The following is a 55,724-nucleotide window of genomic DNA, read 5'->3' as shown; positions in this document are numbered from 1 at the left end:
CCTGTCTGGGCGACGACCGTACGGTCCGCCGTGCCGCCCGGCACCAGCGCACGCAGCGTCCACGTGCCCTCGGCCGCGTAGAAACGGAACTGGCCCGTGGCCGAGGTCGGGACCTCGGCGGTGAACTCGCCGGTCGAGTCCAGCAGACGGACGTAGCCCGTCACCGGCTCGCCGTCGCGGGTCACCTGACCCTGGATCGTGGTCTCACCGGGCTTGATCGTCGAGGCGTCGGGGCCGCCGGCCTTCGCTCCACACATACGTAACTCCTAGGAAGGAAAGGTCAGTTGACCTTGAAGACTGGACTCTTGGCTTACTTGTTGGCGCCGAGCTCGATCGGCACGCCGACGAGGGAGCCGTACTCGGTCCACGAACCGTCGTAGTTCTTGACGTTCTCGACACCGAGCAGCTCGTGCAGCACGAACCAGGTCAGCGCGGAACGCTCACCGATGCGGCAGTACGCGATGGAGTCCTTGGCCAGGTCGACCTGCTCCTCGGCGTACAGCGCCTTGAGGTCGTCGTCCGACTTGAAGGTGCCGTCGTCGTTGGCGTTCTTCGACCACGGGATGTTGCGCGCGGACGGGACGTGGCCCGGGCGCTGCGACTGCTCCTGCGGGAGGTGGGCCGGGGCGAGCAGCTTGCCGGAGAACTCGTCGGGCGAGCGCACGTCGACCAGGTTCTGCGAGCCGATCGCGTTCACGACGTCGTCGCGGAAGGCGCGGATCGAGGTGTCCTGGGCCTTGGCCTTGTACTGCGTGGCCGGGCGGCTGGGGACCTGCGAGCCGTCGACCAGGTCGCGGGAGTCGAGCTCCCACTTCTTGCGGCCGCCGTCGAGGAGCTTGACGTCGCTGTGGCCGTAGAGCTTGAAGTACCAGTAGGCGTAGGAAGCGAACCAGTTGTTGTTGCCGCCGTAGAGGACGACGGTCGTGTCGTTGCCGATGCCCTTCTTCGACAGCAGCTCCTCGAAGCCGGCCTGGTCGATGAAGTCACGGCGGACCGGGTCCTGGAGGTCCTTGGTCCAGTCGATGCGGATCGCGTTCTTGATGTGGTTCTTGTCGTACGCCGACGTGTCCTCGTCGACCTCGACGATCGCCACGTTCTCGTTGTCGAGGTTGGCCTCGACCCAGTCGGCGTCTACCAGGACGTCACTGCGGCTCATGCTGTCTTCCTCCGGGGCAGTTGCGGCGGTTGCGGCAGGCATGCGGGATGCCATGAGGGGTGCGCGGGTCTGGCGCGCGGGTGACCCCGAGTGGCCTCGAGGGGTCGGCGGAAAGCGGGAGTCGCCTCGCGGCGGAGACCGTCCCGCTCAGACGGTGCGACAGAGCATGGCGGCGACGCGGCACAGGTCTACTGCCCGCCGCTTCGTGAGATCCGCCTGTCGCTTCATGCGTCCGATCGTAAGGACGCATCGGCGGCCGTGTCACCGGCATGTCGAATACTGAGACGCAATCATCCGGATTATGAGAATGATCGCGCCCCGGAGCCGCTCCCGCCGGGCCCCGGGGCCGCCGCGGCTCCGCCGATCTCTGCTGTGCGGACAGTGCCGTCTCGCAGTGCGGACGGGCCGTCCTCCGAGTCCCTACCCGACGAGGTCGAGGTTCGAACCCTTCACCGTGATCTCGACGCCGTCCTTGACGGCCTGGACGTTGTCCAGCTCGATGCCCGCGGGCAGGTTGTCGATCGCCTGCTGGAAGTCGGTGACGGCGCGGATCCGGCCCTCCGCCAGTTCGAGGGCGCCGGTCTTGGGCAGGCTGTCGGCGCGGGCCGAGACCTTGCCGTCGGTGACCTTGATCGAGCTGATGACGGTCGGGTGCAGCGTGAGCACCGGCGTCTTCACGGTGACCGCCACCTTGACCTTGTCGCCGCCGCCGTAGGAGAGGCCGTCGATCTCGGCGGTGACGCCCGGCGCGACCTGGGCCGCCTCCTGCTTCTTCACGGCCTTCAGAAGCTCGTCGTAGGAGATCCGGGCGGTGCCGGTGGCCGACTCGGCGGTGGCGGAGCTGTAGCTGCTGTCGAACTTCACGCCGCGCATCTCGGCGTCCAGGTCGGCGATGCGGATGCTGTCGCCGCCGCTCTTCGCGTCGTAGTCCTTGATGCCGATCTCGACGTCGTCCAGGGTGCCGTCGGCGACCTGAGTCAGGAACGGGAAGCCCTTGATGGACACGTCGGGCGTACTGGCCAGGCCCTCGCTGGTGCGCAGCTTGTCGGCGGCCTTGTCCTCGGCGAAGTTGACCGCGACCCGGTCGGCGATCACGAACAGGCCGCCCACGATGACGACGAAGATCAGCAGTATTCGCAGTGCGCGCATGGCGTCGAGGCTCCCCCACGTCCGTTGTCCCCCGGCGCCCTGTGTCCCCCCCGCCGGAGATGATTCGCTGCGGCGAGCGTACGTGGCCGCGTCCGCGGAGGGCGGGGACGGGCGGGGTTGTTCCCAAGTTGTCGATCAGTGCGGCGCCGTCGTGGCTGCTCGCGCAGTTCCCCGCGCCCCTGAGAGGCGCACCGCGCGACCAGCCCCCACGCACCCGCAGCCGAACAGGAACAGGCCCGGGTCAGCCCAGGGCCCGGCCCAGCAGATAGACAGCCGGTGCCGCCGCGGCGAGCGGAAGCGCGACGCCCGCCGTCATGTGCACGAACCGCGACGGATAGTCGTACGACGCGACCCGGTGCCCGATCAGCGCGCAGACACCCGCCCCGAGACCGAGCAGCGCCCCGCCCGGACCGAGATCCGTGAGGCCGCCGAAGGCGATGCCCGCCCCGGCGGCCGCGAGCAGCGCGACCACGACGGACGCGGGGGTCGGCAGCGGCAGCGCGCGGGCCAGGACCGCGACGGCCACGGCGGCCGCGCCGACGGTGACCGCGTCCGGCTCGGCCGCCAGATGGCCGGTCGCCACGATGGCCAGCGCGGCCGAGGTGACGGTCGCCATCAGCCCGTACATCCGCTCGTCCGGGTCGGCGTGCGAACGCAGCTGGAGGACGAGGGTGAGCAGGACCCAGACGCCGAGCGTGCCCAGGATCGCGGCGGGCCCGTGCTCGCGGCCGGCCGCGAGCAGGGCGATGTCGGCGACGACGCCGCCGAGGAAGGCGAGCGCGATGCCCTGCCGGGCGGGCCACATGCCGTTGAGCCGGAACCAGCCCGCGGCCGTGACCGCCTGCAGGAGCAGCAGCGGGACCAGCAGCCCGTACGGGCCGATGGCGGCGCCGCCCGCGAGCAGCAGGCCGAGCGCGGCGGTGAGCGCGGCCGGCTGGATGCCCGGCTCGATGATCGGGGAGCGGCCCTCGGCGCGGGCGCGCTGGGCGTCGGTGACACGGGAGTTGCCGGTGGTGGTGGCCGGACCGTACGAGGGGCCGTCGGAGCCCGCTGCGCCCTCGGAGCCCGCGGCCTCGGCCGTCACCGGCCGGGGCGCCGGTTCCGGGGCGGGCGTCGTGTCGTACGCCGCCCACTCCTGCTGCTGGGGCGGCAGCGGCCGGCCCTCGGAGCCGTGCTCGTACTCATGGCTCTGCGGCGGCAGATACGGCTGCGGCGCGGGCTGCACCTGCGTGTCCCACGTCTGCGCCTGCCACTGCTGCGTCAGCGGGGCCTCGTCGTACTGCTGTTGCTGCCCGTACTGCTGCTGTCCGTACTGCTGCTGTTGCCCGTACTGCTGCCGGCCGTAGGCGTCCTGGCCCTGGCCCTGCTGCCCGTACGGCTGTCCGTACTGGTCGTACTGGTCGTACGAGGGCTGCTGCGGATACTGCTGGTCGTTGCTCATCGGGGTCACCCTCCTGCGAACGGCGGGAGCACCTCGACCGTGCCGCCCTCGGCAAGCCGTACCGTCTCATGACCGCGGGTGCCCACGGGGTTCCCGTCGATCAGGAACGAGGAACGCTGCAGCACCCGCACCAGGTCCCCCGGGTGCCGGGTGCGGGCCGCCGCGAGGGCCGCGGCCAGGGTGTCGGCGTCGTACGGTTCCTCCGCGACGCCGGCGGCCGCCTTGGCCGCCGCCCAGTAGCGGATCGTGCCGTTGGCCATGGTGCGGCTCCTCTCTGAGATCCGGTCGGCGTCCTATTGTGCGGCACCCGCCGCCGCGGCCCACGTCCCGATCCGGTCCAGCAGCGCGTCGCTCGCCGCGTGCTCCGCGTGCCCCATGCCGGGCTCCAGCCACAACTCGGCGCCGGCACCGCCCTGTGAACGGGCCGCTTCGGCCAGCATCCGGGGATGGTCGACGGGAAAGTACGGGTCCCGGTCGCCGTGCACCACGAGCAGCGGCGTCGGCGCGATCAGCGGGACCGACTCGACCGGCGACAGCGGGACCGGGTCCCAGTCGTACGGGTGGATGCGCGTGCGCAGCCCGAGCCGGCCGACCATCCGGCCCGTCGGCCGGGTCACCACCCAGTGCAGCCGCCGCATCGGGGCCGTCCCGCGGTAGAACCACCGCGCCGGAGCACTGACGGCGACGACGGCGTCCGTGCGCGCTTCCGTGCGCCCCCTGTGCGACGCCGCGTGCCGCAGCACCACGGAACCACCCATCGAAAATCCGACCGTCACCACGCGCGCGTGCCCGAGCGAACGCGCCCACTCCACGGCCGCCGCGAGATCGAGCACCTCCCGGTCGCCGACCGTCGAGCGTCCGCCGGACCGTCCGTGCCCCCGGAAGGAGAACGTGACCACCGCCGCATGCTGGGCGAACACCGCTGCCGCGCGCCGCACGTGGGGCCGCTCCAGATCGCCGGTGAAGCCGTGCGCGAGCACGATCGCCACGTTGCCGCCGGGCGTCCGGCCCGGGTCGTACGCCGCGTCGATCGCGACCCCGTCCTGTGCCCGCAGCGTCGCGCGCAGTGTTCGTTCAGTGATCGGCCGCACAGAAGATCCGCTCTCTTCACCTGCCGGATCCCAACTCATGTGGGCTATTCTGCTGGGCAGAGGACTCGGGCAATGCAGCCCCCGGGTCCTTTTGTGCTTTCAAGAGCGTTGTATACGAAGGCACCAGGGCCCAGGGCGCGGGCCCGCACAACGCAACAACCGCAGTACGAAGCAGTGCCGCAAACGTCCTCGCAGGGACCGAGGAGGAACCAGACGTTATGGGCGAGCGAAACGTGCACGAACGTATGACGACCCTGGCAGGTGGGGCGCGATGAGTTCTCTGCTGCTCCTGACCAATGCCCTTCAGCCGTCGACGGAGGTGCTCCCCGCCCTCGGCCTGCTCCTGCACAACGTGCGGGTGGCCCCCGCGGAGGGCCCGGCCCTCGTCGACACCCCGGGCGCCGATGTCATCCTCATCGACGGCCGCCGCGACCTCCCGCAGGTCCGCAGCCTCTGTCAGCTGCTCCGCTCCACCGGGCCCGGCTGTCCGCTGGTGCTCGTCGTGACCGAGGGCGGCCTCGCCGCCGTCACCGCCGACTGGGGCATCGACGACGTCCTCCTCGACACGGCCGGACCGGCCGAGGTCGAGGCCCGGCTGCGGCTCGCGATGGGCCGCCAGCAGATCGTCGCCGACGACTCCCCCATGGAGATCCGCAACGGCGACCTGTCGGTCGACGAGGCGACGTACAGCGCGAAGCTCAAGGGCCGGGTCCTCGACCTGACCTTCAAGGAGTTCGAACTCCTCAAGTACCTGGCACAGCACCCGGGCCGCGTCTTCACCCGCGCCCAGCTGCTCCAGGAGGTCTGGGGCTACGACTACTTCGGCGGCACCCGGACCGTGGACGTGCACGTCCGACGGCTGCGCGCCAAGCTCGGCCCCGAGCACGAGTCGCTCATCGGCACCGTGCGCAACGTCGGCTACCGCTTCGTCACCCCGGAGAAGCCGGAGAAGAGCGCCGAGAAGAGCGCCCGGCCGGGCGATAAGGCACCGCAGTCCGACACCAAGGCGGACGAAGCGGACACCCCCGCGCCGGTGCGTGCGGAGGCGGTCACGGCGGAGCCCTAGGAAGGGCCTTTACGCCCTGCCCACAAGCAGGTCCATCCGCGTAGACTCCGCGCGTGGCCAAGGTGACTCGGGACGACGTTGCGCGACTGGCGGGTACTTCTACCGCCGTCGTGTCCTACGTGATCAACAACGGACCCCGGCCGGTCGCCCCGGCCACGCGCGAGCGCGTTCTCGCCGCGATCAAGGAGCTGGGGTACCGGCCCGACCGTGTCGCCCAGGCGATGGCCTCGCGCCGCACGGACCTCATAGGAATGATCGTCCCGGACTCGCGCCAGCCGTTCTTCGCGGAGATGGCGCACGCCGTGGAACAGGCCGCGTCCGAGCGCGGGAAGATGGTCCTCGTCGGCAACTCCGACTACGTGAGCGACCGCGAGGTCCACTATCTGCGCGCGTTCCTCGGCATGCGGGTCTCCGGTCTGATCCTGGTCAGTCACGGGCTCAACGACCTGGCGGCGACCGAGATCGAGGCCTGGGACGCGCGCGTCGTGCTGCTGCACGAGCGGCCCGAGGCGATCGACGACGTCGCGGTGGTGACGGACGACCTCGGCGGCGCCCAGCTCGCCACCCGGCACCTGCTGGAGCACGGCTACGCGTACGTCGCCTGCCTCGGCGGCACCGCCGACACCCCGTCCGTCGGCGACCCGGTCTCCGACCACGTCGAGGGCTGGCGCCGCGCGATGCAGGAAGCGGGCCGCGACACCGAGGGCCGGCTGTTCGAGGCGCCCTACAACCGCTACGACGCGTACAAGGTGGCGCTCGACCTGCTGGCCGGGCCGCACCGGCCGCCCGCGATCTTCTGCTCCACCGACGACCAGGCCATCGGTGTGCTGCGGGCCGCGCGCGAGCTGCGCATCGACGTGCCGGGCGAGCTGGCCGTGGCCGGGTTCGACGACGTGAAGGAGGCGGGTCTCACCGATCCGCCGCTGACCACCGTCGCCTCGGACCGCTCGGCGATGGCGCGGGCCGCGGTCGACCTGGTGCTCGACGACTCGCTGCGGGTCGCGGGGTCGCGGCGCGAGCGGATGAAGCTGTTCCCGTCCCGGCTGGTCGTCCGCCAGTCCTGCGGCTGCGCGTGAGCCCGCGGGCCGGCACGCGCCGGCCCGCGGACCCCGGGGAGATCAGAACAGCAGGTTGTACTGGTTGAAGCCGGTGCCCAGGCTCCTGCGGGATGCGAAGAGGTCGCTGGACGCCTTGTTGGTGCCGGCGTACAGCCAGAGCGTGCCGCCCGAGTCGCGGGCCATGACGTCGGCGATGCCGTCGCCGGTCACGTCGCCGTCGGTCACGTACGACGTGAAGTTCCAGCCGGTACGGGCCTGGATGCGGGCCGCGAACGGGGTGTGCTCGACCTGCGTGCCCCGGTACAGGTACAGGACGCCGGAGCCGTTGCGGACCAGCAGGTCGGCCTTGCCGTCGCCGGTCAGGTCGCCGCGGCCGAAGACCTTGACGCCCTTCCATGCCTTGTCGACGACCTTGACCTTGCCGTAGAACTCCCCGTTGCCCTTGCCCGGGTAGAGGTACGTCGAGCCGTCGGTGTCGACCGCGACGAGGTCGGGGCGGGAGTCACCGGTCAGGTCGCCGGGGATGGCGTACGACGTGTAGCCGCCCCACACCGAGGTGACCGGCATCCACGCGAAGTCGCCCGCCGCGTGGTCGAAGTAGCTGCGGTACAGCTTGCCGTCGGCCTTGTCGCGGACGATCAGGTCCTGGTAGAAGTCCCGGTCCAGGTCGGCCTGGAGGATCCAGCTCGCCGTCTGCCAGCCGTTGCCCTGGTAGGCACGCGTCGCCAGCGAGGTGCCCTTGCTGTCCTGCTGGAAGAGGCCGCCGGAGGGCGTGCGGGCGAGCAGGTCGGCGCGGCCGTCGAAGCTCAGGTCCGTGTCGTCGATGCGCGGCTGGGCCGCCCACACGTACGAGGACACCTTGGTGAACACCGGGTAGGCGCCCCGCGCGGTGCAGCCGGCCACACCCCACGAGACGATGCCGACGACCCGGCCGCCGACGATCACCGGGCCGCCGGAGTCGCCGTTGCAGGGACTCGTGGTGCCCTCGTCGGTGCCGGTCGCGGGGGTGCCCGCGCAGAACATCGAGCCCTCGGCGAAGTCGTCCTCGCCGAGCACCGTCTTCATCGCGCTGTCGCAGGTGGCGTCGGCGACCAGCGGCAGGCTCGCCTTGCGCAGGGTCGCCGACAGCTCGGCGCCGTCGGCACCCGAGGTCAGGCCCCAGCCGTAGACGGTGGCCTGGGTACCGGCCTTGTAGGACGCGCTGTCGTTGCTCTGGACGAGCTTCGTCCACTGCTGTTCCAGCGGCCGGTCCAGGGTGAGGACGGCGATGTCGTTCCGGGTCGTCGCGGCGTCGTACTTCGGGTGGTTCCACTGGCGCCAGACACCCGCGACGGTGCCGTTGGTGTCGTCGAGCAGGCCGGTGGCGCCGGCCACGACCGCGCCCTTGGCCGTCCAGTCCAGACCGGCGACGCAGTGGGCGGCGGTGAGGACCTTGTTCGGGGCGACGAGGGTGCCGCCGCAGAAGTAGCCGTCGCCGGTCGCGCTGTCGTAGTACGAGAGCTGGACCATCCACGGCGCCGACGCGATCGACGTCTCGCTGCCGCCGATGACGAACGGCGTCTTCTTCGGCCGGGTCGCGGGGACGGCCTGCGTCCTGGCGGCCTCGACGGCACGGTGGCGCAGTTGGGCGTCGGAGGCGGTGGGCGCCGGGTTCACGGTCCGGGCCACGCTCGCGTCGGGCAGTCCGGGAGGGGTGTCGGCCGCGGTGGCGGGGTGCGCCGCGAAGGCGCCGGCGCCGGTCAGCGCCAGCGCGAGAGCGGCCGTGGGCAGCGCGGTGACGGTGCGTCTCCAGCGGCCGCGTGGGGCAGGTATCACTCAGGGCTCCTGGTGTGGTGATGGTCTCGGAGGCGGGGATCGTAGGCCCCGCGCGGCCCCGCGCACCCGGTGTTCGCACCGGCCCGGAGAGTGTTGGCCCGGCCCCCTCCGCAGCATCACTCGCCCGCAACCCGCCGTTTCCCCGGGCGTCTTTATTTCGGGCAAACAGGGTTCTGCCGGGACTCTCAGGGCACACTCAGGTGACTCTCATGTCCGCGCCACACGCTGGTCCACATGACCGAGACCTTCCGCCGCAGCGGCGAGTACCCCCAGGGCAGCACCTTCGACCAGCCGTCCCACCCGTACTCCGAGAACGCCTCCGCGCAGGGCGCCTACCCGCCCCCGCCGGCCCACGAGCCGGCGCAGCCGCTGAGCGTCGCCCCGGGCACCACGGTGTGGCCGGGCAGCGGCGACGGCGGCCACGGCGACGGCCACACCGCGCAGTTCGCGGCCTACGGCGCCGAGCCGCCGGCCGGCGGCGGGGGCCCGGGGCTCGCCGTGGCCGAGCCCGCGCCGCGCAAGAAGCGGCTGCGCGGCCCGGTCGGGCTGCTCGCGGCCGTGGCGATCGCGGCGGCGGCCGTCGGCGGCGGCACCGCGTACGCCTTCCAGGAGCTGACCGGCTCGGACACCACCGCCTCCAGCGCCACCAGCACCAACGTCGTGCCCAGCAGCCAGAAGGGCACCGTCTCCGGGGTCGCCACGGCGGTCAGCCCGTCGATCGTCGAGGTCAACGCGTCGCTGAGCTCGGGCTCCTCCACCGGCTCCGGCGTGATCCTCACCAGCGACGGCGAGATCCTCACCAACAACCACGTCATCTCCGGCGCCTCCTCGATCAAGGTGCGGACGAGCGACGGCACGTCGTACACCGCCGAGGTCGTCGGCACCGACGCCAAGAAGGACCTGGCGCTCATCAAGTTGCGGAACGCCTCGGGCCTGAAGGCCGCCACGCTCGGCGACTCCTCCGGCGTCAAGGTCGGCGACCAGGTCGTCGCCATCGGCTCCCCCGAGGGCCTGACCGGCACCGTCACCAGCGGCATCGTCTCCGCCCTGAACCGTGACGTCACCGTCTCCACCGACGAGGGCCAGCAGCAACAGCAGCAGGGCGGCGGCAGCGGCCAGTGGCCGTTCGAGTTCGGCGGCCAGGAGTTCAACGGCGACACCGGCTCGTCCACCACGACGTACAAGGCCCTCCAGACCGACGCGTCCCTCAACCCCGGCAACTCCGGCGGCGCCCTCATCGACATGAACGGCAACGTCATCGGCATCAACTCGGCTATGTACTCGGCCGGTTCGGACTCCTCGTCGTCCTCGTCGAGCGCGGGCAGCGTCGGCCTCGGCTTCGCCATCCCGATCAACACCGTCAAGGCCGACCTCGACACGCTGCGCGCCGGCGGCGCCGACAGCTGACCGTCCCCGACCCGGGAGGACCCGTCATGACCACCGTGACCAGCACGAACAGCACCGTTCACCGTCACTCCGAGGCCGCCGGGCCGGCCGACCTCGGCCTCGCCCTCACCGTCGCCTCGGCGCTGCACCCGCCCGTCACCCGCGCGCCCGAAGTGGTGCCGACGGCGAAGCGCCGCGCCGCACGCGGCCGCCGCGCGGCCGTGCGAGGCTGAGAACCGCCCGCCCGTACCGATCCGTTAGGAAGCGCAGCCCATGAGCCCCGCCGAAGGCGACCGCGACGCCCAGCACCGCATCCTCATCGTGGACGACGAGCCCGCGGTGCGCGAGGCCCTCCAGCGCTCCCTCGCCTTCGAGGGCTACGCCACCGAGGTCGCCGTCGACGGCGCCGACGCGCTGGAGAAGGCCGCCGCGTACCAGCCTGACCTGGTCGTCCTCGACATCCAGATGCCCCGCATGGACGGCCTGACCGCCGCCCGCCGGCTCCGCGCCACCGGCTCCACGACCCCGATCCTGATGCTCACCGCGCGCGACACCGTCGGGGACCGGGTCACCGGGCTCGACGCGGGCGCCGACGACTACCTGGTCAAGCCGTTCGAACTGGACGAGCTGTTCGCGCGGGTCCGGGCGCTGCTGCGGCGCAGCTCCTACGCTGCCGCCGCCGGCTCCGCCGTGGACGACTCCGATGTGCTGTCCTTCGCCGACCTTCGCATGGATCTGGCGACCCGTGAGGTGACCCGGGGCGACCGTACGGTCGAGCTGACCCGTACCGAGTTCACGCTCCTCGAGATGTTCCTGGCCCACCCGCGCCAGGTCCTCACCCGCGAACAGATCCTCAAGGCCGTGTGGGGCTTCGACTTCGAGCCGTCGTCCAACTCCCTGGACGTGTACGTGATGTACCTCCGGCGGAAGACCGAGAGCGGGGGCGAGCCGCGGCTCGTTCATACGGTGCGGGGTGTGGGGTACGTGCTGCGGTCCGGCGGCGCGGAGTGAGCGCAGTGCTTCGCCGGTTGCGGGGGTTGCCGTTGCGGTCGCGGCTGGCCGTACTGACCGCGGCTGCCGTGGCGTTCGCCGTCGCGGCGGTGGCGGTGACCTGCTGGTTCATCGTGCGGGGCCAGCTGTACCGGCAGGTCGACGATGACCTGCGCGACTCCGTCAGCAACATCTCGCCCTCGGACTACGCCACGGTCGTCGCCACCTGTTCGCCGTCGCCCTCGACGGACAACCGGCCGCGTCCGGCCCAGATCTACTACGTCCAGGTCGTCAAGAGCGACGGCACCGTGTGCGTGTGGCCCAACTCCGTCGGCAGCGTGAAGACGACCGACGGGGACCAGGAGATCGCCGCCAGCAGCGACCCCACCCCGCGGTTCCGCAACGGCACGGCGGGCGACGGCACTTCCGTGCGCGTGATGACCCGGGCAGCCGTCACCGCCGGACCCGTACGCGGCGTGGTCCGGGATCTCGCCATCACCAGCGCGGTGCCGCTCGACGACACCACCCGCACCCTCAACCGGCTCGCCCTCGTACTGCTCCTGATCGGCGGCATCGGCGTGATCGGCTCGGGCGCCGCCGGCCTCTGGATCGCCCGTACCGGCCTGCGCCCCGTCGACCAGCTCACCGAGACCGTCGAGCACGTGGCCCGCACCGAGGACCTCACCGTCCGCATCCCCGTCGAGGGCGACGACGAGATCGCCCGGCTGTCCGCCTCGTTCAACTCGATGACGGCCTCGCTGGCGTCGTCCCGCGAGCTCCAGCAGCAGCTGATCGCCGACGCGGGGCACGAGCTGCGCACCCCGCTGACCTCGATGCGGACGAACATCGAACTGCTCACCCGCAGCGAGGAGACGGGCCGCGCCATCCCCCCGGACGACCGCAAGGCGCTGATGGCCTCCGTGAAGGCGCAGATGACCGAACTGGCCGCGCTGATCGGGGACCTGCAGGAGCTGTCGCGCACCGGGCTGGCCGGGAGCGACGGCCCCCTCAAGGTCGTCTCGCTGCACGAGACCGTCCGCACCGCCGTCGAACGCGTCCGGCTGCGCGGCCCCGAGCTGACCCTCGACGCCGAGCTGGCCCCCTGGTACGTACGGGCCGAGCCGGCGGCGCTGGAACGGGCGGTGGTGAACCTGCTCGACAACGCCGTGAAGTTCAGCCCGCCGAAGGGGACCGTCGAGGTCCGGCTGATGCGCGGCACGCTCACCGTGCGGGACCACGGCCCCGGCATCCCCGCCGATGAACTCCCGTACGTCTTCGACCGGTTCTGGCGCTCGCCCACGGCCCGCGCGCTGCCGGGGTCGGGGCTCGGCCTGTCGATCGTGGCCCGCACGGTCGAGGCGAGCGGCGGCGAGGTCGCGCTCGCGGCGGCCGACGGCGGCGGCACGGTCGCCACGCTGAAACTGCCGGGCGCGCCGACCCCGCCGCCGGAGATCCCCTGAGCCGGGGCGTCAGCCGCCGACCTGGAGCCCGGCGCCCGACAGGTCCACGCGGATGCCCTCCTTCTCCACGGTCACGTCGCGCAGCCGTACGTACCCGTGGTCGCCCGGCAGCTTCGGCAGCCGGAAGGCGAGGGAGAGCTGGTCGGCGAGCTGCGGCCGGGTGAGCTGGGAGAGGCCGTTGAGCAGCGACGGGTCCAGGCCCAGCTTCTCCAGGAGCCAGGGGTGGTCGATCGCGATGTCGATCAGGTTCATCCCCATCAGACTCTTCACGAAGCGGGGCGTGCCGGTCAGCTCGCTCACCTTCTTGTCGCCGCGCAGCGCCTGGCGGACGGCCGAGTCGGGGACCCCGGCGCGGTGCACGATGGCGGGGATCGACAGCAGCCGCTTGGCCTTGTCGGTCTCCTCGGTGATCCGCCGCACCGACTTGGCGGTCAGGTGCAGGCCCTCGTCGGCGCCCGTGCCGGGCCGGTAGGTGGCGAGGTCGCCGATGTCCAGGCGCATGCCGTCGATGTCGGTGGAGATGCCGGTTCCGCCGAGCCGGCGGATCGTGGCGTCGGCCCGCACCTTCACCTCGTGCCCGGCGACCGGCAGGGTGCCGCGGGCCAGCACCCCGTCGTGGCCGTGGCCGGTGAAGGTGACCTGGGAGGCACCCAGCTCCCGGTTCATGTCGGCGAAGCTGAGCAGCACCTCGCCGTGCATCGCGTCGACGTACGCGCCGCTGACGTCGGTGAGGCCGGAGCCCTCGATGCGTACGTCCTTCGCGGTCGCCTCGACCTTGGCGAGGGTGACGCGGTCCGCGGCGACGTCGGGGACGGTGACCTTCATCTCGTCGACGCGGCGGTCGGCGAGCTGGGTGAGGAAGGGGAAACCGCCGATCTCGACCTCGGGGGCCGCCGTCAGCTTCAGCTCCTTCTTGAGCTGCTGGGCGGCGCGGTGCTCCGTGTAGAGGACGGCCCAGCGGTCGGCGAGGGTGAGGAACGCGGCGAGGACGAGGACCCCGACGACGCCCTTGACCACGAGCGGCAGTCCGGCGAAGCGGTTGCGGCGGCGGCTGCCGCGCCGGTGGTTGGGCGGCAGCCAGTCGTCGTCAACGTGGTCGGGCCCGTGCGGGTCCTCGTGCAGGAACTCGTCGAGCGGGTTGTCCGCGAGCGCGGCCAGCTCCTCGTACGGGTTGGCCGTCCGCACGGGCTCCGGTGGAACCGCTGCGTCCGGCCAACCATCGGACGAGGTACGGGCGTTGGATATGCGGTGGGGGGTGCGCATCGGGAGATTCCACCACATACCCCGACCTGTCCCGCAAGCCTTACTCCCAGTAGGCGGGTAAACGTGCTGTTTCGCACGCCTCAGCGTCGCCGCAGCCGCCAGGCCGTGAGCGCCGTGCCCGCCGCCACCAGGAGCGCGGCCGCGAGCGCCGGCCAGGCCACCGAACCGAACCCGGCACCGGTCTGTGCCAGTTCACCGTCCCCGGGCGGGGCCGGCGGCACGGACGGCTGCGGCACACCCGGCGTGGCCGTCGGAGCAGGCGGCGTGACGGTCGGCGTCGGCGGTGTGACCGTCGGCGTCGGAGTCGGTGTCGGAGTCGTGACCGCCCGGTCCGTGTTCACGACCGTACAGGTCACCGCCGCCCCGGCCGCAACCGCCACCTTCCCGTCGGTCACCGGCACCGCGCCGCTGGAGGACTCGCATGCCCAGTCCCCCGCGTCATATGCCCCCGGCTCTTCCGGGCCGCCCGACTCGTCGACGAGCGTGCCCGCGGACGGTCACTTCACGATCGTGATCCGGTCCGCCTTCGGCGGCTCGATCGGGTCCGCCGCCGACGAATTGGCGGTCAGGTAGTCGTTGAACGCCTTCAGGTCGTCCGCGCCGACCAGCGGGTTCTTGCCCTGCCCGAGCGCCGTGAAGCCGTCGCCGCCGCCCGCGAGGAAGGAGTTCATCGCGACGCGGTAGGTGGCGGCCGGGTCGATCGCGGCCCCGTCCAGCCTGATCGAGTCGACGACGACCCGGGCCGCGCCCGCCTTCGTCATGTCGAGCGTGTACGTGAGCCCGGCCGACGGCTGCAGGATCTTCGGCGAGGCCTCGTTCGGACCGCTGACCTGCTGCTGCAGCGCCTGGATCACCTGCGCGCCGGTGAGGTCGACGAGATTGACCGTGTTGCTGAACGGCTGCACGGTGAACGCCTCGCCGTACGTCACGACCCCGTCGCCCTCGCTGCCGCTCGCCTTGAACACCAGGTCGGAGCGGACCCCGCCCGGGTTCATCAGGGCCAGACCCGCCTTGGGGTCGAGGGACTTGGCGTGCGCGAGCTGCGCGTCCGCGATCAGGTCGCCGAGCGGCTCCTCGGGCGTACCGGCGCCACGGCCCGGGATGTCCGCGGAGATGTGACCGACGGCCTGGTTCGCGACGGGCGCGGCGAGCTTGTTCCACCGGCCGATCAGCTCGGTCATGTCGGGCGCCTTGGCCTGGGTGCGGGCCACCACGTGGTTCGCGGACTTCACCGACGTACGGACGATGTCCTTGGTGCGGCGGTCGTAGGTGAGCGTGGTGTCCGTGTAGAGCTTCCCGTACGAGGACGCCGACGTGACCATGCGCGGCTTGCCGGACGGATCGGGGATCGTGCACACGTACGCGTTGTGCGTGTGGCCGGTGACCAGGGCGTCGACCCTCGGCGTGATGCCCTTGGCGATGTCGACGATCGGGCCGGAGACGCCGGCGCCCGCGCCCGGGGAGTCGCAGTCGTAGTTGTACGCGGACGAGGCCGGGGCGCCGCCCTCGTGGATGAGGGCGACGATCGACTTCACGCCCTGCTTGTCGAGGATCTTCGCGTACTTGTTGACCGTCTCGATCTCGTCGTGGAACTTCAGGCCCTTGACGCCGTCGGCGGACACGATGTTCGGCGTGCCCTCCAGCGTGACGCCGATGAAGCCGACCTTCACGCCCTTGTTCTTCCACACCCAGTACGGCTTGAGGACCGGCTTGCCGGTCTTCTCGTCCGTCACGTTGGCCGCGAGGTAGGGGTAGTCCGCGCCCTTGAACGTGCGGCCCTTCTCGTAGCAGCCGTCCTCGGGGTGGCAGCCGCCGTTCTGGATGCGCGCCAACTCCGCCGCGCCCTCGTCGAATTCGTGGTTGCCGACGCTGGTGACGTCCAGGTCCAGCTTGTTCATGGCCTCGACGGTCGGCTCGTCGTGGAAGAGGCCGGACAGCAGCGGGCTCGCGCCGATCAGGTCGCCGGCGGCCGCCGTGACGCTGTACGGGTGCCCCTTGCGGGCCGTGCGCAAGGACGTGGCCAGGTACTCGGCGCCGCCCGCGTCGACCTGCTTCGTGGTGCCGTCGGCCTGCTTCTCGGTGACCTGCCCGGACGACCCGGCCGGCGGCTCCAGGTTCCCGTGGAAATCGTTGAACGACAGCAGCTGTACGTCCTGGTAGCGGCCCTGGCCGTGGTGTCCGCCTCCGTGCCGGTCCTGGGCGGCGCCCGCGGGCAGCGCGGCGATCAGCGCACCGGCGGTGGTGAGGGTCGCGACGGCGCCGAGCGCCGCTCTCAGACGGCGACCTGGCCGACGGGTCGTTCCGGGCATGCAATCCCCCCTGGGGTGATCTGCGATGACTTCGACTGCGGCGAAAGCCTAGGGTCAACGCGCGTAGCACAACAGAGGTTTGCGGGTTACGAGCAGGTTGCCGTCCGTCGCCCGGGGCCGCGCCCGGACCGTGCCCCGACCCCGCCGGCCGCTCCCCGCCGGGGTCGCGCCGTACCCTCGTACCCATGACCACCGACCCCGCCTCCGCCAGCGATCCGGCCGCCTCTGGGCGCCAGATCGACACCCTCTCCGCCCTGTCCGACGCGCAGTCCGCCGCCGTGCTCGCGCTGCTGACCGACGCCGCCCGCACCGACGGGCAGCAGGCCGTGTCGGAGCAGGGGCGGCTGCAGCTGCGGGGCGGGGAGCGGGAGGGCGTCCGGCATCTTCTGCTCACCGTCGGCGGCGAGCTGATCGGGTACGCGCAGCTGGAGGACACCGACCCGGTCGAGGCACCGACCGCCGAGCTGGTCGTGCACCCGGCGCGCCGCGGGCGCGGGCACGGGCGGGCGCTCGGCGCGGCGCTGCTGGCCGCCTCCGGGAAGCGGCTGCGGGTGTGGGCGCACGGCGGGCACGGCGCGGCCCGGCATCTCGCGCAGGTGCTCGGCCTGACCCTGTTCCGTGAACTGCGCCAGATGCGGCGGTCGTTGACCGATCTGGAGCTGCCCGAGCCGGCGCTGCCCGCGGGGGTCCGCATCCGTACGTTCGTCCCCGGCCAGGACGACGCGGCCTGGCTCGCGGTGAACGCGGCGGCGTTCGCGCACCACCCCGAACAGGGCGCCCTCACCCAGCGCGACCTGGACGACCGCAAGGCCGAGCCGTGGTTCGACCCGGCGGGCTTCTTCCTCGCGTTCAGGAACGACGAGCTGGTCGGCTTCCACTGGACGAAGGTGCACGCCGAGGAGGGGCTCGGCGAGGTGTACGTGGTGGGCGTCGCGCCCGGCAACCAGGGCGGCGGCCTCGGCAAGGCGCTGACCACGACGGGCCTGCGCCACCTGGCCGCGGCCGGGCTGCCGACGGCGATGCTGTACGTCGACGCCGACAACAAGGCGGCGGTGAGCGTGTACGAGCGCCTCGGGTTCAGCACGTTCGAAACGGACCTGATGTACCGCACCGAGTCCTGACCTGCGCTTTTCGCGGGTTCGAGCGGGTTACAGGAGCCTTCGGGGACTTCGAGGGGGCGGCGTCGCTTGACGCCGCCCCCTCTCTTGCATCACCCTTTCACTACTTGATTAGTGAAAGGGGGGTACGCCAGTGGGCGAGCGCGAGTACGTGATCGAGTTCCGGATCGACCGCCACAGCGGCGTCGCCACCTACCTCCAGATCGTCCACCAGACCGAGCAGGCCCTGCGCATGGGCATGCTCGAGCCGGGCGACAAGCTGCCCACGGCCCGCGAGGTCGTCGAGGCGACGGCCATCAACCCGAACACCGTGCTCAAGGCGTACCGCGAGCTGGAGCGGGCCGGGCTCGTCGAGGCCCGCCGGGGCCTGGGCACGTTCGTCCGCAGATCCCTCGGATCCGCCCCGGCCGACTCGCCGCTCAAGGCGGAGCTCGACGACTGGACGAGACGGGCGACGGAGGCGGGGCTCGACCGCGAGGACGTGGCGGCCCTGTTCGGCAACGCGTTGGAAGCACACTTCAGCACCACCACCAGGGGGACCCCATGAGCACGGCCATCGAGGCCACCGGCCTCGTCAAGCGGTACGGCCGGCACGGCGCCGCGGCGCTCGACGACTGCTCCTTCCGACTGCCCGAGGGCCGGATCAGCGCCCTCGTCGGGCCCAACGGAGCGGGCAAGTCCACCCTGTTGGCGATCGCCGCGGGCCTGCTGCGGCAGACCTCGGGCCGGATCGACGTCCTGGGCGGCGCGCCCGGCGAGACCCGCGCCAAGGTCGCCTACCTCTCGCAGGACAAGCCCCTGCACCCCCAGCTGTCCGTCGCGGACACGCTGCGCCTGGGCGCCGAGCTGAACCCAGGCCGGTGGGACGCGGCGTACGCGGCGAAGATCGTCGAGCAGGGGGACCTCTCCCCCGCGGCACGGGTCCGCTCGCTCTCCGGCGGCCAGCGCACCCGCGTCGCCCTCGCCCTGGCCCTCGGCAAGCGGCCCGAGCTGATGCTCCTGGACGAGCCGATGGCCGACCTGGACCCGCTCGCCCGGCACGAGCTGATGGGCACCCTGATGGCGGACGCCGCCGAGCACGGCACGACCGTGCTGATGTCCTCGCACATCGTGGCCGAGCTCGCCGACGCCTGCGACCACCTGCTGCTCCTGAGCGGCGGCCGGATCCGGCTCGGCGGCGGCATCGACGACCTGCTCGGCGCGCACAGCCTGGTCACCGGCCGCGGCGACCTGTCCGGCCACACGGTCGTCGAGTCCCGCGCCTCGGGCCGCGGCACCACCGCCCTGATCCGCCGCGACGGCCCGCTCGACGACGGCTGGCAGGTCCAGGAGCCCTCCCTGGAGGAGCTGCTGCTGGCCCATCTGCGCGCCCCCGACGCCCCGGCCCTCGTCACCCCGGGCACCTCCGCCCGCACGTCCGGCACGGCGGTGTCCGCATGAGCGCCCCGACCCTCGACCGGCCCGCCCCGCAGGCCCCGGTGCGGCGCACCCTGCCGGGCGCCGACGGCCTGGTGTGGACCGTGCTGCGGCTGCACCGCACCGCCCTGTGGGTGTGGGTGGCCTACGTCGCGATCAGCCTGGCCCTGCTGCTGTGGCTGTGGGGACCGGGCTCGTCCGCCGCGCAGCACGCGTTCGACGCGTTCGGGTACGCGGGAGCGCAGGACGACGCCTGGAAGGGCCTGACCGCGGGCATCCCCTTCGTCGGCTCCTTCGACTCCCTCTTCTACGAGCCCGCCTCGCTGATCCGGATCGCCATGGTCGCGATCGCGGTCTTCGCCGCGGGCCCGCTGATCGGGCGTGAACTGGAGTCCGGCACCGCACAGTTGGCGTGGACGCAGTCCGTGTCGCCGGCCCGCTGGCTCGCCGCCAAGCTGGCCGTGCCCGCGGTGTTCCTCACCGTCGGCACCGCTCTGATCGTCGCCCTGTACTGGGTGGTGTGGGACGCGCACAACCATCTGCTCGTCGCCGGCATCGGGCCGCGCTCCTTCGTCTTCTCGACCGGCCCGGCGACCGTCGCGAACGCCCTGTTCGGGCTCGCGCTCGGCGTGCTCGCCGCGCTGGTGCTGCGCCGCACCCTGCCCGCGATCGCGGTGGCCGGGATCGCACAGTTCCTGGCCGGCGCGCTGCGCCTCAACTCCTGGCCGTTCCAGGGGAATCGTCAGCAGCCCGAGCTCCCCGTGCACAGCAAGGCCCTCACGTCCACCGGCGCCGAGGTCCGCGACCCCGGCTGCTATCTGGACCAGAACTGCCTCGACCAGCACCACATCACCGGCTTCACCCGGCACTACCTGCCCTCCCCCGACTTCTGGCCCCGCCAGCTCGCGGAGACCGGCATCCTGCTCGGCCTCACCGCGCTCGCCGTGGTCGCGGCTTTCCTGGTGCTGCGCCGGTTCCAGCCCAAGAAGGGGGCGACCGCATGAGCCTGGCACTGACCCGGCCGACCGGCCTGACCTGGACGGTGCTGCGCCTGCACCGCATCGCCCTGTGGCTGTGGGTCGCCTACGTCGTCGTCGCGGCGGGCGTCCTGGTGTGGCTGTGGGGGCCGGGCACCGCGGGGCTCGACATCACCGGGCACTGCGTGGCGGGCATCGGCAACTCCTGCTCCGCGCACGGCCCGACCGAGAACATGTACTTCCACGCGCTCGACGCCGTCCAGGCGTCCGTGGGCGTCGTCCCCCTGGTCGTCGCGGTGTTCACCGGCGGCGTGCTCATCGGCCGCGAACTGGAGCGCGGCACCGCCCAGTTGGCCTGGACGCAGTCCGTGTCGCCGGCCCGCTGGTTCACCGCGAAGCTGGCGCTGCCCGCCCTGTTCCTCACCGTCGGCACCGGCCTCCTGGTGGTGCTGCGCCACGCGGTCGCCGCGCAGGCCCCGATGCTCCCCGCGAACCAGTGGTACGCGTCGGGCACCTTCGATGTCCTCGGCACGACGGCCGTGGCGCTGCCCCTGCTCGGCCTGGCGTGCGGAGCCCTCGGCGCCTTCTGGCAGCGCAAGGCCCTGTCCGCGGCGGTCTTCTCCGGCGTGCTCCTGCTCCTGATGATCCTGCTCGCGCAGGTGGTCCGCCCGTATCTGTGGCCCGCCGTCACCCGGACCGGCAGCCTCGACAAGGGCTATCCCGGCTTCACCGGCGACGTCCTGGACGAGGGCGCGATCACCGGCTCGGGCGCCCATGTCAAGGACCCCCTGTGCATCGACGACCGCGCCTGCCTCACCGACCACGACATCACCGGCTTCTACACCAAGGGCCACCCGCCGTCGCACTTCTGGCCGCTGCAGCTCATGGAGACGGCCCTGCTGCTCGCCCTGTCCGCTCTCATGGCGGCGGCCGCGTACCGCATCCTGAAGAAGAGAGTCGCCGCATGAACTCCCTGTCCCACGCCCGGCTGCTCGCGAGGCCGCTCGTCCGGCTGACGTCCTCGGCCCTCGCCGCCTCCACGGCACTCCAGTTCTGGACGCAGGGGACGACAGAGCCGACCCACGGGAAGAGATCCGGCTCATGACGTACACCCTCCCGGCCCCCGCGCGCGGCCTGCGCCCGGCCGGCACTGTGTGGACGGCGCTGCGCCTGCACCGCACGGCGCTGCGGATCTGGGTGGCGTTCGTGCTCCTCACCGGCATCACCCTGGTGTGGATGTGCGGGCCCGGGGTGGGCGCCGCCCGGCGGTACTAAGAGGCGCACTGCACGGGCACGGACACGTGCGACTCCGCCGGAGCGCTGGGGCGGTACACCCTGCTGACGGATCTCGTCGGCGGGGCGCTCACGGCCGTCCCCTTCGCCGTCGCCGCGTACGCCGCCGCCGTGCTGGTCGGTCGGGAGCTGGAGCGGGGCACGGCCGCCGTGCTGTGGACGCAGTCGGTCACCCCGGCGCGCTGGCTGGCCACGACGCTGGCCGCCCCCGCGGCGCTGATCGTCGCGGGCCTGACCCCGCTCACGGTCCTCAGCCGTTCGGCGTGGGCCGGCTCCCGCGACTTCCTGAACACCGAGTGGTACGAGGACGGTGTCTTCGCCTCCACCGGACTGCTCCCGGTCGCGTACGCCTTCCTCGGCCTCGCCCTGGGCGCGCTCGCGGCCCTGCTGACCCGAAGCTCCCTCAAGGGCACGGCGGGCGCGGTCGCCGCACTGTTCGCGGTGTCCACCGTCGTCGGGCGCTACCGCGTCAGCCTGTGGCCGACCGTCACCGACACCGGCACCAAGGCACTCAATGTGCCTCCTCAAGCACAGGAGTTGACACACGGCGCGGTCACGTCGGACGGCGCGCGCATCGCGAACGACTGGGCGTGCGTCGACTCCGACCACCCCGCCGACATACGGCGCTGCATGGACCGCTCCGGCCTGAGCGACTTCTGGGCCACGTACCACCCCGCGTCCCACTACTGGCCCCTCCAACTTGCGGAATCGTTCACCGTCCTTACGATGGCCGCGGCCGCCACCGCCGCCGCCTTCTGGCTGTTGAAACGCCGTACCGCCTGACACGGGCCGGGCCCGTGGACGCCGGGGGGCCGCCCGCCCATAGCCCGCACGTCATGTCTCCGTAACCAGCGATTCAGACGGGCTTGCGACCCTCACGGAATGCAGCCCCCCGCGCCCGACCCCTCGAAGGCCCCGCCGGAGCCCGCCCCTCAGGGCAGGCTCCGTCTCGCGCCCGCGCCCTCCGACGTCGTCGACGCGCCCGAGACGCCCTCCGCGCGGAAGAATGGGGCCATGAGCCAGCCGAACGCCGCACAGGACCCGACCGCCCCGGCCCCCTCGGCCCCGCAGCCCCAGCCGTCCGTGGGCTCCCTCGCCGCGCACCGCCCGCATCCCGTGGCGGCCGGCGACTTCGACAGCAAGCTCGCCGGGATCGTCGCCGACATCGACGCGGATCCCGACGACTACGAGGACGAGTACGCGGGACGGGACGGCGCGGAGCTCCCGCAGGGCCGCTTCCTGGACCGCGAGCGCAGCTGGCTGGCGTTCAACGAGCGGGTCCTGGAACTGGCCGAGGACCCGAACACCCCCCTCCTGGAGCGCGCGAACTTCCTGGCGATCTTCGCCTCGAACCTCGACGAGTTCTTCATGGTCCGCGTGGCCGGCCTCAAGCGGCGCATCGCGACCGGCGTCGCCACCCGTTCGGCCTCGGGACTGCAGCCCCGCGAGGTCCTGGAGCTGATCTGGAACCGCTCCCGCGAGCTCATGGCCCGGCACGCCGCCTGCTACCAGGAGGAGGTCGCCCCGGCCCTGGCCGACGAGGGCATCCACGTCGTGCGCTGGAACGAGCTCACGGAGAAGGAACAGGCCCGGCTCTACACGCTGTTCATGCACCAGATCTTCCCGGTCCTGACCCCGCTGGCCGTCGACCCCGCGCACCCGTTCCCGTACATCTCGGGCCTCTCCCTCAACCTCGCGGTCGTGGTGTCGAACCCGGTCTCCGGCCACCGCCACTTCGCCCGCGTCAAGGTGCCGCCGCTGCTGTCCCGCTTCCTGGAGGCCGCCCCGCAGCGCTACGTCCCCATCGAGGACGTCATCGCCGCGCCCCGGCACCTGAGCGAGCTGTTCCCCGGCATGACGATCGAGGAGCACCACATGTTCCGCGTCACGCGGAACGAGGACCTGGAGGTCGAGGAGGACGACGCCGAGAACCTCCTCAAGGCGCTGGAGAAGGAGCTCATGCGGCGCCGCTTCGGTCCGCCGGTGCGCCTGGAGGTCGAGGAGAGCATCGACTCCGAGGTACTCAGCCTGCTGGTACGGGAGTTGAAGATCAGCGAGGCCGAGGTGTACCCGCTGCCCGGCCCCCTCGACCTCACGGGCCTGTTCTCCATAGCGGGCCTGGACCGGCCCGAGCTGAAGTACCCGAAGTTCGTCGCGGGCACCCACCGCGACCTCGCCGAGGTCGAGTCGTCCTCCGCGCCCGACATCTTCGCCGCCCTGCGCAGCCACGACGTGCTGCTGCACCACCCGTACGACAGCTTCTCCACCTCCGTACAGGCCTTCCTGGAACAGGCGGCCAACGACCCGGACGTGCTGGCCATCAAGCAGACGCTGTACCGGACGTCGGGCGACTCGCCGATCGTGGACGCGCTGATAGACGCCGCGGAGTCCGGCAAGCAGGTCCTCGTCCTGGTGGAGATCAAGGCGCGCTTCGACGAGCAGGCCAACATCAAGTGGGCGCGGAAGCTGGAGGAGGCCGGCTGCCATGTCGTCTACGGTCTCGTCGGCCTGAAGACGCACTGCAAGCTGTCGCTCGTCGTCCGGCAGGAGGGCGACCAGCTCGTCCGCTACTCGCACGTCGGCACCGGCAACTACCACCCCAAGACGGCCCGCCTGTACGAGGACCTGGGGCTCCTGACGGCCAACCAGGAAGTCGGGGCCGACCTCTCCGACCTCTTCAACCGGCTGTCCGGGTACTCGCGCCGCGAGACCTACCGCCGTCTCCTCGTCGCCCCCAAGTCCCTGCGCACGGGCCTGGTCACGCGGATCGAGAAGGAGGTCCAGCACCACCGTGCGGGCCGCCCCGCACACGTCCGCATCAAGGTGAACTCGATGGTCGACGAGGCCGTCATCGACGCCCTGTACCGGGCGTCGCAGGCCGGTGTGCCGGTGGACGTGTGGGTGCGCGGCATCTGCGCGGTGCGGCCCGGGGTCGCCGGCCTGTCCGAGAACATCCAGGTCCGCTCGGTGCTCGGCCGCTTCCTGGAGCACTCCCGCGTCTTCGCCTTCGGCAACGGCGGGGAGCCCGAGGTGTGGATCGGCAGCGCCGACATGATGCACCGCAACCTCGACCGCCGCATCGAGGCCCTGGTCCGCGTCGAGGACCCGGCCCACCGCGCGGCCCTCAGCCGGCTGCTCGAAACGGGGATGTCCGACGCCACCGCCTCCTGGCACCTGGGCCCGGACGGCAACTGGACACGGCACGCGCTCGACGCGGACGGACGCCCCCTGCGGAACGTACAGGAGATGCTCATAGACGCCCGGAGGCGCCGGCGTGGCACAGCAACACCTTGAGTCCGGCACGGCGAACGACGTCCTGGCGTCCTATCTGCGGGCCCAGGCGACGGAGTTCCTGCGCGCACTGCGCCAGCACCGCGAGAGCGGCGCGGCCGGGGACACGGCGGGCGCGGCCCGCGCCCTGCGCCGCGCCGCCCGCCGCATCAGCGGCACGCTGCACACGTTCCGCCCGCTCCTGGACGCCGAGTGGTCCGACGCCCTGCGCCCCGAACTGGCCTGGCTGTCGGGCACGCTGGCGCAGGAGCACGCGTACGGGGACCGGCTGATCCGCCTGAACGAGGCCCTGCACCGGCTGACCACGTCCGGTACCACACCCGGCGCCGGCCGGCTGCCCCAACAGGCGGGCGGCGGAACCACGTTGACGCTCGGCGCGGCCAAGGCCGCGGCCCTGCTCGACCGCCAGCTGACGCTCGCCAAGACCCGGGCCCACAGCACGGCCCTGCAGAGCCTCGGCTCGTCCCGGTTCCACGCGGTGGCGGACAACGTCGCCGTGCTGGCCAGCGAGGTGCCGCTGTGCGGCGCGGAGACGGAGCTGAAGAAGCTCGCCGTGGCCGCCGAGACCCGGCTCACCGAGGCGGTCGCCGCCCTGCACCACACCGGCCACCCCTACAACGCGGACGCCGACACCCCCTGGCACCACGTACGGCTGCTGCTGCGCCTGCACCGCTACGCCCAGGAGGTCGCCGCGGACCTGCCCTCCACCGACGTACGCCGCCGGGAGGGCGAGGCGGCGCACGCCCTGAACGCGCACCGCGACGCGGCCGAGGCGGCCGGCGCGGCCGCGCACGCGGCCCGCACCCCGCGCATCGCCCCGGCGACGGCCTACGCCCTGGGCGTGCTCCACGCCGACCAGCGCCACCAGGTGGAGGCCGCAAGGATCGCGTTCGGAAAGGCTTGGCAACGAGAGGCGGTGGGAACCCCGTGACCGTGCACGACAACGACGACACGAACACCATCCGCGCGGCGGGCTGCGTCCTGTGGCGCCGCTCCCCCTTCGACGGCGGCCTGGAGATCTGCCTCGTCCACCGCCCCAAGTACGACGACTGGTCGCACCCCAAGGGCAAGCTGAAGCGCGGCGAGGACCCGCTCGTCGGCGCGCTGCGCGAGGTGCGGGAGGAGACCGGCCACGCGTGCGCCCCCGGCGCCACGCTGCCCACGGTCCGCTACGTCGCGAACGGCCGCCCCAAGACGGTCGACTACTGGGCGGCGGAGGTCGGCTCCGGCGGTTTCACGCCGAACCGCGAGGTCGACCGCATCGTCTGGCTGTCGCCGGCCGCGGCCCGCAACCGCCTGACCCAGCCCCGCGACCGCCGGCTCGTGGACGCACTCCTCGACGCGCTGCACCTGGCCTGAGCGGAACCGCGCCCACCGAATGACGTCGGTCGACGACCCGACGTGACCGCGCCGTGACCTAACCACACCGCCCGCTTAGGTTCACCCTCCGTTCACTCACGGCCGTCTGCCGCTTCACCTGATCTGCCTAATTTCAGCCGTGGACGGTGAGCCCCCGAGACGGGGATCAGCCTCATCGTTCACCTGAAACATCCGCAGACTTCGCACGCCGCCACAGAAGACAAGAGGCCGGCGGCTCCTGGAAGGAACATCCGAAGGTGAAGCTTCAGCGCAAGAACCGGCTCCGCGCCCTCTCCCTCGGCGCTCTCGCCGTCTCCGGCGCCCTGGCCCTCACGGCGTGCGGCTCCGACGACACCAACTCCACCGGCGGTGGCGGCGCCAGCTCGTCCGCCAAGGCCGGCAACATCAAGTGCGACGACGCCAAGGGCCAGCTCCTGGGCATCGGCTCCTCGGCCCAGGCCAACGCGATCGACGCCTGGCGCCAGGCCTACTCGCAGGCCTGCTCGGGTGTGCAGATCAACTACAAGCCCGACGGTTCCGGCGCCGGTGTCACCGCGTTCAACCAGGGCCAGGTCGCCTTCGCCGGTTCGGACTCGGCGCTGAAGCCCGAAGAGGTCACCGCCTCCAAGAAGGTCTGCTCCGGCGGCCAGGGCATCGACCTGCCGATGGTCGGCGGCCCGATCGCCGTCGCGTACAACGTCTCGGGCGTCGACAACCTCGTCCTGGACGCGCCGACCCTCGCCAAGATCTTCGACTCGAAGATCACGACGTGGAACGACCCGGCCATCAAGAAGCTGAACCCGGACGCGAAGCTGCCGTCCACGAAGATCCAGGCGTACCACCGCTCGGACGAGTCCGGCACCACGGACAACTTCACCAAGTACCTGAAGGCCACCGCCCCGAGCGACTGGAAGTACGAGGGCGGCAAGGCCTGGCAGGCCAAGGGCGGCCAGTCCGCGCAGGGCTCCTCCGGCCTGGCCCAGCAGGTCAAGCAGACCGACGGCGCCATCTCCTACTTCGAGCTGTCCTACGCCAAGGACGGCGTGAAGACCGTCGACATCGACACGGGCGCCTCGGCCCCGGTGAAGGCCACGACGGACAACGCCTCCAAGGCGATCGCCGACGCCAAGATCATCGGCTCCGGCAAGGACCTCGCCCTGGAGCTGAACTACGCGACCAAGGCCGACGGCGCCTACCCGATCACCCTGGTCACGTACGAGATCGTCTGCGACAAGGGCAACAAGGCGGACACCCTGGCCGCCACCAAGTCCTTCCTGACCTACACGGCCTCCGACGAGGGCCAGGCCGCCCTCGCCGACCTGGGCTACGCCCCGATCCCGGCCGAGATCAACGCGAAGGTCCGCGAGGCCGTCGCGAGCATCAGCTAGCCAAGCGTGCGGGCCACCCGACCGAACCCGGGTGGCCCGCACCGTCCGGTGCACCGCCGCCAGAAGTCCCGTACGCAACCCCCGTACACCCAAGGGACTTCGCAGACCGGAGAACCCCATGGACATAACCACGCAAGCACCCGCGCCACCGGCGCCCGCCGATCGCCCGAACCCAGCCCAGCAGAAGCGCGCCGCCCGCGGCGCCACCCGCCCCGGTGACCGCATCTTCCTCGGTCTCTCGCGCGGCTCGGGCATCCTGCTGCTGGTGATCATGGCCGCGATCGCGGTCTTCCTGACCTACCGCGCCTCGCTGGTCCTCTCGAAGAACGAGGGCAACTTCCTCACCACCTTCGAGTGGAACGCGACCGCGACCCCGCCCGTCTTCGGCATCGCCGTCCTCGCCTTCGGCACGATCGTCACCTCGATCATCGCCATGCTGATCGCAGTCCCCGTGGCCGTCGGCATCGCCCTCTTCATCACGCACTACGCGCCGAAGAAGCTGGGCGGCCCCATCGCCTACGTCATCGACCTGCTGGCCGCCGTGCCGTCCATCGTGTACGGCCTGTGGGGCGCCCTCTTCCTGGTGCCGCACATGCAGGGCCTGTTCGGCTGGCTCGACGACTACTTCGGCTGGACCGGGATCTTCGCCTGGCAGGGCGGCGCCCCGCGCACCCTGCTCACCGTCGGCATCCTGCTGGCGATCATGATCCTGCCGATCATCACGAACGTCTCCCGCGAGGTCTTCCGACAGGCCCCCCTGATGCACCAGGAGGCGGCCCTCGCGCTCGGCGCGACCCGCTGGGAAGTCATCCGCATGTCGGTCATCCCGTTCGGCCGCTCCGGTGTGATCTCCGCGTCGATGCTCGGCCTCGGCCGCGCGCTCGGCGAGACGATGGCCGTCGCCACGGTCCTCTCCCCCGACTTCCTGATCCACGCCAGCCTGCTCGACCCGGGCGGCGGCACCTTCGCGCAGAACATCGCCGCGAAGTTCTCCGAGGCCAACGACCAGGGCCGCGACGCCCTGATCGCCTCGGGTCTGGTCCTCTTCGTCATCACCCTGCTGGTCAACGGCGCCGCCCGGCTGATCATCGCCCGCCGCAAGGAGTACTCGGGGGCCAACGCATGAGCCACGCGACCGCACCTGCACCCGTGAAGCGCCCCTCGTCCCTGAGCGCCGCCCGCCTGCCCCGCTGGTCCCCCTGGGCCATCGCGGTCGGCTCGGTCGCCGCCGGCTGCGCGATCGGCCTCGGCGCCGGACTCGACAGCAAGATCCAGTGGGGCCTGCTCGCGGCGCTCCTGTTCGTCCTCGCCACCTACGCGCTCGGCGCCAAGGTCGAGGGCCGGCGCCAGGCCAAGGACCGGGTCGCGACCAGCATCGTCTGGGTCGCCTTCGTCCTGGCCGTGATCCCGCTCGCCTCCCTCGTCTACGAGACGGTCAAGCGCGGCATCAAGGTCCTCGACCCGTACTTCCTGACCCACTCGATGGGCTTCGTCACCGCGTACCAGCCCGGCGGCGGCATCTACCACGCGATCCTCGGCACCCTGGAGCAGGTCGGCCTCGCCACCCTGATCTCGGTCCCGATCGGCCTGCTCACGGCGATCTACCTGGTGGAGTACGGCCGCGGCAAGCTCGCGAAGGCGGTGACCTTCTTCGTCGACGTCATGACGGGCATCCCGTCGATCGTCGCGGGCCTGTTCATCCTCAGCTTCTGGATCCTGATCCTCGGCTTCGGCTTCTCCGGCTTCGCCGGCTCGATGGCCCTGTCGATCCTGATGATCCCGGTCGTGGTCCGCTCCACCGAGGAGATGCTCAAGCTCGTCCCGAACGAGCTGCGCGAGGCGTCCCTGGCCCTCGGCGTCCCGAAGTGGCGCACCATCCTCAAGGTCGTCCTGCCGACGTCGATCGGCGGCATCACGACCGGCGTGATGCTGGCGGTCGCCCGTATCGCGGGCGAGACGGCCCCGGTGCTGCTGCTGGTCTTCGGCAACCCGCTGATCAACGGCAACCCGTTCGACGGCCCGCAGGCCTCGCTGCCGCTGTACATCTACCAGCAGTACGCGAGCAGCGGCGGCAGCCAGGCGGCGTACGACCGCGCCTGGGCCGCGGCCCTGGTCCTCATCGCCTTCATCATGATCCTCAATCTCGTGGCCCGCGGCATCGCCCGCTGGAAGGCCCCGAAGTCCGGTCGCTGACGCGGCCATACGTAGCGACGTATCGGAAGTGAACTAGTTATGGCCAAGCGAATCGACGTCAGTGGGCTCACCGCCTACTACGGCTCCCACAAGGCGATCGAAGACATCTCGATGACGGTCGAGCCCCGCTCGGTGACGGCCTTCATCGGCCCGTCGGGCTGCGGCAAGTCGACGTTCCTGCGCACCCTCAACCGGATGCACGAGGTCACCCCCGGCGGCCGCGTCGAGGGCAAGGTCCTGCTGGACGACGAGGACCTGTACGGCAGCCACATCGACCCGGTCGCCGTGCGCCGCACGGTCGGCATGGTCTTCCAGCGCCCGAACCCCTTCCCCACGATGTCGATCTTCGACAACGTGGCGGCGGGCCTGAAGCTCAACGGCAAGTACAAGAAGTCCGAGCTGAACGACGTGGTGGAGAAGTCGCTCAAGGGCGCCAACCTCTGGAACGAGGTCAAGGACCGTCTGAACAAGCCCGGCTCGGGCCTGTCCGGCGGTCAGCAGCAGCGGCTGTGCATCGCCCGCGCCATCGCGGTCGAGCCCGACGTCCTGCTGATGGACGAGCCCTGCTCGGCCCTCGACCCGATCTCCACGCTCGCCATCGAGGACCTGATCGGCGAGCTCAAGGAGCGCTTCACGATCGTCATCGTGACGCACAACATGCAGCAGGCGGCCCGCGTCTCGGACCGCACCGCGTTCTTCAACCTCGCGGCGGTCGGCCAGCCCGGCAAGCTCATCGAGATCGACGAGACGGAACGCATCTTCTCCAACCCGTCGGTCCAGGCCACCGAGGACTACATCTCGGGCCGCTTCGGCTAGCCCACACCCCCACCGACCCCTCGTGGCGCTGCATGGCGGTGCCGCCACGAGGCAAGAGAAAAGGCCCGCCCCCGAGAGGGGGCGGGCCTTTTCAGTGCCTGGGCCGGGTGGGCCTGTCTTTCAGGGGCGCGGGGAACTGCGCGACCAGCCCCACCGGCGGTGAGCCGAAACTCAGCCGAAGGCCAGATAGACGATGCCGTAGCTCGCCGCGGCGACCAGCGCCGCCGCCGGCATCGTGATGAACCACCCGATGACGATGTTCTTGGCGACACCCCAGCGAACGGCGTTCACCCGCTTCGTCGCACCGACACCCATGATCGCCGAGGTGATGACGTGCGTCGTGGAGATCGGCGCGTGGAACAGGAACGCCGAGCCGAACATGATCGAGGCGCCCGTGGTCTCCGCGGCGAACCCCTGCGGCGGGTCCAGCTCGATGATCTTGCGACCCAGGGTCCGCATGATCCGCCAGCCACCGGCGTACGTACCGGCCGACAGCATCACGGCACACACGATCTTGACCCAGACCGGAATCGGGTCCTCGAACGTCTCGTGGCCGCCGATGACGAGCGCCATGACCACGATGCCCATGGTCTTCTGCGCGTCCTGCAGACCGTGCCCGAGCGCCATGCCGGCCGCCGAGACGGTCTGCGCGATACGGAATCCGCGCTTCGCCTTGTGCGGGTTGGAGCGCCGGAACAGCCACATGATGAGCGTCATCACCAGGTAACCGGCGACGAGACCGATCACCGGCGACGTGAACATCGGGATGACGATCTTCTCGAGCACGCCGGACCAGTACACGGTGGTCCCACCGGCCAGGGCCGCGCCGACCATGCCGCCGAACAGCGCGTGCGACGACGACGAGGGCAGCCCGAAGTACCAGGTGATGAGGTTCCACACGATCGCGCCCGCGAGGGCGGCGAACAGGATGCCCATGCCCTTCTGGCCCTCGGGCGTCGCGATGATGCCCTCACTGACCGTCTTGGCGACACCGCTGCCGAGGAAGGCACCGGCCAGGTTCATCACCGCGGCCATGGCCAGTGCCGCACGAGGCGTCAGCGCACGGGTGGATACGGATGTGGCGATCGCGTTCGCGGAGTCGTGGAAGCCGTTCGTGTACGTGAATCCGAGCGCGACGCCGATCGTCACGATCAGTGTGAAGGTGTCCATGAGCCGGCCTCAGGACTCCTTCACGGCGATGGTCTCCACCGTGTTGGCCACGTGCTCGAAGGCGTCAGCGGCCTCTTCCAGCACATCGACGATCTGCTTGAGCTTCAGCACCTCGATGGCGTCGTACTTGCCGTTGAAGAGCGTCGCGAGCAGCTTGCGGTGGATCTGGTCGGCCTGGTTCTCCAGACGGTTGACCTCGATCCAGTACTCGGTGAGGTTGTCCATGGTGCGCAGGTTCGGCATGGCCTCGGCGGTCAGCTCGGCCGCCCGCGCCAGCACCTCGATCTGCTGCTCCACACCCTTGGGGAGCTCCTCGACCTGGTACAGGACGACCAGGTCGACGGCCTCCTCCATGAAGTCCATGATGTCGTCGAGGGACGACGCGAGGTTGTAGATGTCCTCGCGGTCGAACGGCGTGATGAAGGAGGAGTTCAGCTGGTGGAAGATCGCGTGGGTGGCGTCGTCACCGGCGTGTTCGGCTGCCCGCATCCGCTCCGCGATCTCGGCCCGGGCGGAGGAATCCGCCCCGAGCAGTTCCATCAGGAGCTTCGAGCCCGTGACGATGTTGTCCGCGGACGCGGCAAACATGTCGTAGAAGCTCGTCTCCCTGGGGGTCAGACGAAAGCGCACGTGGGGTCCTCGGGGTGCTCTGGATTCGGTCAGGCTGATGCTAGGCGCATCATCCGGCCACGGCTAACCGGCGTTCCCCCAGTGTCGCCCATCAGGCACAGTGATCAGCACTGGGTCCCGTGAACGGCCCGGACCCTGGGAAAATTCGGTACCATATACCCACCGGGGGTATATGGATCACAACGGGAGGTCGGACACGATGACCACGGACGCGACAGAAGCGGAACCCACGGCCGAGATCGTGACCGACCACGACCGCGGCATCCACGGGTACCACCATCAGAAGGACGAACACCTCAAGCGCCTGCGCCGGATCGAGGGCCAGATCCGCGGGCTGCAGCGGATGGTCGACGAGGACGTCTACTGCATCGACATACTCACCCAGGTCTCGGCCTCCACGAAGGCCCTGCAGTCCTTCGCGCTCCAGCTCCTGGAGGAGCACCTGCGGCACTGCGTGGCCGACGCCGCGGTCAAGGGCGGCGACGAGATCGACGCCAAGGTCGAGGAGGCCACGAAGGCGATCGCGCGACTGCTGCGCACCTGATGAGTTCCCAGGCGGGGGCCTGGCCCGGGACTCTTGTTCTGCGGGTTCAGTCCTCGCCGTCCGAGCCGCCGGGCAACGCCTCGGCGACCTGCAGCACCTCGTCGATCCGGTCCGCGCTGAGCCGCCCCTCGGCGACCGCGGACGCCGCGATGATCAATTCACCGCACAGCTCGATCTCGGCGAGGGCGACGTGGTCCTGAACCGCTGTACCACCAACGGGAGCCACGTTCATCACCTCTTCCAGCCATCGGGGGTCGACTTCCCAGAGTAGGGAGCGCTCTACTCACCGCGCATGGCACGGAAGAACCATTTACGGCCCCCCACAGGACCCCCTACTTCTCGGCGACCTCACCCGCGAAGATGTCCCCCTTCTGAGGCAGCCGGACGCTCGCGGGCTTCCCGAACCCGTACAACAGGGTCGTCGACGCCACCGCGACGTCCTTCTTCTGCTGCGTGTTGGCGAAGCTGAAGCGGTGCCGGACCTTGCGGATCAGACCGTCGTCGTCGAGGTACACGTCGAACGGCACCGGCCCCTTGCCGAACCCTTTCGCCGCCGCGGCGAGCGCCCCCTTGTTCCCCGCGGACGCGGCCTTCGCGGCGGCGCCGAGATCGAGAGTCCCCTTGTAGTGCCGCGTCGGCACCCCGGCCACGTCGGCCTCCCCCTCGTACGTCGCCCTGCGCACGCCCCGCAGCAGTTCCACCGCGGCGAGCGGATCGGTGGCGCCGCCCGTGACGAGATTGCCGTCGGTCAGCGACGCGGTGTCGACCCGCACCCACTTGTCGGCGGGCACACCCGCGCCCCGGTTCTTCATGAAAAGGGCGCCGGGGGCGAGGAGTTCGGTGATCGGCCGGTGCTCCTGGGCGCCGGCCGCGTCCTGCGGCAGCTGCACCTTCAGCTCGCCCAGGCCCTTGCGGTAGTCGTAGACGCCCGAGCCCCGGATGGTGATCCGGGTGCCGCCGCTGGCCATCTCCATCGACGTACGCGCCTGGGAACTGCCCTCGCGCACCAGCCGGTCGGCGGCCTGGCGCACGGCCTGGGCCGGATCGGCGGTCCGGTCCCCCGCCTCGGCGCCACCGCCGCATCCGCCGGCACCGGCCACGATCCCCGCCGCGGCGACGGCCGCCGCCGCTCTTCTCATCGGGCGCCCGTGCTGCTGCACCACCATCGCTTGTCTACCCCCAAGCCTGTCCGTGCGTCTGCGGCCCCGCTGTTGCCCGGGTTAACGACGAGTAGGGTCGACCGTCACGCGAACGGGGGGTTTACATGAGCCCGCTACCGTGGCCGGGTGGCACAACAGCAGCAGGATCATGCGACGACGGTCGTGGAGCAGGGCCGGTTCTGCCTGGCCCGGTGCACCTGCGGCTGGCGCGGCCCCGCGAGACGCGCGCGCAGCAAGGCCCGTTCGGATGCGGAGGAGCACGCCCGGGCCGCATAGCAGCCGGCGGGAACCCACGGCTCCCGGATCTCGTCTCGTACCCCGGGAAGCAACGGGTGGCCGAGGGAGACACGGCATGCAGCGGCGTACGTTCATAGCGGCCTCGGCGGCCGCACTCACCGCGGGCGCGACCGCCGCCTGCGACGCGGGCGACAGCCCCGCGCCGGCGTCCTCGTCGTCCTCGGCGTCGGCCCCGGTGCGCTCCACGAGCGCGAGCGCCACGGTCCGCGCCGCGGCCGACCTGGACGCGCTGGCCAAGGACCTCGACGGCTCCCTGGTCCGCCCCGGCCAGTCGGCGTGGGCGGCGGCCCGTCAGCTCTACAACACCCGCTACGACACGCTGAAGCCCAGCGCGGTGGCGTACGCCGCCGGGCCCGACGACCTCCGTACGGCCCTCGCGTACGCCCGCGCCCGCAAGGTCCCGGTCGCCATCCGCAACGGCGGCCACTCGTACGCGGGCTGGTCCTCGGGCGACGGCCGGCTGATCCTCGACGTGTCCCGCATGAAGAGCGTCCGCGTCACCGGCGGCGAGGCGGTCGTCGGCGCGGGCGCGAAACTCATCGACGTCTACCGGGCGTTGGCCGCGAAGGGCGTCACCATCCCGGCGGGCTCGTGCCCCACGGTCGGCGTCTCGGGCCTCACCCTCGGCGGCGGCCACGGAGTGGTGTCCCGGGCGTACGGCCTGACCTGCGACAGCCTCACGCGGGCCACTCTGATCACGGCGGACGGCAAGGAGCTGACCGCGGACTCCTCGACGAACAAGGACCTGTTCTGGGCGCTCCGCGGCGCGGGCAACGGCCAGTTCGGCGTCGTCACGGAGCTCCGCTTCAAGACGCACCCCGCGCCGCAGGCCGTGTCCGCGTACATGACGTGGCCCTGGTCGAAGGCGGCGACGGTCCTCAAGGCCTGGCAGAAGTGGGGCCCGGACCAGCCCGACGAGATCTGGTCGTCGCTGCACGTGGCGAACGCGGCGGGCGGCCGCCCCACCATCTCCGTGTCGGCGTTCTCGCTCGGCACGTACACCGAGCTCCAGAACGCCGTCGACCGGCTCGCCGACGGCCCCGGCGGCCCGGGGCCGTCCACCTCGGTCTCGCTCAAGCGCCGCTCGTACGAGGAGTCGATGGAGGTCTACGCGGGCTGCTCCGCCTTCTCCTCCGACGCCCAGTGCCACCTCCCCGGCGCCACTCCCGGCCGCTCCCCGCAGGGCGCGCTGCAGCGCGAGACGTACGCGGCGCACTCGGACTTCTTCGACGCCTCGCTGTCGGACGCGGGGGTGCGCGCCCTGCTCAGGCAGCTGGAGACGGTGTCGGCGGGCGCGGGCTCGGTCGCGCTGACGGCGCTCGGCGGCGCGATCAACCGGGTCGACCCGACCGCCACGGCGTTCGTCCACCGCCGCTCGCGGATGCTCGCGCAGTACATCGTGTCGTGGCGCCCCGGCACGTCCGGCACGACGGCCCGGGGCTGGCTGAAAAAGGCGCACGACGCGATGCGCCCGTACGCGTCCGGGGCGGCGTACCAGAACTACACGGACGCGACCCTGACGGACTGGAAGAAGGCCTACTACGGCGACGCGGCCGGCCGGCTGACGAAGGTGAAGCGCAGGTACGACCCGTCAGGGTTCTTCAGCTTCCCGCAGGCGCTGTAGTCACGCCCGGTCCCGGAGGGGCCGGACCGGGGAACCCCCACCCCGTATGGAGCACGCGACACGCCCTCGGGTGGCCCAGACCCCCGGGCGGGGTTGCGCTGAATTCATGAACACTCCCCGAATAGTCGCCGCCACCGCGGCCACCGCCGCCGTCCTCACCCTGGGTGCCGCCACGGCGGCCGCTCTTGACGGCGGATCAGCCCACCCGGAGGCCGGTCCGCTCGCGGCGGCGTCCGCCACGGTCGCCCTGGCGGCCGGCGCCACCGGACTCGCCCTCGGCCGCGGCGAGACCGCTACGCGGCCAGGTCCCGCTCCTCGGCGGAGCCGGACGACCCTCGCGCCTCAGGAAGCTCCACCGCTCCCCGAGCCGGTGTCGCAGCCCTAGGCGACCAGACCAGCCACGCGGCACGGGACCGCCCGATCGCCCTGGCCAGCGGCGTCAGCAGCGCCGAGGCGAGCGGCGAGAGCAGCAGCGCGACGGCGGTGCCGAGCGCGAACCCGCCGACGACATCGGTCGGGTAGTGCACGCCCATGAAGACCCGGCAGAACCCTTCGAGGACGGCGAGCCCGATCCCGGCCAGGCCGAGCTTGCGGTGGGCGACGAAGAGCGCGGCGCCCATGGCCATGGCGAGGGTGGCGTGGTCGCTGACGAACGAGAAGTCGTTCTTCCCGTGGACCAGGAGCGTGAGCCCTTCGTGGTCCTTGAAGGGCCGCGGCCGCTCGACGAATGACCGGATCGGCACGTTCACCAGAACGGCGACGGCCGCGGCGAGCGGCGCCCACACGACGGCGGCGACGGACGAGGCGGCGTCCTCGAGCGCGTTCCGCTTGCGCGCGCCCCACCAGCACCACAGGACCACGAGCACCAGCCCGAGCAGGATCCCGTACTCGCCGACGAACGCCATGGCGCGGTCGAACCAGCCCGGAGTGTCGTCCGTCAGCCCGTTGATGTCGTAGAGCAGGGAGACGTCAGGGTTCGACCCGGAACTCTCGATCGCCTCGAGTCCAGCCATGATTCAGCGGCCCCTTCGTCTTCAGCCACCCCCGTGGTCGTTTTCCGGTTCAGCAAGAGGAACGCACGGTCCCACCGCCTACGTTCCACACTCCACCGAATGATCACGCAGACGTTATCGAAGAGAGACAGAAACCCGCAGCTCAGGGCCAGGCCTTAACGGAGAGTTCCAGCCACGTCACACTTCGGGCGACTTGCTCGGCAGCGCCTTGGCACCGTCCTCGGTGACCCGCGTCGCCCCGAAGTAGTCCGGGGTGTCGACCGGGTCGAAGCGGATGACCGCCCCGGTCCGCGGCGCGTCGATCATGTACCCGCCCCCCACATAGATCCCCACGTGCCGGATGGCCCGGCTGTTGGTGAGGTCGTCGGAGAAGAAGACCAGGTCCCCCGGCAGCAACTCGTCCCGCTTCGGGTGCGGCCCGGCGTTGTACTGGTCATTGGCGACACGCGGCAGCGTGACGCCCACGCTCTCGTACGCGGCCTTCGTCAGCCCGGAGCAGTCGAACCGCCCGCCCTGGTCGGCCGTCCCGTTCCCGCCCCACAGATAAGGGGTCCCCAGCTTCTTCTGCGCGTAGTAGATGGCGCTCGCGGCCTGCTGCGAGGGCTGCACCCGCCCCACGGGCCGCGCGAAGCTCTTCTCCAGGGTCGTGATGGTCTTCACGTAGTTCTGCGTCTCGCGGTACGGCGGCACGCCCTTGTACTTGATGACGGCGTACGCCCCCGCGTTGTACGCGGCCAGCATGTTCTTCGTCGGGTCGCCGGGCGCGTCCTTCACGTACGAGGCGAGCTTGCAGTCGTAACTGGCGGCCGACGGGATCGCGTCGTTCGGGTCCCAGATGTCGCGGTCCCCGTCCCCGTCCCCGTCGACGCCGTGCGCGGCCCAGGTCCCGGAGATGAACTGCGCGATGCCGTACGCCTTCGCCGGCGACGTGGCCTTCGGGTTGAAGCCGCTCTCCTGGTAGAGCTGCGCGGCGAGCAGCGCCGGGTTGATCGCGGGGCACAGATTGCCCCACTTCTGCACGAGCGACTGGTAGGCGACCGGCACGGCCCCCTTGGCGAGGCCTACGGCGCCCTGCCCGACCCCGTTCGTCAGGCTCCCGGCGGCCATATAGGTGCCGACGACGAGCAGCGTCACGAACCCGGTTCCCCCCGCGACGGCCGACCCTGCGACGATCCACGCCTTACGCACCGTCAACCGCCCTTCGCCGCACGGGAGTCCACCGACGTCACAGTCTAGAGGGGCTCCGGCCGCCCGGCCGGGAGTTCCCCGGGCGACCCTCGGAGAGGGACACCACGAACCGTCATTGCCCGGCGTGACCAGGCGTGATACACAGAGTGACCATACGTTCCCTCGTATACGGAACCGCCCGTGAGGCGGCCCGGCGACCGCGGGACCGTAGGAACTCGGCCAACGAATGGCGCCAAGTGTGCAGGCATCCGCGCCAATCTGAGCAAGAATGGGCCTGACCTCTGCGCTGCGGCGGGGGCGACAGAACTACCCACATGGGGCGGTGAGTTACACATGCTGCTGGCAGCCGAAAAGGGCGACATCACGACCATCATCGGCGGGATCGCCCCCGACTGGGGCCCGTTCGGAACTCTGGGCAACGAGGCACGCGTGATGATCGAGGTGGTGATGGCGGTAGCCATCCTGCTCTGCCTCGGCATCGCGATCTGGGGCGCGGCCAAGCAACGGATCGGGGCCACGGCCCTGCGCGACACCTTCAGCGCCGAGCAGGGCAAGGGCCTGATCATCGCGGGCCTGACCGGGGTCTTCATCATCGGCTCGCTCGGGACGCTCTTCACGATCGTGTACGGCATGGCCGTCTAGCCCGGCGACGCCCGGTCCCTTCGCCGTACGTCCTGCGGCGAACGTACCGTCAGTTTCGGTCCGGTCCCACCCGGTTACCTGTCCTAGGCCTTCTACCCCACCTGTCCTGTCGTGCCCACCGGCTGAGGTTGCGTCTCCCTGATGTCGAGTCACCACACCGCGCCCGCGCGGGAACCAGCACGGCTACCGTCGTATCCGGTGGATGCGGCGGTTCAGCAAGAGGTTGAGGGGGCGTGCCCGCGATGAGTCTCGACGACCGGCACGACGACACCTACGGCGGCACCGGGCAGACCCGGACCCGGCTGCCCGAGGGGTCGGGCGGCGACGTGTACGGAGGCGCGCGCAGACCCGGCCGCTCCTCGTCCCGTTCCCTGGTCACGGTGGTCGGCGTCGTGGTGCTCCTGATCGCGGCGATCGCCTTCGCGAACAGGGGCGGCGACGACGACGATGCCTCCGGCGGGAGCGGAAGTACGGGCTCCGGCGCGAAGTCCTCCCCCACGTCCCCGACCGGCACGAAGCCGGTGGGGTCGGGGTTCGCACACGATGAGCAGGGGGTTCAGTCGGCGGCGGCGAATTATGCGGTTCAGTTGGGCGGGGACGGCATGTTCAGCGCGGACCGACGGCACGCCATCGTGGACGGCATCTACACGCCCGCAGCGGCGGCGAAGCTCAAGGGCCCCATGGACAAGGCCTACTCCGCCGAGTTCCTGAACAAGCTCGGCCTCGACGCGAACGGCAACCCGCCCCAGGGCAGCACGTTCGTCTCCCGGACCGTCCCGGTGGGCACCAAGACGCTGCAGTACAGCGACGGCACCGCCAAGGTGTCGGTCTGGTACATGGGGCTCCTCGGCATCTCCGGGACCGGCTCGACCAACCCCGTCACCACGTCCTGGCAGACCTGGACCTTCACCCTCCAATGGTCCGGTGACGACTGGAAGATCACCTCGGACTCCCAGAAGAGCGGCCCGACGCCCGTCCCCGGCGACGAACGTGCCTCCAACTCCGACGACATCAGCAAGGCGATCGAGGAGTACGGAGGGTTCTCCTATGCCCGGTAGTCCACGCCTGGCGCTCAGGCTCACCGCGACGGTCGCTGCCGTACAGGCCGTGGCCGTGCTGACGGCCACCCGCGTCTTCGCGGCGCCGGACCCCGACCCGTCGAGCGACCCCTGCGACCTTCTGATCGGCCCCGCCAAGAAGTACTGCTCGCGCGACGACAGCGGCAGCGGGAGCACCGGAGGCGGCGGCGACATGCCGCCGGGCACCACCAACCCCCTCGACCCCCTCTCCAGCCTCGCCAAGGGCTGTGCCGACGCCGCGTCCTGGACCGTCGACAAGCTCAGTGAAGCCGTGCAGAAGACGGCCACGGTCGACTTCACCAATCAGAAGTTCCTGCAGCAGTACGCCGTCGTGTTCGCCGCGTCGACCATCCTCACGCTCCTGCTGTGGCTGCTCGCCGTCGCGAAGCGGGCCGTGCGCGGCGTGCCGCTGAGCACGGCGATCTCGGAGGCCATCGGGTTCCTCTGGCTGACCGTCCTCGCCTCGGCCTTCACGCCGCTCATCCTGTACACCGTCGTGTCCGCGGCGGACGGCGTCACCGACGTCCTGGCGAAGGCGACGGGGAATCAGACGGACACGTTCTTCGGGACGTTCTCCGAGGCCCTGAAGAAGGGCGACGACATCGGCGGCGGCCCGATCATGCTGATCGTCGTGTCGCTGGTGTCCATCGTCGCGGCCGGCGTGCTCTACCTGGAGCTGTATCTGCGTGCCGTGCTGCTGTACGTCGGCGCCCTGCTCGGCGTCGTCGTGTACTCGGGGCTCGTCGACAAGAACCTGTGGGGCCATGTCCGCCGCTGGGTCGGGATCATGGTCGCCGTCATCCTCGTCAAACCGGTCATCGTGATCGTGCTGGGCCTCGCGGGCGCCCTGTCCAGCAGCGGCGACGGGCCCGACTCGCTGGCCGCGGTCGTCTCCGGCCTCGCCATCGTGCTGCTCGCCATCTTCGCGAGCGGCATGATCTACCGCTTCGTCCCGGGCTTCGGCGACGAGATGGCCAACGTACGGAAGAACCGCATCATGCAGGGCGCCGAGGGCAAGGCAGCCGCCGCGTTCACCTCGCCCGCCGCACTCGTCTCGCAGGGCATCAAGACCCACAGCGCCCGCGCGGACAGCGGAGGTCAGGGCGGCGGTGCCAGCCAGGCCCGGCCCGCCAACCCCGCGTCCGGCGGCGTGGCCGCGCACAGCACGCGCCCGGCCGCCTCAGGGAGCGGCGGCGGAACTGTCCCCTCCGCCGCACCTCCGCCCCGTACGAGCCCCACGAACACTCCGCACGCGGGCAGCCGCGGTAGCGGTGGTGGCAATTCCGGCATCAACAGCAACGGCAAACCGCAAGGAGGTGCAGGGCGTTGACGACCCAGTCCCATGTGTCCCCTCCGGTCACGCCCCGCCGTACATATCTGATCGGCCGCGCCCGGCCGAACGCGATCGTCGGCAGGAACCGCGAGTCCGGCGAGATCGCCCTGATCATCGGCGGGGCGTTCCTCGGCATGATGTGCGGGCTGCTCGTCCCTGTTCTGTCCCTGCGGATCGTGCTGCTGATGGGTTTCCCGCTCGTCGCGCTCGCCGCGGTCTACGTGCCGTACAAGAACCGCACCTTCTACAAGTGGTTCGAGATCAACCGGAGCTACAAGCGTTCGCTGAAGCGCGGCACCGCCTACCGCTCGCGGGCGATGGAGGCCGGGGTCCGGTTCGACGGGCGTGAGGTCGAGGTCGGGCCGCCGCCGGGCATCGGCCGGCTGACGTGGCTCGCCGCGCCGTTCGGCCCGGACGAGATCGCCGTGCTCCTGCACGCCGACCGGCGTACCGTCACCGCCGCCATCGAGATCGAGGGCCCGGGCGTCGGGCTGCGCGACTCGGAGGACCAGGAGGCGCTGGTCGACCGGTTCGGCACCCTGCTGAAGCACGTGGCCAACGGCGACGGGTTCGTGACCCGCCTGCAGATGCTGGCCCGCACCCTGCCCGCCGACCCGGACGCGCACGCCAAGGACGTGGCCGTTCGCGGCGACGGCCGTTCCCTGGGCTGGCTGCAGGAGTCGTACGACCAGCTGCAGTCCATGGTGTCGACCAGCAGCGAGCAGCACCGCGCCTACCTCGTGGCCTGCATGCACTACACGCGCGAGCTGGCCGCTGAGGCGAACGCGATGGCGCGGGCCACCCGCCCGAAGGCCGGCAAGAAGGTCGACCGGGACGCGGGCCTCGCCGTCGTCATGGCGCGCGAGCTGACCGACATCTGCTCGCGCCTCCAGGAGGCCGACATCCGCGTTCGGCAGCCGCTGGGACAGGGGCGGCTCGCCTCGCTCATCCACTCCATGTACGACCCGGACCACCCCATCGACCACATCCAGGCGATGACGAAGCGCAACGCCTGGCCCGCCGAGCTCGACGCGATGGAGCCGACGTACCTGCAGGCGAAGACCCGGGAGTCGTCGACGCGCGCGCCCTGGTGCCACGCCACCGCCTGGGTCAAGGAGTGGCCGATGACGCCGGTCGGCGTCAACTTCCTCGCGCCGCTGCTCGTCCACACCCCGGACGTCATCCGGACCGTCGCCGTCACGATGGACCTGGAGCCGACGGAGGTCGCGATCGAGCGCATGCTGACCGAGAAGACGAACGACGAGGCGGACGCGTCCCGCGCCGCCAAGATGAACCGGACCGTCGACCCCCGCGACATCGCCGCCCACGGCCGCCTCGACCAGCGCGGCGAGGACCTGGCCAGCGGCGCGGCGGGGGTCAACCTCGTCGGCTACATCACGGTCTCGTCCCGCAACCCGGACGCGCTCGCCCGCGACAAGCGCACTATCCGGGCTTCGGCCGGGAAGTCGTACCTGAAGCTGGAGTGGTGCGACCGGGAGCACCACCGGGCATTCGTGAACACCTTGCCGTTCGCCACCGGCATCCGACGGTAGTCCCGTACTCCCCCAAGGCCAGAAGGTAGGCACGCTCATGCGGGATCCGTTGTCGCTCCTCACGGACGCCTTCACCTCCTTCCTGTTCGGGAAGGTGGAGACGACCCGGCTGCCGGTGCGTACGTCGACGGGGCAGGCGCAGGCCGTCTACCTGCCGACCGCCGCGCCCGGCCTCGGCGACTCGGGCGTGATCATCGGCCGCGAGGTGTACTCCGGCAAGGGCTACATCTACGACCCCTTCCAGCTGTACGGGCAGCAGCTGCCGGCCCCGCACTGGCTGGTCCTCGGCGAGTCCGGCAACGGCAAGTCGGCCCTGGAGAAGACGTACGTCCTGCGGCAGTTGAGGTTCCGGGACCGGCAGGTCGTCGTCCTCGACGCGCAGGGCGAGGACGGGGTCGGCGAATGGAACCTGATCGCGCAGGAGCTGGGGATAACTCCCATCCGGCTCGACCCGACGGCCGCGCTCGACATGGGCATCCGGCTGAACCCGCTGGACCCGGCGATCACCACGACGGGGCAGCTCGCGCTGCTCCGCACGATCATCGAGGTCGCGATGGGGCACGGCCTCGACGAGCGGTCCGGGTTCGCGCTCAAGGTCGCGCACGCGTACGTGAACGAGACGATCGTCGAGCGCCAGCCGGTGCTGACCGACATCGTCGAGCAGCTCCGGCACCCGGAGCCGGAGTCGGCCGAGGCCATGAACGTGGCCATAGAGGACGTACGGGCGTGGGGTCTCGATGTCGCGCTGGTGATCGACCGGCTCGTCGACGGTGACCTGCGGGGCATGTTCGACGGCCCGACGACCGTGGGCATCGACCTGGACGCCCCGCTGATCGTCTTCGACCTCTCGCACATCGACCGGAACTCGATCGCGATGCCGATCCTGATGGCGATCGTCGGCGTGTGGCTGGAGCACACCTGGATCCGGCCCGACCGGAAGAAGCGCATCTTCCTGGTCGAGGAGGCCTGGCACATCATCAACTCGCCTTTCGTGGCGCAGCTGTTCCAGCGTCTGCTGAAGTTCGGGCGGCGGCTCGGCCTGTCCTTCGTGGCGGTCGTGCACCACCTGAGCGACGTGGTCGACGGGGCGGCGGCCAAGGAGGCGGCGGCGATCCTCAAGATGGCGTCGACACGGACCATTTATGCGCAGAAGGCAGACGAGGCCAGAGCCACCGGCCGGGTCCTCGGTCTGCCGCGCTGGGCGGTCGAGATCATCCCGACCCTCACCCCCGGCATCGCGGTCTGGGACGTCAACGGCAATGTCCAGGTGGTCAAACACCTGGTCACCGAGACGGAACGCCCGTTGGTCTTCACCGACCGCGCCATGACCGAGTCGTCCAGCGACACGACCGGCGACGACGCCCTGTACGCCGCCGAGCTGGAGGCCGAGGAGCGGGCGGCGGCCTTCGTCGAGCAGCGCCTCAGCGACTCCTCCGAGTCCACGGTGGCGTGACGATGCGGGACGAGCGGCGGTACCGCGACGAGCGCGGCCGGGGCATCCCCGACGGTCTCCTGCTCGGCGTCCTGGCGTTCCTGCTGGGCATGACGATCATGGTGTGGTCGGCGACGGGCCTGGCGGGTCTGTTCGCCAAGGGCGCCTGGCCGTCGCAGGTGACGTTCGGTCATACGCCGCTGGCCATGCGCTACTTGATCGCCAAGCCTCATGACATGCCGGGCGCCTGGCCGAACACCCCGAAGGCGGAGCTCTCCGGGTACGGCCTCTTCTGGGGGCTGTTCATCGGGCAGTTGATGATCCTGGTGGTGCTGACGATCTTCGTGGCGGGCACGGTGGCCCGGTGGCGGGCGGTGCGGGCGAACCGCACCGCGGCCGCCGAGCGGGCCCCGGCGCCCCGCCAGGAGCGCGAGGCGGTGGCCACCGGCGCCGCCGCCGAGCCCGTACCGGCGCCGCCGGCCGTCACGCCCGTGCCGCCGCCGGCCCTGACGAAGGAGACGCCCCCGGCCGCGCCGGCACCCGCGCCCCTGCCCGTCGAGCAGGCACCGTCGGAGCCTCTCGTCGAACCGGCGGTCCCCGCCGCCCTGCCCGCTCCCCGCGGCCCCGTCCTCCTGGGCCCCCCGGCCGACCGCCACCCCTTGGCCGTCCAGGCGATCCGCGACGCCGAGGGCCCGGCCCTGGTCATCACCTCCGCTCCCGAGGTGTGGGCGGAGACGAAGGACGCCCGGGCCAAGCTCGGTCCGGTCCTCCTGTACGACCCGACGCACCGCTGCGACACCCCGGCCCGCATGCACTGGAACCCCGCGTCGGGCTGCGCGGACAAGGCCACGGCGGCCGGCCGCGCGACGGCGCTCCTCGCCCCGATAAGACCGACGGCCAGACTCGACTCGGCGGTGGCCGAGACCGCCGACACGCTGCTGCGCAGCTACCTGCACGCGGCCGCGGTCGACGGCAAGCCGTTCCGGCTCGTCCACCGCTGGGCGCAGGGCAGCCAGGTCCAGGACGCCGTACGCATCCTGCGCACGAACCCGAAGGCGGCCGCGGGCTCCGCGGGTGAGCTGGAGGCGGCGCTGACCTCGCATCCCGAACGCCGCGACATGGCACAGGAGTTGACGGCCCGCGCGCTGTCCTCCCTCTTCTCGGTCCACATCCGCGAGGCGTGCAACCCCAACCGAACTGATGCGCTCACCCTGGATTCCTTCGTCGACGAAGGGGGCACCCTTTATGTGGTGGGTGAAGCAATCGAGGACCCCAAGGGGAATCCCGGCGCGATGCCCCTGTTGACGGCCCTCGCCTCCAGCGTGGTCGAGCACGGCCGCCGCATGGCCGAAAGGTCACCTGCCGGCCGGCTCGACCCACCAATGACGCTCGTCCTGGACGACGTCGCGGCGGTGGCTCCACTTCCCCAGCTACCGGAGCTGCTGGCCACCGGAGCGGACCGGGGGTTGCCGACCCTGGCCCTGCTCCGGTCCCGGGAACAGGGCCGAAGCCGCTGGCCGGACGCCGAACTCCCGACCTTCTAGGCCGCTTTCGGGTTCGCGTACAGCCGCAGGAAGACATCCACGCCGCGCTCCACCCGCGCGTCGACCTCCGCGTCGGACATCGGCACGACCCCGAAGAACGTGTCCACGGTGACCGATCCGGCGGTCAGGAGCAGGAAGTACCGCGCCGCTTCCAGGGAGTTGGCCGCGTCGACGGCCAACAGGCCCTGCGCGCCGAGCTCGGCGAACCGCTCGCGCACCGCCTCCGCGACCGCCCGCGGCCCGATCCGCTGCCACTCCTCGACGACATCGGCGGGCAGGTGCGAGCCCTCCGAGATGATCTGCCGGACGAGCAGCATGTGCGGGCCGTGCTCACCGCGCCGCCCCAGCCATTCCCGCGCGAGCGAGCGGACGTCCTTCTCGACGTCCGTCACCTTGCCCAAGTGCCGCTCGATGAGCGCGACATGGGCCGCCGTGACGCTGGCGGCGCTGTCCATCAGCACCTCGCGGAACAGGTTCTCCTTGCCGCCGAAGTGGTTGTAGAGGGTGCGCGTCGAGACCCCGGCCTCGGCCGCGATCTCGTCGATGCCCGCGCGGGTGTACCCCTCTCGCCCGAACACCGTGCGCGCGCCGCGCAGCAGCGCCTGCCGCTTCTCGACCGTGCCCTTGCGCGGGCCCTGCCCGTGCTGATCCGCCATCCCGTACCTCCGTCCCGTCCAGCCTAGGCACAGCGACCTAGATACAACGACCGTTGCACTTACTACAACCACGGTTGTACTTTATCGCCATGGCAACCGACCCCCAGGCATCGGCGGCCCCCGCGTCCGGCGGCCGCCGCCCCACCTTCACCCTGATCGTCGTCCTCCTCGGCATGCTCACGCTCCCGATGGCCATGTCCGGGACCACGGTGGCCCTGCCCCGTATCGGCGCCGACCTCGACGCATCGGGCGCCGCCCTGCAGTGGGTGGTCGTCGGCTACTTCCTCGCCGCGTCCTCGTTCATGCTGGTCGCGGGGTCACTCGGCGACCTCTACGGCCGCCGCCGGATCCTCACGCTCGGCGCCGCGCTCTACACGGCCGGCACCCTGGCCTCGGCGCTCGTCCAGCACATCCTGCTCCTGGACGCGGCCCGCCTGGTCTCCGGCATCGGCGCCGCGGGCGTCATGGCCAGCGGCGGCTCGCTGCTCGCCGCGACCTTCACCGGCCCCGCCCGCACCCGCGTCTTCGCCTCGCTCGGCACCACGTCGGGCCTCGGCCTCGCTTTCGGCCCGACCTTCTCCGGCTGGCTCGTCGACGCGGTCGGCTGGCGCGCCACCTTCCTGTCCTACGTCGCCGTGGGCCTCGTCGTCCTCGTCGGCACCCGCCTGATGAGCGAGTCCCGGGCCGCGACCCGGCCGCGCGTGGACAAGGCGGGCGCGGCGGCGTTCATCGCGGGCCTCGCGCTCGCCCTCTTCGCGGTCACCCAGGGCGCCAAGTCCGGCTGGACATCGGCCGCGACGCTGCTCCCGGCCGCCCTCGCCCCGGCCCTCCTCCTCATCTTCGTACGCGTCGAACAGCGCATCGTCCGCACCGGCTCGGGCCGCCCGATCCTCGATCTGCGGCTCACCCGCAACCCGGCGTTCCTCGGCTGGGCCGTCGGCTCCTTCGGCCTCGGCGCGGGCACCACCGGCGCCCTCACCTTCCTGCCCACCTACCTCCAGGGCGCGAGCGGCACGACGGCCCGCGCGGCCGGCCTGACGCTCCTGCTGATGACGGTGCCGATCCTCGCCCTGCCCCCGCTCGGCGCCCGGCTCGTCAACCGGGGCGTCCCCGCCCGCCACCTGCTGGTGCTGTCCCTGCTGCTGATCGCCGCGGGCAACGCCTGGCTCACCACCCTGCACCCCGGCATCACCGCCGGCGCACTCGCGGGCCCGCTGCTCACCATCGGCGCAGGCCAGGGCCTGTCCATCGGCATCATCGACGCCCAGGCCCTGTCGATGGTCGCCCCGTCCGAGGTCGGCATGGCCTCCGGCTTCCTCAACACGGTCCGCGGCGGCATCGGCGCCGTCATGCTCACGGTCTTCGGCGCGCTGCTGCTCGCCGCCGTCACATCACGGGTCGGGTCGGGCCCGCTCGCCGCCCATGTGACCGCGGGCTCCGGCGGCCACGCCCAGGAGTTCACGGCCGCGTGGCGCGTGACGCTGTGGACCGTGACGGGCCTGATGGCGGCGCTGGCGGCCGTCACGTACACCCTGCTGCGCCCCGGACGCCGGGGCGCACAGCCTCAGACACCGAGCACGGACAAGGCCCTCACCACGACAGCTGCGTAGATCCACCAGGGCCTCGGTGACCCGCCAGGCCTCTCGTGGACCCGCCAGGTCCTCTCTTGCCCACCACCATCCACCGCCCCCAAGGAGAACCCGCCATGTCCGTCAACAGCCCCCTCCGCGTCGCCGTCGTCGTCGGCTCCACCCGCGACGGCCGCCTGGCCCCCACCGTCGGCACCTGGTTCACCGGCCAGGCCAGGACCCACGCCCCCGACACCCACTTCGACGTCATCGACCTGGCCGACCTGACGCTGCCCGACACCCACCCGGCCTGGGGCCACCCGCACACCCCGGAGCAGGCCGAGCTGGCCGCACGGGTGGACGCCGCCGACGCCTACGTGATCGTCACGCCCGAGTACAACCACAGCTTCCCGGCCCACCTGAAGCACTTCATCGACCTGCACCACCAGGAGTGGAAGGCCAAGCCGGTCGGCTTCGTGTCGTACGGCGGCGTCGGCGGCGGCCTGCGCGCGGTGGAACAACTCCGTCTGGTCTTCGCCGAGTTGCACGCCGTCACGGTCCGCGACGGCGTCAGCTTCCACCGCGCGACCCCCGGCCACTTCACCGAGGACGGCACGGCCCACGATCCGCAGGGCGCGGGCCAGGCCGCCAAGGTCCTGCTCGACCAGCTGGACTGGTGGGCCCACGCCCTGCGCACGGCCCGCGCCGAACGCCCCTACGCCTGAACCGCGCCGGCCGCGTCCGCGCCGAACACCATCTCGTGATCCACCTTGCAGGGGTCGGACGGATTCCGGACGGCCCCTCCGGTGCGGACGAACCCGAACCTCCGGTAGAACCTCTCGGCCCGCGCATTGTCCTGGTGGACGTGCAGCCGCACCCGCGTCACCCCGTCCTGCCCCAGCGCCCAGTCGACCGCCGCCGAGAACAGCTCCTCCGTCAGCCCGCGCCCCCGGTCCTCGGGCCGTACGAACACCCCGACGAGCTGCGCCTGCCGCTGCTCGACGACCTGCCCGAAGAAGTCCTCGGCGCCCGCCTCCTCGACGAGCACCACCACGGTCCCGGCCCACACGCCGTCCCGTCCCACCGCCACGAACTGCCGGGCCGACGTGCCGTGCGACGCCCCCGACGCCCGGTCCTGCCAGAAGCTGTCGGGCCGCGCCGCCGCCTGCTCGTACGTCTCCAGGAACGCCAGCGCGGCCACCGGGTCCCGCAGCGCGGCGAGCCGCAGCTCCTTCACGGCCCGCCACTCGTCGGCGCGCACGGCGCGGATCTCGTGGTCCATGCGCCGCACCCTACGGGCCCGTAGTACCTGGGTACTACAGCATGTTCCGTGGCCGGGTGCCCGGGGCGGACGCGGCCCAGGGCCACCTCACGGCACCTTCATAGCCATGACGATCCAAGCCCTCGGCCTCACCAAACGGTACGGCGACAAGACCGTCGTCGACGATCTGACCTTCACCGTCGAACCCGGCACGATCACCGGCTTCCTCGGCCCGAACGGCGCCGGCAAGTCCACCACCCTGCGCATGCTGCTCGGCCTCGACGCCCCCACCTCCGGCCGCGCCACCATCGGCGGCCGCTCCTACGCCACCCACCACGCGCCCCTGTGCGAGGTCGGCGCGCTCCTGGAGGCGAAGGCCGTCCACCCGGGCCGCACCGCCTTCCACCACCTCATGGGGCTCGCCCACACCCACGGCATCCCGCGCTCCCGCGTCGAGCACGTCCTCGGCCTCACCGGCCTCACGGACGTCGCAGGAAAGCGGGTCAAGGGCTTCTCCCTCGGCATGGGCCAGCGTCTCGGCATCGCCGCCGCCCTGATCGGCGACCCGGCCACGGTCGTCCTCGACGAACCCGTCAACGGCCTCGACCCCGAGGGCGTCCTGTGGATCCGCAACCTCCTCAAATCCCTTGCCCAGCAAGGCCGTACGGTCCTGATCTCCTCGCACCTGATGAGCGAGATGGCGCTGACCGCCGACCACCTGATCGTCATCGGCCGCGGCCGCCTCCTCGCGGACACCACGGTCGCCGACCTCGTCCGTGAATCCGGCGCCGCCTACGTCAAGGTCGTCACGCCCGAGGCCGCCCGCCTGCGCGACCTCCTGACCGGCGCCGACACCACCACCGAGGCACCCGACACCCTGCACGTCCGCGGCCTCGAAGCCCCCGACATCGGCAGGATCGCGGCCGCCCACACCATCCCCCTCTTCGAACTCAGCCCCCGGACGGCCTCGTTGGAACAGGCCTTCATGAACCTCACCCACGACGCGGTCGAGTACCAGGCGACCACGGCCCTGACAGGAGCCACCCGATGACGACCCCCACCGCCTACGCCGTGACCCCGCGCCGTGTCCTCACCTCGGAATGGCACAAGTTCCGTACGCTGCGCTCCACTTGGTGGACGCTGGGCCTGGCCGCCGCCCTGGTCGTCACGGTCGGCCTCGTCATGGGCTCCACGTACGACGGCGACGACGCGAACATCGACACCGTCGTCTTCACTCTCTTCGGCACCCAGCTCTCCCAGATCTGCGTCGCCGTCCTCGGCATCCTGATCACGGCGAGCGAGTACTCGACGGGCCTGGTCCGCGCCACCATGGCGGCGGTTCCGCGCCGCCTGCCCGTCCTGTGGTCGAAGGCCGCCGTCTTCACCGCGTGCGCCTTCACCTTCACCTTCGTGACGAACACCGTGACGTTCCTGCTGGCCCAGATCTGGCTCTCCGACACCGACAAGGCACTGTCCCTGACGGACTCCGGAGTCCTCGGCGCCCTCGCGGGCAACGCCGCGGGCGTCACCCTGCTCAGCCTGACCGCCCTGGGCCTCGGCGCCCTGTGCCGCTCGGTCCCGGCCGCCATCGGCGCGTTCGTCGGTGCCGTCATGATCCTGCCCGAGGTCCTCCAGATGATCAGCTACGACGCCGTGCAGAGCGCCCTGAAGTTCTTCCCGGCGAAGTCGGCGGAGTCCCTCGGCTCGATCGCCCCGGTGGCCGACCACAACGCCCCGCTCACCGCGCTCGTCTCCCTCGTCCTGTGGGCGGCCGCCGTGCTGGCCGCAGCCGGACTCCTTCTCAAGCGGCGCGACGTATGACCAGGATGAGCGCGTGACACCGACCGCCGGCGGGCCCGAGCCCCGCACCAGCCAGTTCCTGCACCGCGCCGCCCGGCGGGTGCGCGCCTACGACCGGCGCCGCCCGCTGCCGTGGGACCTGCTCGTGACGGGGTTCGGTGTCATCGCGGCCCTGGTCGACTGGGCGGGCGACGGCTGGAAGAGCACCGCCGGGAACACCGAGGTGCCCGGCGGGCTCGTGCTCCTCCTCAGCCTCGCCCTGTCCGTGCCGCTGCTGTGGCGCCGCACCCGCCCCTTGGCCGCGCTGACGGTCATGGTGGCGGCCGGCGTCGTGAACAGCGCGACCGGCGCCCTCCTCCAGGCCGCCCTGCTCCAGCTCTTCGTCGTCTTCAACGTGGCGCTGCGGGCCCGCATGCGCGCCCTGCTGCTGGCCTGCGCCCTGACCCTGATCCCGGCCGTGGTCGCCGTCGTCCGCTTCCCGAGGGGCAGCTGGGACGCCCAGGTCGTGCCCCAGGTCTGGTCGCTCGCCCTGGTCGCCGCGCTGGCCATCGCCGTCCGCAGCCGCCAGGACTACACGAACTCCCTCGTCGAACGGGCCCGCCAGCTCGAGGTGGAGCGCGACCAGCAGGCCCAGCTCGCGGCCGCCGCGGAACGCGCCCGGATCGCCCGCGAGATGCACGACATCATCGGCCACAACCTCTCCGTCATCACCGGCCTCGCCGACGGCGGCTCCTACGCGGCCGCCCGCAACCCGGAACGCGCCGGCCAGGCCCTCACCGCGATCGCCACCACCAGCCGCCAGGCCCTCACCGAACTCCGCCGCCTCCTGGACGTACTGCGCGAGGAAACCCCGCCCACCGGACCGGAGTTCGCCCCGCAGCCCGCCCTCGCGGACATCGACGCCCTCATCGACGGCGTACGCACCGCGGGCCTGCCGGTGCACCTGTCGCCCATCGGCGAACCGCCCTCCCCGCTCCCGCCCGGCACCCAACTCGCCCTGTACCGCATCCTCCAGGAGGCCCTGACCAACACCCTCAAGCACGCGGGCCCGAAGGTCACGGCCACCGTCGACCTCTCCTACGCCGCCGACGCCGTCACGCTCACGGTCACGGACACGGGCCGCGGCGGCACCCCGGTCCCGGGCGGCCGCGGTCTGACGGGAATGCGCGAGCGAACGTCCCTCTACAACGGCACACTTGAGGCCGGCCCGCGGCCCACCGGCGGCTGGCGGGTCACGGCCCATCTCCCTGTCCCCAAGGAATCGACCACGTGAACCCCACGCCCCTTCCCCCGCATCCGCCTTCGTCGCCGGCCACCTCGGTCCTCATCGTCGACGACCAGCCCATGCAGCGCTTCGGCTTCCGCATGCTCCTGGAGAGCCAGGACGATCTGCGGGTCGCGGGAGAGGCGGGCACCGGCAGCGAGGCCGTCCGCCTCGCGTCACAACTGCGCCCGGACGTCGTCCTGATGGACATCCGCATGCCGGGCATGGACGGCATCGAGGCCACACGCCGCATCGTGTCGACCGACGCGGAGAACGCCCCGCGCATCCTCATCCTCACCACGTTCGACATGGACGAGTACGCGTACGCGGGACTGCGCGCCGGCGCTTCCGGCTTCCTCATCAAGGACGCACTCCCGGAGGAGCTCCTCGCGGGCGTCCGTGCGGTGGCGGCCGGCGACGCGATCGTGGCCCCCGCCCTGACCCGCCGTCTCCTCGACGCCTACGTCCACCATCTCCCGGCCGCACCGGGCTCCCCCGCGCCGCCCGATCCCCGCGTCGCTTCCCTGACGGACCGCGAACGGGAGATCCTCACGGTCATCGCCCAGGGCTGGACCAATACGGAGATCGCCGCCCGCCTCCATCTCGCGGAGTCGACGGTGAAGACGCATGTCTCCCGCATTCTGGCGAAGACAGGGGCACGGGACCGGGTCCAGGCGGTGATAGTGGCGTACGACGCCAAATTGGTGGAGCCCGCCTAAACGCAGAAAAGCCCCGGACCGTATCCCGGTCCGGGGCTTTTCTCAACAATAGTTCGGCGGCGTCCTACTCTCCCACAGGGTCCCCCCTGCAGTACCATCGGCGCTGTAAGGCTTAGCTTCCGGGTTCGGAATGTAACCGGGCGTTTCCCTCACGCTATGACCACCGAAACACTATGAAACTGTCAACCGGAGCCGTAGCCAATCGGCTTCGACGGTTGTTCGTGGTTTCAGAACCAACACAGTGGACGCGAGCAACTGAGGACAAGCCCTCGGCCTATTAGTACCAGTCACCTCCACACCTTACGGTGCTTCCAGATCTGGCCTATCAACCCAGTCGTCTACTGGGAGCCTTAACCCCTCAAAGGGGGTGGGAGTCCTCATCTTGAAGCAGGCTTCCCGCTTAGATGCTTTCAGCGGTTATCCTTTCCGAACGTAGCCAACCAGCCATGCCCTTGGCAGGACAACTGGCACACCAGAGGTTCGTCCGTCCCGGTCCTCTCGTACTAGGGACAGCCCTTCTCAAGACTCCTACGCGCACAGCGGATAGGGACCGAACTGTCTCACGACGTTCTAAACCCAGCTCGCGTACCGCTTTAATGGGCGAACAGCCCAACCCTTGGGACCGACTCCAGCCCCAGGATGCGACGAGCCGACATCGAGGTGCCAAACCATCCCGTCGATATGGACTCTTGGGGAAGATCAGCCTGTTATCCCCGGGGTACCTTTTATCCGTTGAGCGACGGCGCTTCCACAAGCCACCGCCGGATCACTAGTCCCGACTTTCGTCCCTGCTCGACCCGTCGGTCTCACAGTCAAGCTCCCTTGTGCACTTACACTCAACACCTGATTACCAACCAGGCTGAGGGAACCTTTGGGCGCCTCCGTTACCCTTTGGGAGGCAACCGCCCCAGTTAAACTACCCATCAGACACTGTCCCTGATCCGGATCACGGACCCAGGTTAGACATCCAGCACGACCAGAGTGGTATTTCAACGACGACTCCCCCTGAACTGGCGTCCAGAGTTCACAGTCTCCCACCTATCCTACACAAGCCGAACCGAACACCAATATCAAACTGTAGTAAAGGTCCCGGGGTCTTTCCGTCCTGCTGCGCGAAACGAGCATCTTTACTCGTAGTGCAATTTCACCGGGCCTATGGTTGAGACAGTCGAGAAGTCGTTACGCCATTCGTGCAGGTCGGAACTTACCCGACAAGGAATTTCGCTACCTTAGGATGGTTATAGTTACCACCGCCGTTTACTGGCGCTTAAGTTCTCAGCTTCGCCAAGACGAATCTTGACTAACCGGTCCCCTTAACGTTCCAGCACCGGGCAGGCGTCAGTCCGTATACATCGCCTTACGGCTTCGCACGGACCTGTGTTTTTAGTAAACAGTCGCTTCTCGCTGGTCTCTGCGGCCACCCCCAGCTCAGAGTGCAAGACTCATCACCAGGAATGGCCCCCCTTCTCCCGAAGTTACGGGGGCATTTTGCCGAGTTCCTTAACCATAGTTCACCCGAACGCCTCGGTATTCTCTACCTGACCACCTGAGTCGGTTTAGGGTACGGGCCGCCATGAAACTCGCTAGAGGCTTTTCTCGACAGCATAGGATCATCCACTTCACCACAATCGGCTCGGCATCAGGTCTCAGCCACAAGTACGACGGATTTACCTATCGCACGGCCTACACCCTTACCCCGGGACAACCACCGCCCGGGCTGGACTACCTTCCTGCGTCACCCCATCACTCACCTACTACCAACTTGGGCCGGCGGCTCCACCACTTTCCATTCCCCGAAGGGTCCGGAACGGCTTCACGGCCTTAGCATCACTGGATTCGATGTTTGACGCTTCACAGCGGGTACCGGAATATCAACCGGTTATCCATCGACTACGCCTGTCGGCCTCGCCTTAGGTCCCGACTTACCCTGGGCAGATCAGCTTGACCCAGGAACCCTTAGTCAATCGGCGCACACGTTTCTCACGTGTGTATCGCTACTCATGCCTGCATTCTCACTCGTGAACCGTCCACCACTAGCTTCCGCTGCAGCTTCACCCGGCACACGACGCTCCCCTACCCATCACAGCAGGCGTTGGCCCTCTTGCTGCAATGACACGACTTCGGCGGTACGCTTGAGCCCCGCTACATTGTCGGCGCGGAATCACTAGACCAGTGAGCTATTACGCACTCTTTCAAGGGTGGCTGCTTCTAAGCCAACCTCCTGGTTGTCTCTGCGACTCCACATCCTTTCCCACTTAGCGTACGCTTAGGGGCCTTAGTCGATGCTCTGGGCTGTTTCCCTCTCGACCATGGAGCTTATCCCCCACAGTCTCACTGCCGCGCTCTCACTTACCGGCATTCGGAGTTTGGCTAAGGTCAGTAACCCGGTAGGGCCCATCGCCTATCCAGTGCTCTACCTCCGGCAAGAAACACACGACGCTGCACCTAAATGCATTTCGGGGAGAACCAGCTATCACGGAGTTTGATTGGCCTTTCACCCCTAACCACAGGTCATCCCCCAGGTTTTCAACCCTGGTGGGTTCGGTCCTCCACGAAGTCTTACCTCCGCTTCAACCTGCCCATGGCTAGATCACTCCGCTTCGGGTCTTGAGCGCGCTACTGAATCGCCCTATTCGGACTCGCTTTCGCTACGGCTTCCCCACACGGGTTAACCTCGCAACACACCGCAAACTCGCAGGCTCATTCTTCAAAAGGCACGCAGTCACGACGCAAGGAACAAGTTCCTTGCGCGACGCTCCCACGGCTTGTAGGCACACGGTTTCAGGTACTATTTCACTCCGCTCCCGCGGTACTTTTCACCATTCCCTCACGGTACTATCCGCTATCGGTCACCAGGGAATATTTAGGCTTAACGGGTGGTCCCGCCAGATTCACACGGGATTTCTCGGGCCCCGTGCTACTTGGGTGTCTCTTAAACGAGCCGCTGACGTTTCGACTACGGGGGTCTTACCCTCTACGCCGGACCTTTCGCATGTCCTTCGCCTACATCAACGGTTTCTGACTCGTCCCACGGCCGGCAGACCGTAGAAAAGAGATCCCACAACCCCCACGACGCAACCCCTGCCGGGTCTCACACGCCGTAGGTTTGGCCTCATCCAGTTTCGCTCGCCACTACTCCCGGAATCACGGTTGTTTTCTCTTCCTGCGGGTACTGAGATGTTTCACTTCCCCGCGTTCCCTCCACACTGCCT

Annotated in this window: 54 protein-coding genes and 2 rRNA genes (2 of these 56 running past the window's edge); 36 read left to right on the top strand and 20 right to left on the bottom strand. The window is 70.5% G+C overall.

Annotated elements, in window-relative coordinates; genetic code table 11:
- The 7 genes from ACQUQD_RS22010 to ACQUQD_RS21980 all read right to left on the bottom strand — a co-directional run.
- A protein-coding gene (locus ACQUQD_RS22010) for a DUF1416 domain-containing protein (protein WP_127832476.1) crosses the window boundary here: on the bottom strand, positions 1–257 show its 5' portion. It extends 31 nt beyond the left edge of the window; only the first 257 of its 288 coding nucleotides appear in the window; its start codon is at positions 255–257; the stop codon falls past the left edge of the window.
- Positions 258–310: 53 nt separating this feature from the next.
- Positions 311–1,156 carry a sulfurtransferase gene (locus tag ACQUQD_RS22005; protein ID WP_428953834.1) on the bottom strand — a complete coding sequence of 282 codons (846 nt, stop codon included), beginning with the start codon at positions 1,154–1,156 and terminating at the stop codon, positions 311–313.
- 147 nt (positions 1,157–1,303) lie between these two features.
- Positions 1,304–1,384: a putative leader peptide gene (locus ACQUQD_RS22000; RefSeq protein WP_350203226.1), complete on the bottom strand. Its 81-nt coding sequence runs from the start codon at positions 1,382–1,384 to the stop codon at positions 1,304–1,306.
- A gap of 192 nt (positions 1,385–1,576) precedes the next feature.
- Positions 1,577–2,305 carry an LmeA family phospholipid-binding protein gene (locus ACQUQD_RS21995; RefSeq protein WP_428953833.1) on the bottom strand — a complete coding sequence of 243 codons (729 nt, stop codon included), beginning with the start codon at positions 2,303–2,305 and terminating at the stop codon, positions 1,577–1,579.
- Positions 2,306–2,546: 241 nt separating this feature from the next.
- Positions 2,547–3,746 (bottom strand): hypothetical protein, encoded by a 1,200-nt coding sequence (locus ACQUQD_RS21990; RefSeq protein ID WP_428953832.1) that lies wholly within the window; start codon positions 3,744–3,746, stop codon positions 2,547–2,549.
- Between the two features lie 5 nt (positions 3,747–3,751).
- Positions 3,752–4,006 carry a MoaD/ThiS family protein gene (locus tag ACQUQD_RS21985; RefSeq protein WP_428953831.1) on the bottom strand — a complete coding sequence of 85 codons (255 nt, stop codon included), beginning with the start codon at positions 4,004–4,006 and terminating at the stop codon, positions 3,752–3,754.
- 33 nt (positions 4,007–4,039) lie between these two features.
- On the bottom strand, positions 4,040–4,876 hold the full coding sequence (locus tag ACQUQD_RS21980) for an alpha/beta hydrolase (RefSeq protein WP_428953830.1): 837 nt from the start codon (positions 4,874–4,876) through the stop codon (positions 4,040–4,042).
- 232 nt (positions 4,877–5,108) lie between these two features.
- Between ACQUQD_RS21980 and ACQUQD_RS21975 the strand changes: the two genes are divergently transcribed.
- Positions 5,109–5,903, top strand: coding sequence for a winged helix-turn-helix transcriptional regulator (locus tag ACQUQD_RS21975; RefSeq protein ID WP_428953829.1), 795 nt, complete (start codon positions 5,109–5,111; stop codon positions 5,901–5,903).
- A gap of 53 nt (positions 5,904–5,956) precedes the next feature.
- The gene (locus ACQUQD_RS21970) at positions 5,957–6,979 is read left to right on the top strand and encodes a LacI family DNA-binding transcriptional regulator (protein WP_428953828.1); all 1,023 of its coding nucleotides are present in this window, start codon (positions 5,957–5,959) and stop codon (positions 6,977–6,979) included.
- Between the two features lie 42 nt (positions 6,980–7,021).
- On the opposite strand, the gene ACQUQD_RS21965 is transcribed toward ACQUQD_RS21970, so the two are convergent.
- Positions 7,022–8,776: a trypsin-like serine protease gene (locus tag ACQUQD_RS21965; protein WP_428953827.1), complete on the bottom strand. Its 1,755-nt coding sequence runs from the start codon at positions 8,774–8,776 to the stop codon at positions 7,022–7,024.
- A 234-nt stretch (positions 8,777–9,010) separates the two neighbouring features.
- Between ACQUQD_RS21965 and ACQUQD_RS21960 the strand changes: the two genes are divergently transcribed.
- From ACQUQD_RS21960 to ACQUQD_RS21945, 4 genes are read left to right on the top strand one after another with little or no spacing between them, the layout of a single operon-like run.
- The gene (locus tag ACQUQD_RS21960; RefSeq protein ID WP_428953826.1) at positions 9,011–10,183 is read left to right on the top strand and encodes a S1C family serine protease; all 1,173 of its coding nucleotides are present in this window, start codon (positions 9,011–9,013) and stop codon (positions 10,181–10,183) included.
- A 26-nt stretch (positions 10,184–10,209) separates the two neighbouring features.
- Positions 10,210–10,395, top strand: a complete 186-nt coding sequence (locus ACQUQD_RS21955) for a hypothetical protein (RefSeq protein ID WP_428953825.1) — start codon at positions 10,210–10,212, stop codon at positions 10,393–10,395.
- A 40-nt stretch (positions 10,396–10,435) separates the two neighbouring features.
- Positions 10,436–11,173, top strand: coding sequence for a response regulator transcription factor (locus tag ACQUQD_RS21950; protein ID WP_428953824.1), 738 nt, complete (start codon positions 10,436–10,438; stop codon positions 11,171–11,173).
- Positions 11,170–12,612 carry a HAMP domain-containing sensor histidine kinase gene (locus ACQUQD_RS21945; RefSeq protein WP_428953823.1) on the top strand — a complete coding sequence of 481 codons (1,443 nt, stop codon included), beginning with the start codon at positions 11,170–11,172 and terminating at the stop codon, positions 12,610–12,612. Before ACQUQD_RS21950 ends, ACQUQD_RS21945 begins: the two co-directional genes overlap by 4 nt.
- Positions 12,613–12,621: 9 nt before the next feature.
- Here the strand turns inward: ACQUQD_RS21945 and ACQUQD_RS21940 are convergent, their stop codons facing one another.
- A complete protein-coding gene (locus ACQUQD_RS21940; protein ID WP_428953822.1) occupies positions 12,622–13,875 on the bottom strand; it encodes an LmeA family phospholipid-binding protein in 1,254 nt (417 codons plus the stop codon).
- Between the two features lie 63 nt (positions 13,876–13,938).
- On the opposite strand from ACQUQD_RS21940, the gene ACQUQD_RS21935 reads away from it, so the two are divergent.
- On the top strand, positions 13,939–14,448 hold the full coding sequence (locus tag ACQUQD_RS21935; RefSeq protein WP_428953821.1) for a hypothetical protein: 510 nt from the start codon (positions 13,939–13,941) through the stop codon (positions 14,446–14,448).
- Here ACQUQD_RS21935 and ACQUQD_RS21930 read toward each other — a convergent pair.
- Positions 14,373–16,184, bottom strand: a complete 1,812-nt coding sequence (locus tag ACQUQD_RS21930; RefSeq protein WP_428953820.1) for a bifunctional metallophosphatase/5'-nucleotidase — start codon at positions 16,182–16,184, stop codon at positions 14,373–14,375. The two genes, ACQUQD_RS21935 and ACQUQD_RS21930, sit on opposite strands and share 76 nt — an antisense overlap.
- 185 nt (positions 16,185–16,369) lie before the next feature.
- Here ACQUQD_RS21930 and mshD point away from each other — a divergent pair, with 185 nt between their 5' ends.
- The 15 genes from mshD (at position 16,370) to pstB (ending at position 30,035) form a co-directional block, all read left to right on the top strand.
- Positions 16,370–17,305, top strand: a complete 936-nt coding sequence (gene mshD, locus ACQUQD_RS21925) for a mycothiol synthase (RefSeq protein ID WP_428953819.1) — start codon at positions 16,370–16,372, stop codon at positions 17,303–17,305.
- A 148-nt stretch (positions 17,306–17,453) separates the two neighbouring features.
- Complete coding sequence (locus ACQUQD_RS21920) at positions 17,454–17,849, top strand: GntR family transcriptional regulator (RefSeq protein ID WP_428957624.1); 396 nt, start codon at positions 17,454–17,456, stop codon at positions 17,847–17,849.
- Positions 17,846–18,742 carry an ABC transporter ATP-binding protein gene (locus tag ACQUQD_RS21915; protein ID WP_428953818.1) on the top strand — a complete coding sequence of 299 codons (897 nt, stop codon included), beginning with the start codon at positions 17,846–17,848 and terminating at the stop codon, positions 18,740–18,742. The genes ACQUQD_RS21920 and ACQUQD_RS21915 overlap by 4 nt, the downstream gene beginning before the upstream one ends.
- Positions 18,739–19,722: a hypothetical protein gene (locus ACQUQD_RS21910; RefSeq protein ID WP_428953817.1), complete on the top strand. Its 984-nt coding sequence runs from the start codon at positions 18,739–18,741 to the stop codon at positions 19,720–19,722. Before ACQUQD_RS21915 ends, ACQUQD_RS21910 begins: the two co-directional genes overlap by 4 nt.
- The gene (locus ACQUQD_RS21905) at positions 19,719–20,663 is read left to right on the top strand and encodes an ABC transporter permease (RefSeq protein ID WP_428953816.1); all 945 of its coding nucleotides are present in this window, start codon (positions 19,719–19,721) and stop codon (positions 20,661–20,663) included. Before ACQUQD_RS21910 ends, ACQUQD_RS21905 begins: the two co-directional genes overlap by 4 nt.
- A complete protein-coding gene (locus tag ACQUQD_RS21900; protein WP_428953815.1) occupies positions 20,660–20,800 on the top strand; it encodes a hypothetical protein in 141 nt (46 codons plus the stop codon). Before ACQUQD_RS21905 ends, ACQUQD_RS21900 begins: the two co-directional genes overlap by 4 nt.
- Positions 20,797–20,970 (top strand): hypothetical protein, encoded by a 174-nt coding sequence (locus ACQUQD_RS21895; protein WP_428953814.1) that lies wholly within the window; start codon positions 20,797–20,799, stop codon positions 20,968–20,970. The genes ACQUQD_RS21900 and ACQUQD_RS21895 overlap by 4 nt, the downstream gene beginning before the upstream one ends.
- Positions 20,971–21,099: 129 nt before the next feature.
- Complete coding sequence (locus ACQUQD_RS21890) at positions 21,100–21,771, top strand: hypothetical protein (RefSeq protein WP_428953813.1); 672 nt, start codon at positions 21,100–21,102, stop codon at positions 21,769–21,771.
- Between the two features lie 99 nt (positions 21,772–21,870).
- On the top strand, positions 21,871–24,282 hold the full coding sequence (locus tag ACQUQD_RS21885; RefSeq protein WP_428953812.1) for an RNA degradosome polyphosphate kinase: 2,412 nt from the start codon (positions 21,871–21,873) through the stop codon (positions 24,280–24,282).
- Complete coding sequence (locus tag ACQUQD_RS21880) at positions 24,263–25,210, top strand: CHAD domain-containing protein (protein ID WP_428953811.1); 948 nt, start codon at positions 24,263–24,265, stop codon at positions 25,208–25,210. Before ACQUQD_RS21885 ends, ACQUQD_RS21880 begins: the two co-directional genes overlap by 20 nt.
- On the top strand, positions 25,207–25,638 hold the full coding sequence (locus tag ACQUQD_RS21875; RefSeq protein WP_428953810.1) for an NUDIX hydrolase: 432 nt from the start codon (positions 25,207–25,209) through the stop codon (positions 25,636–25,638). The genes ACQUQD_RS21880 and ACQUQD_RS21875 overlap by 4 nt, the downstream gene beginning before the upstream one ends.
- A 257-nt stretch (positions 25,639–25,895) precedes the next feature.
- Positions 25,896–27,026 carry a phosphate ABC transporter substrate-binding protein PstS gene (gene pstS / locus ACQUQD_RS21870; RefSeq protein ID WP_428953809.1) on the top strand — a complete coding sequence of 377 codons (1,131 nt, stop codon included), beginning with the start codon at positions 25,896–25,898 and terminating at the stop codon, positions 27,024–27,026.
- 118 nt (positions 27,027–27,144) lie between these two features.
- Entirely contained in the window at positions 27,145–28,152 is a 1,008-nt protein-coding gene (pstC, locus tag ACQUQD_RS21865) for a phosphate ABC transporter permease subunit PstC (RefSeq protein WP_428953808.1), read from the top strand.
- Positions 28,149–29,219: a phosphate ABC transporter permease PstA gene (gene pstA, locus ACQUQD_RS21860; RefSeq protein ID WP_428953807.1), complete on the top strand. Its 1,071-nt coding sequence runs from the start codon at positions 28,149–28,151 to the stop codon at positions 29,217–29,219. The genes pstC and pstA overlap by 4 nt, the downstream gene beginning before the upstream one ends.
- 39 nt (positions 29,220–29,258) lie before the next feature.
- A complete protein-coding gene (pstB, locus tag ACQUQD_RS21855; protein ID WP_428953806.1) occupies positions 29,259–30,035 on the top strand; it encodes a phosphate ABC transporter ATP-binding protein PstB in 777 nt (258 codons plus the stop codon).
- Positions 30,036–30,206: 171 nt separating this feature from the next.
- Here pstB and ACQUQD_RS21850 read toward each other — a convergent pair whose 3' ends face one another.
- Entirely contained in the window at positions 30,207–31,205 is a 999-nt protein-coding gene (locus ACQUQD_RS21850; protein ID WP_428953805.1) for an anion permease, read from the bottom strand.
- Positions 31,206–31,214: 9 nt separating this feature from the next.
- Positions 31,215–31,835 carry a DUF47 domain-containing protein gene (locus ACQUQD_RS21845; RefSeq protein ID WP_111665497.1) on the bottom strand — a complete coding sequence of 207 codons (621 nt, stop codon included), beginning with the start codon at positions 31,833–31,835 and terminating at the stop codon, positions 31,215–31,217.
- Positions 31,836–32,034: 199 nt separating this feature from the next.
- On the opposite strand from ACQUQD_RS21845, the gene ACQUQD_RS21840 reads away from it, so the two are divergent.
- The gene (locus ACQUQD_RS21840) at positions 32,035–32,379 is read left to right on the top strand and encodes a metal-sensitive transcriptional regulator (protein ID WP_428953804.1); all 345 of its coding nucleotides are present in this window, start codon (positions 32,035–32,037) and stop codon (positions 32,377–32,379) included.
- A gap of 46 nt (positions 32,380–32,425) precedes the next feature.
- Here ACQUQD_RS21840 and ACQUQD_RS21835 read toward each other — a convergent pair whose 3' ends face one another.
- Positions 32,426–32,611: a hypothetical protein gene (locus ACQUQD_RS21835; protein ID WP_428953803.1), complete on the bottom strand. Its 186-nt coding sequence runs from the start codon at positions 32,609–32,611 to the stop codon at positions 32,426–32,428.
- Between the two features lie 100 nt (positions 32,612–32,711).
- On the bottom strand, positions 32,712–33,518 hold the full coding sequence (locus tag ACQUQD_RS21830; RefSeq protein WP_428953802.1) for a hypothetical protein: 807 nt from the start codon (positions 33,516–33,518) through the stop codon (positions 32,712–32,714).
- Positions 33,519–33,891: 373 nt separating this feature from the next.
- Here ACQUQD_RS21830 and ACQUQD_RS21825 point away from each other — a divergent pair, with 373 nt between their 5' ends.
- Positions 33,892–35,460, top strand: a complete 1,569-nt coding sequence (locus ACQUQD_RS21825) for an FAD-binding oxidoreductase (protein ID WP_428953801.1) — start codon at positions 33,892–33,894, stop codon at positions 35,458–35,460.
- A 293-nt stretch (positions 35,461–35,753) separates the two neighbouring features.
- On the opposite strand, the gene ACQUQD_RS21820 is transcribed toward ACQUQD_RS21825, so the two are convergent.
- The gene (locus tag ACQUQD_RS21820) at positions 35,754–36,473 is read right to left on the bottom strand and encodes a phosphatase PAP2 family protein (protein ID WP_428953800.1); all 720 of its coding nucleotides are present in this window, start codon (positions 36,471–36,473) and stop codon (positions 35,754–35,756) included.
- Positions 36,474–36,650: 177 nt separating this feature from the next.
- Positions 36,651–37,661: an NlpC/P60 family protein gene (locus ACQUQD_RS21815; protein WP_428953799.1), complete on the bottom strand. Its 1,011-nt coding sequence runs from the start codon at positions 37,659–37,661 to the stop codon at positions 36,651–36,653.
- Between the two features lie 333 nt (positions 37,662–37,994).
- Between ACQUQD_RS21815 and ACQUQD_RS21810 the strand changes: the two genes are divergently transcribed.
- The 6 genes from ACQUQD_RS21810 (at position 37,995) to ACQUQD_RS21785 (ending at position 45,244) form a co-directional block, all read left to right on the top strand.
- Positions 37,995–38,303, top strand: coding sequence for a hypothetical protein (locus ACQUQD_RS21810; RefSeq protein ID WP_188337772.1), 309 nt, complete (start codon positions 37,995–37,997; stop codon positions 38,301–38,303).
- A 242-nt stretch (positions 38,304–38,545) separates the two neighbouring features.
- Positions 38,546–39,361, top strand: coding sequence for a hypothetical protein (locus ACQUQD_RS21805; RefSeq protein ID WP_428957623.1), 816 nt, complete (start codon positions 38,546–38,548; stop codon positions 39,359–39,361).
- Complete coding sequence (locus tag ACQUQD_RS21800) at positions 39,351–40,712, top strand: hypothetical protein (RefSeq protein WP_428953798.1); 1,362 nt, start codon at positions 39,351–39,353, stop codon at positions 40,710–40,712. The genes ACQUQD_RS21805 and ACQUQD_RS21800 overlap by 11 nt, the downstream gene beginning before the upstream one ends.
- Positions 40,709–42,268 carry an SCO6880 family protein gene (locus tag ACQUQD_RS21795; protein ID WP_428953797.1) on the top strand — a complete coding sequence of 520 codons (1,560 nt, stop codon included), beginning with the start codon at positions 40,709–40,711 and terminating at the stop codon, positions 42,266–42,268. The genes ACQUQD_RS21800 and ACQUQD_RS21795 overlap by 4 nt, the downstream gene beginning before the upstream one ends.
- 37 nt (positions 42,269–42,305) lie before the next feature.
- Positions 42,306–43,721, top strand: coding sequence for an ATP-binding protein (locus ACQUQD_RS21790; RefSeq protein WP_428953796.1), 1,416 nt, complete (start codon positions 42,306–42,308; stop codon positions 43,719–43,721).
- Between the two features lie 2 nt (positions 43,722–43,723).
- Complete coding sequence (locus ACQUQD_RS21785; protein WP_428957622.1) at positions 43,724–45,244, top strand: type IV secretory system conjugative DNA transfer family protein; 1,521 nt, start codon at positions 43,724–43,726, stop codon at positions 45,242–45,244.
- On the opposite strand, the gene ACQUQD_RS21780 is transcribed toward ACQUQD_RS21785, so the two are convergent.
- Entirely contained in the window at positions 45,241–45,900 is a 660-nt protein-coding gene (locus ACQUQD_RS21780; protein ID WP_428953795.1) for a TetR/AcrR family transcriptional regulator, read from the bottom strand. The two genes, ACQUQD_RS21785 and ACQUQD_RS21780, sit on opposite strands and share 4 nt — an antisense overlap.
- Before the next feature lie 89 nt (positions 45,901–45,989).
- Between ACQUQD_RS21780 and ACQUQD_RS21775 the strand changes: the two genes are divergently transcribed.
- Together ACQUQD_RS21775 and ACQUQD_RS21770 are read left to right on the top strand one after the other, a co-directional pair.
- On the top strand, positions 45,990–47,510 hold the full coding sequence (locus ACQUQD_RS21775) for an MFS transporter (RefSeq protein ID WP_428953794.1): 1,521 nt from the start codon (positions 45,990–45,992) through the stop codon (positions 47,508–47,510).
- A 95-nt stretch (positions 47,511–47,605) separates the two neighbouring features.
- The gene (locus ACQUQD_RS21770; protein WP_428953793.1) at positions 47,606–48,193 is read left to right on the top strand and encodes an NADPH-dependent FMN reductase; all 588 of its coding nucleotides are present in this window, start codon (positions 47,606–47,608) and stop codon (positions 48,191–48,193) included.
- On the opposite strand, the gene ACQUQD_RS21765 is transcribed toward ACQUQD_RS21770, so the two are convergent.
- A complete protein-coding gene (locus ACQUQD_RS21765; RefSeq protein ID WP_428953792.1) occupies positions 48,184–48,750 on the bottom strand; it encodes a GNAT family N-acetyltransferase in 567 nt (188 codons plus the stop codon). The genes ACQUQD_RS21770 and ACQUQD_RS21765 overlap by 10 nt on opposite strands.
- A 106-nt stretch (positions 48,751–48,856) precedes the next feature.
- On the opposite strand from ACQUQD_RS21765, the gene ACQUQD_RS21760 reads away from it, so the two are divergent.
- The 4 genes from ACQUQD_RS21760 to ACQUQD_RS21745 are packed head-to-tail and all read left to right on the top strand — an operon-like array spanning position 48,857 to position 52,512.
- Positions 48,857–49,780 carry an ATP-binding cassette domain-containing protein gene (locus tag ACQUQD_RS21760; protein ID WP_428953791.1) on the top strand — a complete coding sequence of 308 codons (924 nt, stop codon included), beginning with the start codon at positions 48,857–48,859 and terminating at the stop codon, positions 49,778–49,780.
- On the top strand, positions 49,777–50,550 hold the full coding sequence (locus ACQUQD_RS21755) for an ABC transporter permease (protein ID WP_428953790.1): 774 nt from the start codon (positions 49,777–49,779) through the stop codon (positions 50,548–50,550). Before ACQUQD_RS21760 ends, ACQUQD_RS21755 begins: the two co-directional genes overlap by 4 nt.
- A gap of 13 nt (positions 50,551–50,563) precedes the next feature.
- A complete protein-coding gene (locus ACQUQD_RS21750; RefSeq protein ID WP_428953789.1) occupies positions 50,564–51,802 on the top strand; it encodes a sensor histidine kinase in 1,239 nt (412 codons plus the stop codon).
- Positions 51,799–52,512 (top strand): response regulator, encoded by a 714-nt coding sequence (locus ACQUQD_RS21745; RefSeq protein ID WP_428953788.1) that lies wholly within the window; start codon positions 51,799–51,801, stop codon positions 52,510–52,512. The genes ACQUQD_RS21750 and ACQUQD_RS21745 overlap by 4 nt, the downstream gene beginning before the upstream one ends.
- Before the next feature lie 51 nt (positions 52,513–52,563).
- Here the strand turns inward: ACQUQD_RS21745 and rrf are convergent.
- Together rrf and ACQUQD_RS21735 are read right to left on the bottom strand one after the other, a co-directional pair.
- Positions 52,564–52,680: ribosomal RNA gene (rrf, locus tag ACQUQD_RS21740) — 5S ribosomal RNA — on the bottom strand.
- 89 nt (positions 52,681–52,769) lie between these two features.
- Positions 52,770–55,724 (bottom strand): 23S ribosomal RNA (locus ACQUQD_RS21735); it runs 168 nt beyond the window's last position.

The sequence above is a fragment of the Streptomyces sp. cg35 genome (genome assembly GCF_050410835.1).
Classification (GTDB): domain Bacteria; phylum Actinomycetota; class Actinomycetes; order Streptomycetales; family Streptomycetaceae; genus Streptomyces.
The sequence above is the reverse complement of the archived record's forward strand: the minus strand, read 5'-3'. Positions and strand labels throughout refer to the sequence as shown.

What these genes read in the sequence shown, in the direction of transcription:
- ACQUQD_RS21955 (WP_428953825.1), top strand. Translation starts at nt 10,210, where the DNA reads ATGACCACCGTGACCAGCACGAACAGCACCGTTCACCGTCACTCCGAG.
- ACQUQD_RS21810 (WP_188337772.1), top strand. Translation starts at nt 37,995, where the DNA reads ATGCTGCTGGCAGCCGAAAAGGGCGACATCACGACCATCATCGGCGGG.
- ACQUQD_RS21950 (WP_428953824.1), top strand. Translation starts at nt 10,436, where the DNA reads ATGAGCCCCGCCGAAGGCGACCGCGACGCCCAGCACCGCATCCTCATC.
- ACQUQD_RS21905 (WP_428953816.1), top strand. Translation starts at nt 19,719, where the DNA reads ATGAGCCTGGCACTGACCCGGCCGACCGGCCTGACCTGGACGGTGCTG.
- ACQUQD_RS22000 (WP_350203226.1), bottom strand. Translation starts at nt 1,384, where the DNA reads ATGAAGCGACAGGCGGATCTCACGAAGCGGCGGGCAGTAGACCTGTGC.
- mshD (WP_428953819.1), top strand. Translation starts at nt 16,370, where the DNA reads ATGACCACCGACCCCGCCTCCGCCAGCGATCCGGCCGCCTCTGGGCGC.
- ACQUQD_RS21975 (WP_428953829.1), top strand. Translation starts at nt 5,109, where the DNA reads ATGAGTTCTCTGCTGCTCCTGACCAATGCCCTTCAGCCGTCGACGGAG.
- ACQUQD_RS21850 (WP_428953805.1), bottom strand. Translation starts at nt 31,205, where the DNA reads ATGGACACCTTCACACTGATCGTGACGATCGGCGTCGCGCTCGGATTC.
- ACQUQD_RS21840 (WP_428953804.1), top strand. Translation starts at nt 32,035, where the DNA reads ATGACCACGGACGCGACAGAAGCGGAACCCACGGCCGAGATCGTGACC.
- ACQUQD_RS21885 (WP_428953812.1), top strand. Translation starts at nt 21,871, where the DNA reads ATGCAGCCCCCCGCGCCCGACCCCTCGAAGGCCCCGCCGGAGCCCGCC.
- ACQUQD_RS21780 (WP_428953795.1), bottom strand. Translation starts at nt 45,900, where the DNA reads ATGGCGGATCAGCACGGGCAGGGCCCGCGCAAGGGCACGGTCGAGAAG.
- ACQUQD_RS21820 (WP_428953800.1), bottom strand. Translation starts at nt 36,473, where the DNA reads ATGGCTGGACTCGAGGCGATCGAGAGTTCCGGGTCGAACCCTGACGTC.
- ACQUQD_RS21785 (WP_428957622.1), top strand. Translation starts at nt 43,724, where the DNA reads ATGCGGGACGAGCGGCGGTACCGCGACGAGCGCGGCCGGGGCATCCCC.
- ACQUQD_RS21915 (WP_428953818.1), top strand. Translation starts at nt 17,846, where the DNA reads ATGAGCACGGCCATCGAGGCCACCGGCCTCGTCAAGCGGTACGGCCGG.
- ACQUQD_RS22005 (WP_428953834.1), bottom strand. Translation starts at nt 1,156, where the DNA reads ATGAGCCGCAGTGACGTCCTGGTAGACGCCGACTGGGTCGAGGCCAAC.
- pstA (WP_428953807.1), top strand. Translation starts at nt 28,149, where the DNA reads ATGAGCCACGCGACCGCACCTGCACCCGTGAAGCGCCCCTCGTCCCTG.
- ACQUQD_RS21825 (WP_428953801.1), top strand. Translation starts at nt 33,892, where the DNA reads ATGCAGCGGCGTACGTTCATAGCGGCCTCGGCGGCCGCACTCACCGCG.
- ACQUQD_RS21895 (WP_428953814.1), top strand. Translation starts at nt 20,797, where the DNA reads ATGACGTACACCCTCCCGGCCCCCGCGCGCGGCCTGCGCCCGGCCGGC.
- ACQUQD_RS21835 (WP_428953803.1), bottom strand. Translation starts at nt 32,611, where the DNA reads ATGAACGTGGCTCCCGTTGGTGGTACAGCGGTTCAGGACCACGTCGCC.
- pstC (WP_428953808.1), top strand. Translation starts at nt 27,145, where the DNA reads ATGGACATAACCACGCAAGCACCCGCGCCACCGGCGCCCGCCGATCGC.
- ACQUQD_RS21775 (WP_428953794.1), top strand. Translation starts at nt 45,990, where the DNA reads ATGGCAACCGACCCCCAGGCATCGGCGGCCCCCGCGTCCGGCGGCCGC.
- ACQUQD_RS21790 (WP_428953796.1), top strand. Translation starts at nt 42,306, where the DNA reads ATGCGGGATCCGTTGTCGCTCCTCACGGACGCCTTCACCTCCTTCCTG.
- ACQUQD_RS21765 (WP_428953792.1), bottom strand. Translation starts at nt 48,750, where the DNA reads ATGGACCACGAGATCCGCGCCGTGCGCGCCGACGAGTGGCGGGCCGTG.
- ACQUQD_RS21960 (WP_428953826.1), top strand. Translation starts at nt 9,011, where the DNA reads ATGACCGAGACCTTCCGCCGCAGCGGCGAGTACCCCCAGGGCAGCACC.
- ACQUQD_RS21930 (WP_428953820.1), bottom strand. Translation starts at nt 16,184, where the DNA reads ATGCCCGGAACGACCCGTCGGCCAGGTCGCCGTCTGAGAGCGGCGCTC.
- ACQUQD_RS21990 (WP_428953832.1), bottom strand. Translation starts at nt 3,746, where the DNA reads ATGAGCAACGACCAGCAGTATCCGCAGCAGCCCTCGTACGACCAGTAC.
- ACQUQD_RS21805 (WP_428957623.1), top strand. Translation starts at nt 38,546, where the DNA reads ATGAGTCTCGACGACCGGCACGACGACACCTACGGCGGCACCGGGCAG.
- ACQUQD_RS21900 (WP_428953815.1), top strand. Translation starts at nt 20,660, where the DNA reads ATGAACTCCCTGTCCCACGCCCGGCTGCTCGCGAGGCCGCTCGTCCGG.
- ACQUQD_RS21770 (WP_428953793.1), top strand. Translation starts at nt 47,606, where the DNA reads ATGTCCGTCAACAGCCCCCTCCGCGTCGCCGTCGTCGTCGGCTCCACC.
- ACQUQD_RS21755 (WP_428953790.1), top strand. Translation starts at nt 49,777, where the DNA reads ATGACGACCCCCACCGCCTACGCCGTGACCCCGCGCCGTGTCCTCACC.
- ACQUQD_RS21800 (WP_428953798.1), top strand. Translation starts at nt 39,351, where the DNA reads ATGCCCGGTAGTCCACGCCTGGCGCTCAGGCTCACCGCGACGGTCGCT.
- ACQUQD_RS21995 (WP_428953833.1), bottom strand. Translation starts at nt 2,305, where the DNA reads ATGCGCGCACTGCGAATACTGCTGATCTTCGTCGTCATCGTGGGCGGC.
- ACQUQD_RS21760 (WP_428953791.1), top strand. Translation starts at nt 48,857, where the DNA reads ATGACGATCCAAGCCCTCGGCCTCACCAAACGGTACGGCGACAAGACC.
- ACQUQD_RS21985 (WP_428953831.1), bottom strand. Translation starts at nt 4,006, where the DNA reads ATGGCCAACGGCACGATCCGCTACTGGGCGGCGGCCAAGGCGGCCGCC.
- ACQUQD_RS21980 (WP_428953830.1), bottom strand. Translation starts at nt 4,876, where the DNA reads ATGAGTTGGGATCCGGCAGGTGAAGAGAGCGGATCTTCTGTGCGGCCG.
- ACQUQD_RS21910 (WP_428953817.1), top strand. Translation starts at nt 18,739, where the DNA reads ATGAGCGCCCCGACCCTCGACCGGCCCGCCCCGCAGGCCCCGGTGCGG.
- ACQUQD_RS21940 (WP_428953822.1), bottom strand. Translation starts at nt 13,875, where the DNA reads ATGCGCACCCCCCACCGCATATCCAACGCCCGTACCTCGTCCGATGGT.
- pstB (WP_428953806.1), top strand. Translation starts at nt 29,259, where the DNA reads ATGGCCAAGCGAATCGACGTCAGTGGGCTCACCGCCTACTACGGCTCC.
- ACQUQD_RS21830 (WP_428953802.1), bottom strand. Translation starts at nt 33,518, where the DNA reads ATGAGAAGAGCGGCGGCGGCCGTCGCCGCGGCGGGGATCGTGGCCGGT.